The sequence below is a fragment of the Pandoraea bronchicola genome (assembly GCF_902459805.1).
Taxonomy (GTDB): Bacteria; Pseudomonadota; Gammaproteobacteria; order Burkholderiales; family Burkholderiaceae; genus Pandoraea; species Pandoraea bronchicola.
Genome location: NZ_CABPST010000014.1, coordinates 1 through 57671, shown reverse-complemented (window position 1 = coordinate 57671; position 57671 = coordinate 1). Strand labels below are relative to the sequence as shown.

The window sequence follows — 57671 nt, the reverse complement described above, 5'->3', positions numbered from 1 at the left end:
TCGCGTGCGGGATTCAGGAACGATGCCCCATGCGCTGACAGGCGAAATCGAACGGTAGCGAACGGCGGCGAACCGCAGCAAGCGGCCGCCGACGGGAGCGGGCGCCCCCCCATCGCGCCACATTACCTCGCGATGATGTGGAACATTCCGCATAGGGAATATTTTCGCCGGGACCCGATGCTATTTTTTGTGCGTGCCCGAATAGGCGTCATGCGGTGCCCCCACACCTGTGGCGTCGAGCGCACAACACATCTTAGAACATCGGAGACAACACCCCATGGACTCATCGCTCAGCCCCCCGGCGGGTACTGCCGCGCCCGAAGCGGCTCACAACGGCACGCGCGTGGCGGGCGCGCAACCTGTCTCGGCACTCGACCGGTATTTCGGTATCACGGCGCTCGGATCGACGTTCCGTACGGAAGTGATAGCGGGTATCACGACTTTCCTCGCGGCGATGTACATCATCGTCGTCAACCCGGCCATCCTGTCGAAGACCGGCATGGCGTTCCCCGCAGCCCTGACGGCCACGGTGCTCATCAGCTTCTTCGGCAGTTGTGCGATGGGGCTCTACGCCCGCAATCCGGTGCTGGTCGCTCCGGGCATGGGGCTGAACGCGCTGTTCGCCTTCACTATGGTGCATGGCGTCGGCATGCCGTGGCAGACGGCGCTCGGCTGCGTGTTCTGGTCGGGCATTCTCTTCGCATTGCTCGCCGCGCTCAACGTGCGGCGCTTCGTCGTCGATGCCATTCCCGCCAACCTGCGCTATGCGATCTCGTGCGGCATCGGCCTGTTCATCACCGTGATCGGCCTTGTCAACGCCAAGCTCGTGGTGAGCGATCCGGTCACGGTCGTGCGTCTGGCGCACCTGTCGCCGCCGACCGTCACATTCCTCATCGGACTGGCGCTCACGACCGTGCTCGTCGCACGTCGCGTGAACGGTGCGCTGATGATCGGCATTGTCGTCACCACGCTCATGGCCATTCCCATCGGCCGCGTGTGGGGCGACGGCGCGGCCTATTTCCCCAAGGAGATCGCCACCGCCACGCTGGTGAACTTCCACGGCTTCTTCGCCGCCCCCGACTTCTCGGGCATCGGCCAGCTCGACCTGCTGGGCGCGCTGAAGGTGGCCTACCTGCCGTTCATCTTCGTGATGCTCTTCACGGCGTTCTTTGATACGCTCTCGACCTTCATGAGCATTGCCGAAGCCGGTAACATGAAGGACCGCGACGGCAATCCGCGCAACATGCGTCAGGCCATGATCGTCGATTCGTTCTCGGTGCTGATCTCGGGCCCGCTCGGCACGAGCCCGGCGAACGCCTATATCGAATCGGCCGCCGGCATCGCACAAGGCGGGCGCACCGGTCTGACCGCGCTGGTCTGCGCGCTGCTGTTCCTGCCGTTCCTGTTCCTGTCTCCGATGCTCTCGCTGGTGCCCGCCATCGCGACGGCGCCGGCGCTGATTCTGGTCGGTGTGTTTATGATGGAGTCCGTGGCGCGCATCGAATGGCACCGGATGGACGAAGCCATTCCGAGCTTCATCGCGGTGGTGATGATTCCGATTTCGTACTCGATCACCGACGGTATCGCCTACAGCTTCCTCGCGTTCGTCGTGCTCAAACTGTTCACCGGACGCGTGAAAGAGATCAAGCCGGCGATGTGGATCGTCGCCGCACTGGCAGTGCTGCTGCTCACGCAAATGTAACGATAGAAGGCCCCTGCCCATGTCCACCACCCGCCAAGCCCTGCGTGCCGTACGCGCGCAACTGGTCTACTTCACGCACGATCCGGCGCGAGCCTATCTCGATGGCTCGCCCGGCACCGTACACCATACCGACGGCATCGTCGCCTTCGAGAACGGCCGCATCACCGCCGTCGGCGACTACGCCAAGGTGGCCCCTGCGCTGCCCGCTGGCACGCCCATCGAGGATCTGCGCGACAAGGTCGTCACGCCCGGCTTCATCGATACGCACATCCACTATCCCCAGACGGATATGATCGCGTCGCCCGCACCGGGGCTGCTGCCGTGGCTCGAGAAGTACACGTTCCCGACCGAGCGCCGTTTCGAGAATCCGGAGTACGCAGCCGATGTCGCCCAGTTCTTTCTCGACGAACTGCTGCGCGGCGGCACCACGAGCGCGCTCGTGTACTGCACGGTGCATCCGGGCTCGGCCGACGCCTTCTTCAAGGCAAGCGACGCGCGCGACCTGCGCATGATTGCGGGCAAAGTGATGATGGACCGCAACTGCCCGGAATTCCTGCGTGACACGGCCGAGAGCGGCGCGCGCGACAGCGAGGCGCTGATCCAGCGCTGGCACAACAAGGGACGCCAGCTCTACGCGCTCACACCGCGCTTCGCGCCGACATCGACCGAAGCGCAACTGGGCGTGTGCGGCGAACTCGCCGAGCAATATCAGGACGTGTTCATTCAGAGCCATGTGGCCGAGAACACCGACGAGGTCGAATGGGTGCGCTCGCTGTTCCCGGGCCATCGCAGCTATCTCGATGTGTACGACCACTACAAACTGCTGCGCAAGCGTGCCGTGTACGGCCATTGCATCTGGCTCGACGAGCATGACCGTCGCCGCATGTTCGAGACCGGCACCGTCGCCGCGCACTGCCCGACATCGAACCAGTTCCTGGGCAGCGGCCTGTTCGACTTCGCCGCCGCGGAGGCGACCCGCATGCCGGTCACGCTCGCGACCGACGTGGGCGGCGGCTCGACCTTCTCGATGCTGCAGACGATGAACGAAGCGCACAAGGTGGCGCGTCTGTCGGGCTATCACCTCTCGGCCGAACGCATGTTCTATCTGGCCACCGAGGGCGCTGCGCACGCACTGGATCTGCACGGCACCATCGGCACGCTGGCCGTAGGCGCCGAGGCCGATTTCGTGGTGCTCGACCCGAAGGCCACGCCGCTGCTCGCACGTCGCACGGCACTGGCCGAATCGCTCGAAGAACTGCTCTTCGCGTTCGCCATGCTCGGCGACGACCGTGCCGTTGCCACGACCTACGCAGCGGGCAAGCCCGTGCATCGCCGCACGGCGCACTGACCGGGGGCGTTGGCCCGCGGCATCCGGGCGGCAAGGTGACGCATTGCTTTCGCGGAGAAATGGACGCCATCGCATTGGCATGGCGCCCGTTCCCCCGCAGTCGCCGACCGTGCGCAAGGGGCATGCGGTCGGGGATCTCCTTGGGCGGCTTCGGCCGCCCTTTTTTGCCTCTCGAACGCCACGGCGTACGGCCCCCTGTTCATACACCGTCGTGCGCCGCAAAACACCGTGTGCGACGCGAGCCGTCCCTTGCACGTCACGAATCCGATGCTATAATCCGCTCCGATTCATTGGGGAGTAGCCGCCCTGTCGTGCACATCATGCATCGGCAGGGGCGTACGTCAACAGACTTGGCCGGTTCCGGCTATGGCGTGCGCAGCCCTCGGGCCTGGCGAGACCGATGACGATGCTTCCGCCAACCGGGCCGGGATGCATTGTCATTGGCTCGCATCCATATGGCCCGGCGGAGAAATTACAAGGTGTCCCCATTCCTCATCTCGACCGGTGTCGTCGGTCTCGCCGAAATCGGCGACAAAACCCAACTGCTTGCCCTCTTGCTCGCTGCACGCTTCAAGAAGCCCGTGCCGATCGTTCTTGGCATTCTCGTCGCCACGCTCGTCAATCATGGCTTTGCCGGCGCACTCGGTGAGTGGCTGTCCACTGCGATCAGCCCGGCGATCATGAAGTGGGCCATCGTCGCGTCGTTCATCGGCATGGCGATCTGGATTCTGATTCCCGACAAGGTCGACGACGAAGACACGACCACGAAGCGTCAGCTCGGCGTGTTCGCCACCACGGTGCTCGCCTTCTTCATCGCCGAAATGGGCGACAAAACGCAGATCGCCACCGTGATGCTCGCCGCACGCTATCAGGATTTCTTTGGCGTCGTCGCTGGCACGACGCTGGGCATGATGCTCGCCAACGTGCCGGCCGTGCTCGTGGGCCACAAATTCGCCGGCCGTCTGCCGACGAAGGCCGTGCATATCGTCGCTGCGGTCATCTTCGCCGTTCTCGGCATCGTCACACTGATGCAGTAAACGGAACACGCCGGAGCGAAGCACGCGTCCCGGTGACGCGCCGCTTCGCTCCGGCGTGGTACGACGGCCTGCGGCAAATAACCGCCTGCCTTACTGCCCGACCTTCTGCTGCACGTTGACCGTACGCCCGCTTGGGAACGGCAACTGCTTGAGCGCGGCGTCGATCAGGAACGGCATGGCCGAGGCGAGCGACGTGCCGGCGTCACTGGTATTGGCCTGCACGCGGTACACCTCCTTGCCGCTCGCGCGGTCCGTGAAGCGCAACTCCAAACCCGCGAGCGCATACGGATAATCACGCTCAACGTAGGCCGGCGGCGGGCCGTACGGATAGCCGTACCAGCCCCACGGACGTCCCCACGGCCCCCACGGGCCCGGCGCGAACATCGGGTCATACGCCGGTTCCGCCACGCGCATGATCTGCTGGGTGATGCCGTAGCTCATGCCGATCAGGTAGTGCGCGCTCGACGGGCTCTGCTCGCTGAAACCGTCTCCGGCCAGACGCGCGCGCAGCCACTGCTCGTAGGTCGCGTGTTCCTGATTGTTCTGCTGTTCGGCCGTGCGCGTGAGCGCATAAGTCCTCGGGCCCTCAAAGCCCGGCGCATCGCCGAACGCGCTCACCTGACTGGTGACGGTACTGGCGCATCCCGCCAGCAAGACACTCGCGACGGCCAAGGTCGCCATTGCCCATCGTTTCCACATGATTGACTGCTCCAGAGAAAGGCCCGGCACGCCGACGCGCACCCGTCGCGCCGATTTAAGCATAGGACTGCGCATCGCGCAAATCCGACACATTCGACGGAAGCATTGCAGCAAAATTCAGCAAATTTCTCGATTGAACGCGAAGGGCCCGCCACTCCGTTACAATTTGGAGATTCTTGGCCGTCCGCAAAACACCGTCCATGCTCAGAACCGACCTCGCAGGTGTCATCCAACGCTCCGACTATACGCCCCCGGCGTATCTGATCGACACCGTTCAACTCGACTTCGACCTCGCCCCCGACGTCACCACCGTGACCAGCCGGCTGCGCGTGCATCGCAACCCGGCCGGCCCTGGCGGCGACCTCGATCTGGTGGGTCAGGGTCTGCAACTGGTGAGCCTCGAACTCGACGGCAAACCCTGGGCCGGCTACCGCACGGGCGACGAGTCGCTCACGGTCGAAGCCCCGCCCGAAGCGTTCGAGCTCACGCTGGTCACACGCTGCCGCCCGCAGGAGAACACGTCGCTCATGGGGCTGTACGTCTCGGGCGGCAACTTCTTCACGCAATGCGAAGCCGAGGGCTTCCGCAAGATCACCTACTTCCTCGACCGTCCGGATGTCATGGCGACATACACCGTCACGCTGCGCGCCGATCGCGAAGCGTATCCGGTGCTGCTGGCCAACGGCAACCTGATCGACAAGGGCGATCTGCCTGACGGCCGTCACTTCGCCATCTGGGACGATCCGTTCAAGAAGCCCAGCTACCTGTTCGCGCTGGTGGCCGGACGCCTGGTTTGCCGTGAGGAACGCCTCGTTGCCGGCGACGGACGCGAGAAGCTCCTACAGGTCTGGGTGCAGCCGCAGGATCTGGACAAGACCGAGCACGCCATGCATTCGCTCGTCAACTCGATCCGTTGGGACGAATCGCGCTTCGGACGCGTGCTCGATCTCGACCGCTTCATGATCGTGGCCGTGAGCGACTTCAACATGGGCGCGATGGAGAACAAGGGCCTGAACATCTTCAACACGAAGTATGTGCTGGCCGACGCCGCCACCGCGACCGACGACGACTTCGGCAACATTGAAGCCGTGGTGGGCCACGAGTACTTCCACAACTGGACCGGCAATCGCGTGACCTGCCGCGACTGGTTCCAGTTGAGCCTTAAGGAAGGCCTGACCGTGTTCCGCGATCAGGAATTCTCCGCCGACATGATGGGCTCCGAGTCGGGCCGTGCCGTCAAGCGCATCGACGACGTGCGCGTGCTGCGTCAGGCGCAGTTCCCCGAAGACGCCGGTCCGATGGCTCACCCGGTGCGCCCGGAGAGCTACGTCGAAATCAACAACTTCTACACGGTCACCGTCTACGAGAAAGGCGCCGAAGTGGTGCGCATGTATCAGACGCTGCTCGGCCGTGAGGGCTTTCGCCGGGGCATGGATCTGTACTTCGAGCGCCACGACGGTCAGGCGGTCACGTGCGACGACTTCCGTGCCGCAATGGCCGATGCCAACCAGCGCGACCTCACACAGTTCGGCCGCTGGTACAGCCAGGCCGGCACGCCGCGCGTGACGGTCGACGCGGCCTACGACGAAGCCGCACGGACCTATACCCTCACGCTCACGCAGCGCTGTCCGAAGGTCGGCGTTGAGTTGCAGGACAACCAGCTCGTCAAGCAGCCGTTCCATATCCCGTTCGCCGTCGGCCTGCTCGATCGCGACGGCCGCGATCTGGCGCTGCGTCTGGCAGGCGAAGCCGGCGATGCGCCCATGCCCACCACGCGCGTGCTCGACTTCACGCAGGAGCGTCAGAGCTTCACGTTCGTCGATGTGCCGCACAACCCGATGCCGTCGCTGCTGCGCGGGTTCTCGGCGCCGGTGATCGTCGAGCACGAGTACACCATCGACGAACTCGCGTTCCTGATGGCGCACGACAGCGATCCGTTCAACCGCTGGGAAGCGGGCCAGCGTCTGGCTACGCGTCAGTTGCTGGCGCTCGTCGAGTCCATTCAGATGGGGCAATTGCCGAGCGTGGACAGCTACGTGCTCGAAGCCTTCCGGCAAGTGCTGCGCGACGAATCGCTCGATCCGGCGTTCCGCGCGCAAGCTCTCACGCTGCCGGCCGAGTCGTATCTCGGCGAGCAGATGACGGAAATCGACCCGGCGGCCATTCATGCGGCACGGCAGTATCTGCGCCAGCGTCTGGCGGCCTCGCTGCACACCGAGTGGCTTGCGGCGTATCACAACCATCGCGTGCCGGGCCCGTACCGTCCGGACGCCGCGTCCGCCGGCGAGCGCGCGCTGAAGAACCTTGCGCTGTCGTATCTGATGGAGCTGTCGGACGCCGGCGTGGCGCAAACCGCGCGCACGCAATACGACACGGCCGACAACATGACGGATCGTTTCGCCGCGCTCACCGCGCTCGTGCAACGTGGCGGCGCCGCGCGCGAGGGCGACGCTGCGCACGGCCAGAATCATGCCGCCGAAGCGCTGGAGGACTTCTATCAACGCTTCGAGCACGAGCCGCTGGCGATCGACAAGTGGTTCGCGCTGCAAGCCATGCAGCGTGGCGACGGCAGCCATTGCGTGATTGACGCCGTGCGGGCGCTCATGCGCCATCCGGCCTTCACGCTAAAGAACCCGAACCGCGCGCGCTCGCTGATTTTCAGCTTCTGCGGTGGCAACCCGGCCCAGTTCCACGCGGCCGACGGTTCCGGATACCAATTCTGGGCCGAACAGGTGCTCACGCTCGACGCCCTGAACCCGCAGGTGGCCGCGCGTCTGGCACGTGTGCTCGACCGCTGGCGCAAGTACACGCCGTCACTGCGCGAGCACATGCACAACGCGCTGCAGACCGTCGCGCAGCACACGGCACTGTCGAAGGACGTGCGCGAGATCGTCGAAAAAGCGCTCGCCTGAGCGAAGTTTCACTGCCCCGCGAAAACAAGACGCCGCCGATGCGCAAAGGCATCGGCGGCGTTTTTTCGTCGGCGCTGTCTCGCCCCCCGTGCCCACCCACGCGTATGCGGGGGCGTCAGGCGGCTTGCACGTGCATGTGAACGCCCGCGAGACGCTGACGCACGGCATTGGCGGCCGCGACCATGTTGGTCAAGGCGCTATCGACCTGCGCCCAGTCGCGCGTCTTCAACCCGCAGTCGGGGTTGATCCACAGACGCTCGGCCGGAATGCGAGCGAGCGCGGCCTCGATCAGACGCTCCATTTCCGCCTGCGACGGCACACGCGGCGAGTGAATGTCATACACGCCCGGGCCGATCTCGTTCGGATATTCGAAGGCTTCGAAGGCACCCAGCAGCTCCATGTCGGAACGGGTGGTCTCGATGGAGATCACATCGGCGTCGAGCGCGGCGATCGACGGCAGAATGTCGTGAAACTCCGAATAGCACATATGCGTGTGGATCTGCGTGTCGTCGGCCACCCCTGACGAGCATACGCGGAACGCACGCACCGCCCATTCGAGATACGACGGCCAGTCGCCTTCACGCAGCGGCAGCCCCTCGCGCAGCGCGGGTTCGTCGATCTGAATCACGCGCACGCCCGCCTTTTCCAGCGCCGCCACCTCCTCGCGCAGCGCCAGCGCAATTTGCAATGCCGTGAGTTCGCGCGGCTGATCGTCGCGTACGAACGACCATTGCATCATCGTCACCGGACCGGTCAGCATGCCCTTGACCGGCTTGTCGGTCAGTTGCTGCGCATAGGCGCTCCACGTGACGGTCATCGGCTCGGGCAGATACACGTCGCCATAGATCACCGGCGGCTTTACACAACGCGAACCGTAGCTCTGTACCCAGCCGTGCTCGGTAATCATGAAGCCCCAGAGCAGATCGCCGAAGTACTCGACCATGTCGTTGCGTTCGGCCTCGCCATGCACGAGCACGTCGAGCCCATAGGCTTCCTGCTTCTCGATGGCCAGACGAATCTGAGCCCGCATCGTCTCCAGATAGTCCAGATGCGACATGGCCCGCTGCTTGAAGTCTGCGCGCGCCGTACGAATGGCCGCCGTTTGCGGGAACGATCCGATGGTCGTCGTCGGCAGTACGGGGAGCTTGAGCCACGCGCGCTGCGCACTGGCCCGTGCCGGGTAGTCGGACGCACGGCGTGCGTCGGCCTCGGTGAGCGCCGCCAGACGCTTCTGCACCACGCCGTTGTGAATGCGCGGCGACGTACGGCGTGCAGTCTGCGCGGCGGCATCGGCGGCGAAGGCAGCCCGCACCTCGGCCGCAGCAAATTCGGCAGCGTCAAGCGAACGGCGCAGCAGCGCCACTTCGCCCAGCTTTTGCACGGCGAACGCCAGCCAGGTGCGCACTTCCTTGTCCGGGCGTGCCTCGCTCGCCAGATCGACCGGGCAGTGCATCAGCGAGCAGCTCGATGCGACCCACAGCCGGTCCCCCAGCGTCCGGGCCAACGGCATGAGCAACGCGCGGGCGCGCATCAGGTCACAGCGCCAGACGTTGCGCCCGTCGACCACACCGGCGGACAGCACCTTGTCTTGCGGCCACTGTGCGGCAAACGCTTCGAGCTGCCTCGGAGCACGCACACCGTCGAGATGCACACCGGCGACCGGCAACGCTGCGAGCAAGGCCGCGCGGTCACTGACATCGCCGAAGTACGTGGCGAGCAGCACCGACGGCGCGACGGGCGCAAGACGTTGATACACCGGCGCGAAGGCGTCGCACCACAGCGCGGGCAGGTCGAGCGCGAGAATCGGCTCGTCGATCTGCACCCACGTCACACCCTGCGCCTTCAGACGCGCGAGCACGCGCTCGTACTGGGTGAGCAGTTCGGGCAGCAACGAGAGACGGTCTGCGAGGCCGTCCTTTTCCTTGCCGAGATACAGCAGCGAGAGCGGCCCGAGCAGCACCGGCTTGACGTTCGGGCCCTCGGCGAGCGCTTCCGCCACGTCCTCGAACAGCCATTCCGTGCCCTCGCCAAAGCGTGTCTGCGGCGAATACTCCGGCACGAGATAGTGATAGTTCGTGTCGAACCACTTCGTCATTTCCATCGCGCTGTGCTGCGCATTGCCACGTGCGGCAGCGAAGTAATCCGCGAGCGTGAGCGCAGCGCGCGGCGCACCGAAGCGCTCCGGCAGCCCACCGACGAGCGCCAGCGCGGAGAGCACCTGGTCGTACCAATGGAAGTCACCCACGGTGATCCAGTCGAGCCCGGCCTCGCGCTGCGCAAGGCGGTTGGCCGCACGAATGCGCCGGCCGGTGTCCTGCAACGCCTGGATGTTCATCTCGCCGCGCCAAAAGGCCTCGACGGCGAATTTGAGTTCACGTTGCGCGCCAATGCGCGGCAATCCGAGTACGTGGGCCTGAGCCATGAGCGTTGTCCTTCCAGGAGCTTGCGTAACTGCAAAGTCATTGTCTGCGGACGATGTCCGCCCAGGCTGGCAGTATCCCGGTCACACGTGTATTATTCAAACGAAAGTTTTTGCCATTTATTATTAATATTATTCATGCAACGCACTCCGATCGAACTTCGTCATCTGCAGACGCTGCTTGCGCTGCGCGACACCGGCAGTGTTTCGCGCGCGGCGCTGTGGCTGCATTTGACGCAGTCAGCGCTGTCGCATCAGATCAAGGCACTCGAAGCGTTCTATGGCTTGCCGCTGTTCGTGCGCAAGTCGTCGCCGCTGGTCTTCACCCCTGCGGGCAAGCGCCTGCTCGCATTGGCCGAGGAAGTCGTACCGGCGGTCGACGAAGCGGGCCGCGACCTCGCGCGGCTTGCCCAGGGCACGCAGGGCACGCTGCGCATCGCTGTTGAATGTCACACGTGTTTCGATTGGCTGATGCCCGCCATGGACGCCTTTCGCATTCGCTGGCCGGAAGTCGAACTCGACATCGTGTCGGGCTTTCACGCCGATCCGATCGGACTGCTGCATCAGGATCGCGCCGATCTGGCGATCATTTCGGAGCATGAAGAAGGCGAGGCGGTCGACTTCCATCCGCTGTTCCGTTTCCAGATGATGGCGCTCATGGCGAACGACCATCCCCTGGCCGGCAAGTCGCATCTCGACGCCGAGGACTTCCGCAACGAGACGCTCATCACCTACCCCGTGCCCGACGACATGCTGGACATCGTGCGTCAGGTGCTGCGTCCAGCGGGAATCGAACCGACGCGCCGCACCACCGAGTTGACGGTGGCGATTCTGCAACTGGTCGCCAGCCGCCGCGGGCTGGCTGCCCTGCCGCTGTGGGCCGTCACCGGTTATCTGGAGCGACGCTACGTGAGTGCGCGTCCGATCACGCCGCAAGGGCTCACTGCCGAACTCTGGGCGGCAACGTTGCCCGCGATCACGGCGCGTCCGTACATCGGCGAGTTCGTGTCGCTCATGCGCGAAACGAGCCTGCTCTCGCTGCCGGAAATCGAACTGCTCTGACGCGACACCGCGCGTTTGATGACGGCGCCGCGTGTCAGGCCGGGCGCCGCACGATCAGACGGCAGACACGCTTGCCCGAGCTGGTGCTCGTGACGTCTTCCTCATGAAGGACAACGCCGTCGTGAAGCGCGGCGCGCACGACGTCGGGGGAGAAAGCGCTGTAGAGGCGTCCGTCCTTCTGGCGAATGTCTTCGCCCTCGGTCACACGCCACGACACATAAAGCACCCCGCCCGGGCGTACGAGCGTCCAGAGCCGGTCTGCGGCCTGCGGCACTTCGTTCGCGGGCAGATGCATCAGCACTGTCTCGCAAACCACATTGTCGAACTGCGCCGTGACCTCCTCCAGCAGCGGTAGCCGGCCGACGTGAAACGACACCCACGGAAACGACTTGCGCGCGAGCGCGACGAGGGCGGGCGAGTTGTCATAACCGACCACATCGAACCCGTGCTGCGCGAGCCATGCCGCATCGCGTCCGTTGCCGCAGCCCACATCGATCGTGCGGCCGCCGGGGACGAAATGGCGCACCAGCAGCGCGTACATGTCGTCAGGCGGCGGCTGGTTGAGCCAATCTTCGTTGTATCGAACGGCATTGGCCTCGTAGGCCGCTTCGGTTTGCAAGTCCGCCATGATCGGAATCTCCGGGAGAGTGCGGGGGTATGGCCGCGCGCTGCGGCCATGTGTCTTACTGCGAAATCTTCTCCAGTGCGATGTCACGCGTGCGTGGCCCCATCAGGCCGATGGCGAGCATGACAACCAGCATGGCGCACGAGATGAACACGAACACACCGGTCACACCGAAGTTGCGCAGCACGGAGGCGATCAGGAACGCCGTGAAGATCGCCGAGAAACGGCTCCAAGAATAGACGAACCCAACGGCGCGTGCCCGGATGCCCGTGGGGAACAGTTCCGTCTGATACGCGTGATAGCTGTACGACATGATGTTGTTGGCAAGCGTGAGGCCGATCCCCATGGCGACAAGCAGGAACGACGACGTGACCTGCGAGAACACCAGGCCGCACACGATTCCGATACCGGCCGTCCACACGATCGCATGCTTGCGCTCGACCTTGTCGGCCATCCACAGACCGATCAGCGGGCCGACCGGGGCTGCGAGCGCAATCACGCTGGAATATCCGAGACTCGTCGTCACCGTAACGCCCTGTTTGATGAGCAGCGTCGGCACCCAGTTGGCGAAGCCGTAGAAGCCGACCGTCTGGAAGATGTTGAACAGAATCATCATGATCGCGCGCTTGCGATACGGCGGCACCCACATGTCGCGAAACGCGCCCTTCGGCACCACCGGCTCCGGCACGCCCGGCGGCGGCAGCGGTTTGCCGTATTCGCGGGCGACCTTCGCCTCCAGTTCGGACAACACGCGATCCGCCTCGTCGAGACGCCCCTTCTGCGCGAGCCAGCGCGGGCTCTCCGGCAGGGCACGGCGAATCCACCAGACGAACACCGCGCCGTGCGCGCCGATCAACACCACCCAACGCCAGCCCTCCAGTCCGAGGAACGCGCGCGGCACAAGCCAGTAGGCGAGCAGCGCAACGACCGGCACGGCAGTAAAGCCGACGGCCTGTTCGCACGCGAACGCCCGGCCACGAATCTGTTTGGGGACGAGTTCGGCGATATAGGTGCCGATCGTGACCAGTTCCACACCGATGCCCAGGCCCACCACGAAGCGCCAGAAGTTCACGCCTGTGGCCGTCTCCTGAAACGCCATGATGACGTTCGCCACCGTGTACCAGAGCAACGAGCCGGTAAACACGGCACGACGGCCGAACCGGTCCGCAAGAAAGCCGCACGCGATCGTGCCGATGAACAGCCCGGAGAACAGTGCGGCGATGAAACTCGCTACGCCCGTCGTGCCGAACAGACCCGGCGTCGTGGGCGTCAGAATGCCGCTCTTCACGAGCCCGGGCGCGATATAGCCCGTGTAGAGCAGGTCGTAGAGTTCGAAGAAGAAACCAAGACTGAGCAGCACCACCAGCTTCCAGACGGTGCGAGTCGGTGGCAAGCGGTCAAGACGAGCGGAAATATCGCCGGCACTCAGGCGGGTGGCCGCAACAGAGACTTGAGCGGCCTGGTGAGGGGAAGGCATGGAAGGCATTGATACGTCGGGGGATGGCATGGAAATCGTCTCCGGGCCCGTTCGGTCATGGCCGAACTGCTCATTTGCCGACGCATCTCACGCGACCTGCCTGCATTCGCCAGGGGTGGCCGGTACGTCGGATACACCATGAATCGACAGGCACGAGGCCGAAATTGTGCCACGAATGACACCGCACCTGTCACCTTTGCCACGCACTACGAAAATTTGCGATGTTTACCAATGGCAGCACGGCATCGCGACGACAGGCATCCGGCGCAGCACATCGCGCCGAATCTCTCCCGCACAGCGGCATCTGCCTCGCCCGCCCAAACGCCCAAACACCCGGCTGCCTGCGGCGAGCGCATGCGTTACCGCGCCGCCGCCGTCGCTGACACTGACGCCTTCAATTCATCGAAGCTGACGATGCGCCCCGCCAGCGCACTCGCGGCCACCGTGTAGGGACTCGCGAGCCACACACTGCCCGGACCGGAACGTCCAGGGAAATTGCGGTTGATCGCGCTGATCGTGACCTGCGCGGCAGACGTCGACTGTCCCGGCCCGCAATTCGCGCAAGCGCCGCAGCCCGGCATGATGAGCGTCACGCCGGCCGCCTCGAACGTCTCGAGATAGCCCTGCGCTTCACAATAGGCGCGCACGTCCATCGTGCCGAACTGCAAGAACAGCGAACGGCCCTGCGTCACACGAAGGCCATGCGCAACGCCCCAGGCGAGTACCTCGTGGTATGCATCGAAGTCGTCGCGCTTGCCTGCCGTACACGAGCCACCGTACGCCATGTCGATGGCGACGGGTGAGGTCAGCTCCGCGAGCGCCACACCGTTGCCCGGATCGCCGGGGCGCGCCAGCATCGGCGTGAGCGACGCGGCATCGACGCGGATCACATCGCGATAACGGGCGCCGGCATCGCTTGCCATCCACGGCTCGATGGTGAAATCGACACCGCGTCGCGTTTTCAGGAAGGCCACCGTTTTCCCATCCGGCGCCACGATGCCGGTGAAGCCCCCCAGCTCGGCGACCATATTGGTGAGCGTCGCGCGCTCGTCGACCGACATCGCTCGCACCGCGCTGCCCGCGTATTCAAAGACGAGGCCGATAGCGTCGCCGCGGCGAATGGCGTCGAGCCGAAGCAGATGAAGCACCACGTCCTTGGCCGTCACCCCGGGCGCCAGTTCGCCATCGATCTCGATGCGCAGTGTCTCCGGCACCTTGCAGCGAACGTAGCCCGTGACCCAACTGTTCGCGATGTCGGTCGCACCCGCGCCGAACGCCAGGCAGCCGAGCGCGCCTGCGTGCGGCGTGTGCGAGTCGGTGCCGATCACGATCTGGCCCGGCAACGCGTAGCGTTCAGCCATCAGCGCGTGGCAGATACCCTCCGCGCCGTCCGTGCCATCGCTGCCGTTGGGGGCCAGTTCACCGTGGGCGAGTACCGGATAACGCGCGGCGAAATCGCGATGCCCGTTTGTCAGATTGGCCACACCGGGCAGCAGCCCCTGCGTGACGTGCGGGTGGCTCTGCGCGGCCAGCACGAGATGATCCTGAAACGCAATGATGCGCGCCGGGTCATGCAGCGCTGCCGGCTCACCAAACGCGCGATGCATCAGATGCGCACACATGCCCGTAAAGTAATCGTGCGAGAAGCGCCAGTCGACGCGCACGAACACCCCGTCACCGTGCTCGGTGCCGGGCGTGGCCGGGTGTACACGGCGCGCCATGATCTTCTCGACGAGCGTGCGGGGCGGCATGTCGGCGGCGTTCGGCATATCGGCATGCGCCACCGGTGCGGGCCAATCGGCGAACTTGCTGAACGCGAGCAGCCCGCCGCTGCGGATGATCTGCTGCGTGAGGGCGTCGCGCCCCTTGAGGAATTCGGTGATCGGGATAGCTTCCCCAGCGTGAATGCGCTCGAGCACGCCGAAGTCGGTGGTCGTCAGAATGCCGATGTTGTCGCAGTTCTGCTGGTAGATGCGCTCGAAGCTCTCGGCAACGATCAGCCGGATGCCGGCCGACAACTCCGCGAGCGGGCTCGACTCGCGCGACGACCCTTTGCCGTAACGCTTGCCCGCGACCGTGATCTGAAAGCCGCCGCGACGCACGTCGTGCTCGCCGATGGGCGTTTCGTTCCCCGCCTTGAAACCAACGTAGGGGTAGCGCCCGAGCCGCTCGTCGTAAGTGAGCATGACGGTGACGGGCGTGATCTCGTCGGTCGAGACGTTATCCCGCAATGCGCCGGCTTGGGCGCGGGTGACGGATTCGCCTGCCAACTGACGGCGCACGATGGCCGGGTCGTCGGACAGGAACAGCATGCGGCCGTCGAAACGAATGGTGTCTTCCATGCGGCAATTACCTCCGGAAGACAGCATAGCGGCCCGTCTCGCCCCTTGCCGTGCCGTCTCGGCAAGCCCGGCGTGACAGTTTGCGAAGTGACGCAACGCACCGCGCAGAGCGCCGGCGCCAAGCCCTTGAGAACCTGACACGACCGGCTCACGCGCCCGGCGCACCCTGCCCTTGCGCGAGGAAATTCACGACGGCCGATGCCGTGGCGCTCAACTGCTCACGCGACGGGAATACGAGCCAGAGTTGGCGATGGGCCCATTCGTCGGTGAGCGGGCGCACGACCACATCGAGCTTGCCCACATACAACTGGCCGACTTGCTCGGGCGCGATGGCAATGCCCAGGCCCGCGTGCGCCATACGGCACAGGGCGTCGAGACTGGACACGCGGATCTTGATCCGCAGCGACGCTCCCGCCGCGCTCGCCTGCTGACGCAGCAACTGCGTGAGCGCGCTATTGCCTTGAAGGCCCACCAGCGTCTCGCCCACACACGCCGAGAACGGAATCTCGCCCGTGCGCGCCGCCAGCGGATGGCCGACGGGCAGAATCACGGCGAGCCGGTCACGGCGATACGGCACCATCGTGAAGGCCTCGATACCCTCGACGGCGTTGCAGATGCCCACATCCACGGCCCGTTCGCCCACGCGCTGGAGCACTTCGTTGCTGTGCTGTTCGTCGAGTTCGACGTCCACCGCGGAAAACACGCGGCCGAAAGCGGCGAGATCTTCCGGCAGAAACTGGACGATGGCCGACAGGTTCGCCGCAATGCGCACGCTGCCGCGCGCCCCCTCGTGAAACTGCGACAGCTCTGCGCCGAGCGATTCAATGGTGCCGAGAATGCGTTCGGCATAGCGACGCACCGTCTCGCCGACCGGCGTGACGGTAATGCCGCGCTGATGACGCTGAATGAGGGGGAGTCCGACGATCGCTTCGATGTCGGCAATGCGCCGGCTGATCGCGGAGGGCGCGATGAATTCGCGCTCGGCGGCACGCGCCATGCTCCGCTCCTGGCAGACAGCCACGAAAAGGCGCAAAGATGTGAGATCTAGCTTGCGGAGAAGGTTTTCCATACCCGTACGGCAATACACCGGAAATGCCGGAAACGCCCGGCTGGCGCGGCCCCGCGCGGGGCACGTCTTTTGCTGGACAAACAACGAATCGACGCCTATTATACGCATCGCGTACACAGCCCTGCCGACCCGACCATGAGTGCACAGCAGACTTTCCTGCGCGACGCAATGCGTCGCCTGAACATGACCCGCGACAGCTTCGCCGAGCGCATCGGCGTTCGCCGGCGCGCCCTCGACACCTGGCTGCTGCCTGAGGATTCGAGCGAATATCGCACGATGCCGAGCATCGTGGAGAAATTCGTCGGCGAAATCCTCGGTCGCGAAGCGCCGTCCGCGGAATCTACGCAAAGCGCACACAAACCGTTGCGCGAACGCATGGGCCTCGACGGCAAGCCGCATCTGATCTCGGTCGATCAGTTCTCGCGCGATTCGCTCGAAGAACTGTTCCACATCGCCGATATCATGCAGCCGATTGCGCGCCGCCAGAAGATCTCGCGCGTGCTCGAAGGCGCCGTGCTCGGCAACCTATTCTTCGAAGCCAGCACCCGAACCCGTGTGAGCTTCGGGGCCGCCTTCTGCCGCCTTGGCGGCTCGGTGTGCGACACGACCGGCTTCACATTCTCGTCGATGGCCAAGGGCGAATCGATCTACGACACGAGCCGCGTGATGAGCGGTTACGTCGACGCGCTTGTCGTACGCCACCCGGACAAGGGGTCGGTCGCCGAATTCGCGCGTGCCACGAACATTCCCGTCATCAATGGCGGCGACGGCCCGGGCGAGCACCCGAGTCAGGCAATTCTCGATCTGTACACCATCGGCCGCGAATTCTCGCGCTTGGGCAAGCTGGTCGACGGCGCTCACGTCGCGATGGTCGGCGACCTGCGCTACGGCCGCACGGTGCATTCGCTCATCAAGCTGCTCGCGCTGTATCGCGGCCTGAAGTTCACGTTGATCTCGCCGCCGTCGCTGGAAATGCCGACGTACATCCTCGATCAGATCTCGCAGAACGGTCATGTGATCGTGCAGAGCAACTCGCTCGCCGATCTGGCCGGCGCAGATGTGGTCTACGCCACGCGTATTCAGAAAGAGCGATTCGCCGACGAGGCGATCGAAGGCTATACGCCGGACTTCCAGATCAACGAAGCGCTCATCAACCAGTACTGCGACGCTCGCACGATCATCATGCATCCGCTGCCGCGCGACAGCCGGCCGGGCGCGAACGATCTGTCGACGGATCTGAATCACGATCCGCGACTGGCGATCTTCCGTCAGACGGACAACGGCATTCCGGTGCGCATGGCGATCTTCGCGATTTTGCTGGGCGTGGACAAGCAGGTCCAACACAGCATGCGCGATGCCACCTGGCGCGCACCGTCGCACATCGGTCCGGACGACGCGCTGTTCGACGGCCTCGACTGATCTGCCGCGGCTCGGAAAACACCGAGCCCTGCCTCAGCCACACCCGAAATTGCGCTGCCCCCAAGGATTTTTCGCGGGGGCAGCGTGCCTTTACGAGTAAAATTGCGACCAAATCAAATAGGTACGCTTTTTTTGCTTTTCCGGAGGCCCACATGCGGCGCAAGACCCTTACCCAATATCTCATCGAACAGCAGCGGGAGTTCAACAACATTCCTGCCGAGCTGCGACTGCTGATCGAAGTTGTTGCGCGCGCGTGCAAATCGATCAGTCATGCCGTGTCCAAGGGTGCCCTGGGCGGCGTGCTGGGCAGTGCGGGCAGCGAGAACGTGCAAGGCGAAGTCCAGAAGAAGCTCGACGTGATTTCCAACGAGATCATGCTCGAAGCGAACGAGTGGGGCGGCCATCTGGCGGCCATGGCGTCTGAAGAGATGGAAGACGTCTTCCACATTCCGAACCGCTATCCGCAGGGCGAGTATCTGTTGATGTTCGATCCGCTCGACGGCTCGTCGAACATCGACGTGAACGTGTCGATCGGCACGATCTTCTCGGTGCTGCGTTGCCCGGACGGCGTGACGGACCCCACGGAAAAGGACTTCCTGCAACCGGGCACGCAGCAGGTCGCGGCCGGTTATGCGGTGTATGGCCCGCAAACGGTGCTGGTGCTGACGACGGGGCATGGCGTGAACTGCTTCACGCTCGATCGAGAGATGGGTTCGTGGGTGCTCACGCAGGAAGGCATGCGCATTCCGGAAGACACGAAGGAATTCGCGATCAACATGTCGAACGAGCGTCATTGGTATCCGCCGGTGCAGCGTTACGTCAGCGAGCTGCTGCAAGGCAAGGAAGGCGTGCGCGGCAAAGACTTCAACATGCGCTGGATCGCCTCGATGGTGGCAGACGTGCATCGCATCCTGACGCGCGGTGGCGTGTTCATGTATCCGGCCGACAAGCGCGATCCGGACAAGCCGGGCAAGTTGCGCATCATGTATGAAGCCAACCCGATGAGCTTCCTGGTGGAACAGGCGGGCGGTGCGGCAACGAACGGCATGCAGCGCATTCTGGACGTTCAGCCGCAGAAGCTGCATGAGCGCGTGGCGGTGTTCCTCGGCTCGAAGAACGAGGTCGAGCGCGTGACCGGTTATCACCGCGAAGACAGCGCGAAGTGAGCACTCGAGAACGACGTCGCGAGGGCAAATACTTCGCGGCGTCGAAAGCGCAGGATTTCTGCAATTTCAAGGATTTACGCGCAACTCACGCAGCAGCAGCAAAAAATCTTTGAAAAAAGTCGTGACAAACGCGTAAAGTCTGCTATTATCTCACTTCTTCGCAGCGCCGGAGTAGCTCAGTCGGTAGAGCAGCTCATTCGTAATGAGAAGGTCGGGGGTTCGATTCCTCTCTCCGGCACCAGCGACTTCTTAAGTCCCTGGTTATGCAAGCAAGACGTAGTCCTTAGTAGTCAACAAGAAAGCCGCCCGAATATGTCGTGCGGCTTTTTTGTTTTCGTCGTTCGAACAACGCTTGGGTCTGCCAAGGGGCGATAAAGCGAATGACGTCCGGGGGCATTTCCGGGGGCATATTGGCATTGCCTCACGTTGATGCCCCCTTCCCACGCGGCGACATCTGCCGAGACGCGTTACGCTTGCGCGTCGCCTTTCGGCTCGCCAGTGTCATCCATCGCGTTGTCGTTCGCACCGTCTTCATCTTCCGCCGGCTGCGCCATCCAGGCGTGATAACCCGCCGCGCCCATCTTGCGCATCAGCGCCTCGTTACGCGCAAAGATCGTCTCGGCTTCCGGAAACGCCTCCACGGCACGATCGATGCTCGACTCCCGTAGCAAATGCAGAATCGGATACGGCGAGCGGTTCGTGTAATTCTCTGCGTCGTCCGGGTCTGTGCCTTCGAATTGATAGTCCGGGTGAAAGCTCGCAATCTGCAACTCGCCCTCGAGATGCAGTTGTCTGAGCATGCGCTCCGCAAAAAACAGGGTGTCGTTGTACTCGTGAAAATCGAGCAGCGCATGCGGCAAGATCAGCAGCGTCGTGTCGATGGTCTGCGGATCGGCCTCAGCCAGCCATTGCAGCTCGCGCTCCAGATCAAGCAACGCGCCTTCCCTGTCGCGAGCCGCGCTCACGACATAGCGAATCTGGTCCTTGACGTGTACCGCCTTCGCGAACGGACAGAGATTCAGCCCGATCACTGCGCGTGTCAGCCAGTGACGCGTCGCTGCAATCACAGCCTCATGGTCCTGTCTCTCTGACGATGGCGGCGTGGCATCAGGCACTGGCACAGGCAAGGTTTTCTCCGGCATACAAAACGTGGCGACGAATCATGAATACCGCATTGTAATTCCCCATCGGCTCGCGCCGGCATGCGCGGCATCGATAACCTCAAGGTGCGAATGCCAAAACCGGCTCGACGTATTTGCGTAACCATGCGCCTTCCCTAGCGCTACGCGCCCGACACGTCCAACGCCTATGCCCGGTTCGCCCCTCCTCCCCTCTCCTGCCGCCAGCACCGCCGAACGTCTTTCCCCCTGCTCGGCCCTCACAGGCATCGATCTGGATCACCGTGTCTACAGCACCCATACCGCGCCGTTGGCGGCCATGTCACTGCCCCAACTGCTCGCCGCACAGAAGTCGCTCAAGTATCGCCCCCAGGACATCTGGTATGCGCTGGTCAACGCGCAGACCTTCGCGAGCCGTGAGTTGCGAGCGATTTGCGAAAGCGCCTCGCCCAACGGCCCGCTGTTCGGCGAAATGGTAACGCTGCTCACGACAAAGGAAGAGGATCGCTCTCTGGATCGATTGGCCGACGCAGGCGTCTTCCTGGTACCCGCGCGCGCCAATCAAGTGCGCGCTGATGACGCCGCGCTATTGCGAAGCGATGAGGGGCTGAAGCTCTGGTTGAAATACGCAGCCACATCGGACAGTTTTCAGACCGTGTTCGACGGGTCCGATACCTTCGGTGAAACCATCGCCGAAGATCGCGCACGCATCGACAAGATTCTCCGAGTGCTGGTGGCATGTGGCCGCGACCGAACCGACGACTCGCCCTTGAACCCGACCGGCACGGCACCCCGCAATCCACTGTCTCATTTGTGCTGTCAGATCGCCCCGCAATGGTTGCGCCGGCTGCTAGAACTCGGCGCCAGACCCGAGCAGACCAACAGTCGCGGCATGCCGCTGACGGCCGTCGCCATGAGAGCGCAGGCGCTTCGCCTGCATATGGCCAGTCACGACCCTCTGGATCCACATGACTCGCTGCGTCATCTCGCTCGACTGCTCAAGCGGCAAGGCGCGGACCTGATGCAACCGGATCTTGCCGGAATGCCGTCCGTCACATTGCTCACGCTCCACGGTCTTTGCGGCGCGGCCGAAGCCCTGCTGGCGTCAGGCGCCGATCCGAATACCCTCGATCAGGGCGGCAACACACTCATGCACCATCTTGCCTACGTCGTTCGCTTGCGCGACGACCCGGCAAAATCAGACTGCGCCCACCTCGCCCATTACGTCCTCATCATCGCTTCACGCTATGGCGGCGATATCAACCGGGCCAACCATGCAGGGCTATCCCCTCGCTCGTGGCTACCTGAGCCGTTCACCTTGGCCCCGCAGATCGACCAGACATTCCTCGACACGGTCCGCAAAGCGGCGCTTCGGCGCATCCGATCCCTCGTGTAACCGGCATGTTTGCATGGCGTGAGCCGCCAGCCGGCGAAAACGATACCGCTTGCTGTCACTCGACGTTGCTGACGGCGACCATCCCGCATGCCCACGCTATCTCACGCGCTGCGCATACTTGACGCTCCCTTCCCCACTTCCCCATGCCTCAATCCCCTGTCACGGCGCAGCCCTCGCTCTCAAGCGCCTCCTCTGCCGTCCAATCGGCACCCGCTTCGGCGCCGCAGCCCCCTCGCCGCGCGTCCCCCGCCGACCTGCCGCCCCTTTCCGGCATGACGCTCGATCACCTGCTCCGCGCAAAACGAGACGCGCAATGTTCGTCCAAAGACGTCTGGGAAACGCTGATCAATGTGAACACGACAGCAGGCCGCGAGCTATTCGACAGTTGCCAGGTCGCGGCCGAAACCCATCACGAAGCCTTGGCGTTTGCCATGGCCACCCTGTTCTGCTCACCCGCGCAAGAGAGAACCCTCGCCAGACTGGACGAGGCAGGGATCTTCATCGACCAGACACGACGGGCACATTTGCGCCCTGCAGACGCCGACTTCCTCATGAGCGACCAAGGACTGCAGCTTTGGCTTCGCTTTGCGGCATCGCCATCGGCGTATCCCAGCGTCTTTGTCGACTCGATTCTGAACGAGACGTCTTGCGCCGAACCGGCGGTGCCGCTCGCTTCCGCCCTCAAGGTGCTGGTCATCAGCGGCCGCGACAAGACCAACGATGTCGCTGCCTCGGAAGTCCCGGGGAGCTTTCACCTTCCGCTCTCCCACCTGTGCAGTCAGGTCGCCCCGGACTGGCTGGCCTCAGTACTGGAGTTCGGCGCCGACCCCAATCAGCTCACCGCGAACGGTGTTCCGCTTGTGGCAACCGCAATGGCGGCGCAGGCCGAACGGTTGCGTCTGACCGGCCATGATCTGCTGACCCCGCACGTATCTCTGTACCAGCTCGGCGCAATGCTGCGCTCGCACGGCGCTCGCCTCTCGCAGCAGTCCCGGACAGGATCGCCGCCCGTCATGTTGCTCGCGCTCAATGGCTACTGCGCGGCGGCGGAAGCGCTGCTTTCGGCCGGTGCCGACTGTAATGCCTCGGCAGGCAGCGTCAATGGCAACACCCTTATGCATTCCCTCGCGGCAGCAACGCATCTCGGGGCGCACTCCTTCTCAGCCTTCTTCCTGCTAACACTGGCACTGCGTCATGGCGGCGATCTCGACGCGCCAAACGCCGATGGCGCAACGGCACGCTCGTTGATCCGGCCAAGCCTCGCGCGATATCTGCAGATCAGCCAAACGATGATCGCGTCGACACGCGAACGGGCGAGCCGCTGCCTCCTCACCACATCGCATTCCCATGCGCGCAACGCCAACGACCATATGCCTCCCTTCCTCGCGACCCTCGCCGCCGAAGCCCATCGGCTCTGCGCGCGAGGCCACGACCCGCTGCTTCCGCATGAGTCCCTGTTTCAATTGGGGATGTCGCTCCAGCGTAGCGGCGCGGATCTCGGACAACGGCATCAAGACGGCACGCCCCCGGTGCTGTGGCTGGCCCAACGTGGTTATTGCGGCGCGGCGGAAGTCTTGCTGGCGCTTTGTCCGAATGCCAACGTCGCCGGGCGTGAGGGCCACACGCTGATGCACGCACTTGCCGCCGCAAGCCACGCCCGCGACAGCGCCACGCTCGCCGACTACATGCTCATTACGGCGTTGCGCTACGGCGGCGACCCCACCCTGCCCAATCAATCGGGGATGACAGCACTGTCGTTCCTGTCTACCGATCAAAACCGATTTGCGCGCGCGAGCTTCGCCTTTGTCACCGCCACCCGCAAAAGCGCATACCAAACGGTCATCCGTCGCCGTCAGCCCATCGTTCAGCCTGCAGACGAACACATGCGACATACCGCCGCATCCCAATAATATGCATTTCATTTGCATCTTATAATCGCTTCGCCGGTCCCCGAATGTTGTCGTCGTGTTGTGAGCCCTTGGGGCACCGGCAACCGAATGCTGCACCGCGACGCCCCGAACATCGGGATCGCGCGGTGCCTGTGAAACACGCATAAGTGCGCTCAAAAAGATGCATTTTAATTGCATCTTATAAACTCAGGAGTCTTGCCATGCTTTCCGCCGCTTCCCGCCCCTACATCGACGCGAGCGTTCCTGTTCTGCGCGAACACGGTCTTGCGATCACGCGTCACTTCTACGCGAGCATGTTCGAAGCACATCCTGAGTTGCGCAATCTCTTCAATATGGGAAATCAGGCCAGCGGTGCGCAGCAACAGTCGCTCGCCTCGGCCGTGTTCGCCTATGCGGCGAACATCGACAACGCTGCGGCGCTCGGGCCGGTGCTCGAGCGTATCGTCCACAAGCACGTCTCGGTCGGCATCACGCCTTCGCACTACCCCATCGTCGGCCATCATCTGCTGCGCGCCATCAAAGACGTGCTGGGCGACGCTGCCACCCCCGAGCTGATCGCCGCGTGGGACGAAGCCTACTGGCTGCTCGCAGGCGAGCTGATCGCCGCCGAAGCGCGTCTGTCGGAGCGCACGCGGGCCCCCCTGGGTGCACTGCGGGAGCTGGTCGTAGCCGATATCGACCGGGAAACGGAGCACATCGTCTCGTATTACCTGCGCACGCCCGAAGGCGGTTCGCCGGGTGAATTCGCGCCAGGACAATACGTGAGCGTCTCCGTCACGCTGCCCGACGGTCTGCAACAGCGCCGTCAATACAGCTTGTCCGATGCCCCCGATGCGCCGCACTGGCGCATTACCGTCAAGCGTGAAGACGCTGCCCATGCGAAGCCCGCCGGTCAGGTTTCGAACTGGCTGCATGCCAACCTGAGGGCCGGCGATCGCATTCTCGTGAGCCCGCCCTACGGTGAATTCACGACCTCGCTCGACGCGGCGCGCCCGCTTGTGCTGCTCAGTGCGGGCGTCGGCATCACCCCGATGATGTCGATGGTCGCCGCGCTTGCCGCCAAAGGGTCGCGCCGTGAGGTCCTGTTTGCCCATGCCGCCCGAGACGTCTCGCATGTCGCGCTGCGTCGCCATCTGGCACATGCCGCCACGCAGTTGCCGAATCTGCGTGTCGCAACATTCCTCGAGACCCCGCAAAGCACCGCACACGCGGGCACCGGTGACACGTTCGCCGGCCGGATGGACATTTCGCGCCTGGCACTGCCGGCCGACGCCGATTATCTGCTGTGCGGCCCCGCGCCATTCATGCAGACCCAATGGCGTGCCCTGCGCGACGCCGGTGTGCCCGCGCAACGTCTGCATCGTGAAGTCTTCGGCCCGGATGCCCTCGACCATTTGCTTTGATCCGCAGCCTGAACGGCAGACGCGGTAAACGACACGAGGCCCCCGATCGGGGGCCTCGTTGCATCTCGATGCGGTACCGGTGCTGCCGCCTGAACGCCTCAGTCGATCAAGGCGCCTGAGGGGTCGTAGAACGGGTGCGAACCGCCCGCATCGTCGACGAAAGCGAGATGCGAGACAAGGCCGGTCAGGGGCGTGAACCGGTGCAATTGGAACGACGGCGGATCGAGCACCCATGCCGACGGTCCCCCCTCACGCAGATCGAGCGCCACCTGATGCGCCGGTGACGGACATACGCTCGCGACAGTGCCCGCAAAGCGCGTGTGAATCGGCCGATGCACGTGCCCGCAAATCACACGCTCGACGTTGTCGAAACGGCGCACGACGGCAGCGAGCTTCGCGGCGTCGTTGGCATCGAGCGCCTGAATGTCCATGTGCTCGATACCGCAAGCAAACGGCGGGTGGTGCATGGCGATCACGGTCGGCGTGGCGGTATCGCTTGCGAGCGTTGCCTCCAGCCATTCCAGGCGTTCGTCGCACAGCTTGCCGCCGCCATTGGGCGGGTCTTGCGTATCGAGCGCCACGAGTCGCAGCGCCCCGAACATTGCCGTGTATTGCACGAACGCGCCCGGTTTGCCGAGATACGTGTGCTCCGGAAACACCTCTCGCAGCGCGTCGCGCCCGTCGTGATTGCCGATGACGAGGTAGTACGGCATTTGCAGCGGCGCGAGCAAACGGCGCAGGTGCTCGTATTCCTCGCGTGCGCCGAAGTCGACGAGATCGCCCGTCAGCACGACAAAGTCGGGACGCGGCACCAGCGTGTTCAGACGCGCCACGCAGCGCTCGAGATAGGCGGCGGTATCCACGCGCCGATAGGCCAGCTTGCCGGGCCGTTTGATGTGAAGGTCGCTGATTTGCGCGAACAGCATGAGCGGATTATCCGTGAAGCGAAAAGACATGGGCGGCGGGCAGCGACAGGCCCACCTGATCGCCGACGCGGCACTCGCGACGGCTGGAGACTTCGATCAGCACAGGACCCGCGACGGACACGCCGCTGAGCGTCAGGCGCGTGCGATCGCCGAGAAACTGCACTTCATCGATCCGGCCGACGAGCGGCGCGTCACCCGCAGGCACCACGATGGCGTCTTCCGGGCGGAAGTACAGCGCTTCGACGTCGGCCCGCACGTCCGGGCAGGCAATGCGACCGCCTTCCAGATGGAAATGACCGTCGCGCCATACCCCCGCCAGACGGTTGAGCGTGCCAACAAAATTCGCCACATGGCGCGAGGCGGGTTGGTAGTAAATATCGCGCGGCGCGCCGATCTGCTCGATGCGGCCCGCGCTCATCACCACGATGCGGTCGCCCAGCGCCATCGCCTCGTCCTGATCGTGGGTGACGTACACCGTCGTCACACCCAGCCCGCGCAGCAGACGGTCCATGTCCGCACGCACGGTCTCACGCAGCTTGGCGTCCAGCGCGGTGAGCGGCTCGTCGAGCAACAGCACACGCGGCTCCGGCGCGAGCGCACGCGCCAACGCCACGCGCTGCTTCTGACCGCCCGAGAGTTGTGCAATGGCACGATCGGCGAAAGGCGTGAGTTGCACGAGATCGAGCAGTTCGTTCACGCGCTTGTCGATCTGGGCCGACGGCAGTCCACGCAGCTTCAGGCCATACGCGACGTTGCCTCGCACGGTGAAGTTCGGGAAGAGGGCGTAGTTCTGGAACACCATGCCCACGCGACGCTTCTCGATGGGCAGGCGCGTCACGTCTTCGTCGCCGAAACGCACGCGGCCGCCCGCGTCAGGTCGCTCGAGTCCTGCAATCATGCGCAGGGTCGTGGTCTTGCCGCACCCCGACGGGCCGAGCAGCACCAGCGTCTCGCCCGCCCCGATCGTCAGATCGAGCGGCTGCAACACGGTGTTGCCATTAAACGTCTTGGCACAGCGTTCGAGATGAATCGGGATGGAAGTCAGTTTCATCGTCATATCCTTGGCATTCGGTAGGCGTGCAGTGCAGCCGTCTGGATCAGGTTCGGCCGCGGGCATTGCGCACCTTCGCCCGCTGCGCCGTCATCTGCATGACGATGAGCAGCGGCACGATCAACACGAAAAACACCGCCGTGTACGCGCTGCCGATCTCCAGACGCAGCGACGCGTAGGCGTCTGCCAGCCCCACGGGCAGCGTCTTGGTATCGGGCGTGTGCAGCATCCACGTCAGGTTGAATTCGCCCAGCGAGAGCGTCACCACGATGAGCGCAGCCGCCACGATCTCGCTGCGGATGTTGGGTAGCACCACGGTCGTGAAGCGTCGCAGGAAACTCGCCCCGAGGCTCGCCGCCCCCTCTTCCATGAGCTTGATGCGCGAGTCGGCGCACGCTGCCGCAACGGCACGCACCATGAACGGCAGCGTGAAGATCACGTGTCCGACCACGATGAACGCCAGACTCTCGCGAAAGCCGCGCATGCCGCCGTACACGCTGATCAGCGCGAGCGCACTTGCCAGCCCCGGCAGCGCAATGGGCAACGTCAGCAGTTCTTCGATCCAGCGCGCCATGCGGCTCTGCCAGCGCGCGAGCACGTAACCGGCAGGCACACCGAGCAGCGTGACCAGCACCAGCGTGGCGCCGCCCACGTAAAGCGAATTCAGAATGGCGTCGTGATAGTCCTGCCAGACCTGAATCACCCACTTGAACGTGAGGCCGGCCGACGGACCACGGAAATAGTTCACCGACACCCCGGCGAGAATCGACATTCCGACAGGGATCAGCAGGAACGCACACATCAGCAGCGTGAGCAGCAGTTGCAGCGTGAAAAGGGTTTTCTTGAGCATGCGGATCAACCTCCGGCGGCGACAGCCTGCCCCGTGAAATTGCGGGCGAGCATGAGCACCGCCCACGTCACGATGCCGAGAATCACCGAGAGCGCCGCCGCCGTCGCCACATTGGCGTTGAGCGTGAACTCGGTGTAGATGGTCATCGGCAACACGTCGATATCGGTGGCCAGCGTAAAGGCCGTGCCGAACGCGCCAACCGAGGTCGCGAAACACATTGCGCCCGAAGCGATCAGCGCGGGGGCCAGCGCAGGCAACGTGACGTCACGGGCAATCGCGAACGGCCCCGCGCCGAGCGACGCTGCCGCTTCCGTGAGCGAATGATCGAGCGACTCCGCGGCCGCCATCACAGCAAGGATCACGCGCGGAATCGAGAAATACAGATAGCCGAGAAACAGGCCCGCGAGCGAATACGCGAACACAAGCTTGTGTCCCACGAGCTTGGTCGTCAGATCGCCGATGAGGCCCTGGCGGCCCGCGAGCATGATGACCATGAAACCGACCACCACGCCAGGGAACGCCAGCGGCAGGGTAAGCATCGACACGAGAATCGACTTGCCCGGAAAGTCATGACGGGTGAGGAAGAGGCCCGCCACAAGCGACAACGCCAGTGTGGCAAGTGTGACCAGCGCCGAAAGCACGACGGTCTGCCACAGGCTATCGAGATATCGCGCATTGGTGAGAATGGCGCGATAGGTCTCGAACGCGTGACCGTCGCCGCTCACCTGCACAAGAGCGGCCATCGGCAATAGCCAGAACGCCAGAAAAACCGCCAGCGCCGGTAGCAGCAGTGCCACGCGCCAGCCGCGCGGCAGGGTCAGGTCACGCATCGCTTGCTTTGCTCCTCTTCCTCGTTGGACATGTCCGTGCTTAGCGCACGTTCTTCAGATATTGCTGACCAAACGCGTCCTGCTGCGCGGCGAGCTTTTGCAGATCGACCGGCTTCACACGGGCATAGTCGGATGCCGGCAGGAACTTGGCAGCCACATCTGCGGGCATCGTGCTCGCACGCACCGGACGCAGGAACGCCTGCGCCCAGTGGGCCTGGCCCTTGTCGGACAACGTGTAGTCGATCACCTTCTTGCCGTTGTCGGCATGCGGCGCGTTCTTCACGAGCGCGATCACGTACGGCAGCGACACAGAGCCTTCCATCGGAATCACGAACTGCACGTTGGCGCGGTCCTTGTAGATGGCGCGATAGGCGTTGAAGTCGAAGTCGATCAGGATGGGGATCTCACCCGAGAGCACGCGGGCATACGCCGTTTGCTTCGGCACGATCGGCGCGTTGGCCTTGAGCTTCTGGAAGAAGCTGATGGCCGGGCCGAAGTTGTCCATCGAACCGCCGAGCGCCTGGTTGGCGGCAATCGCGGCGGCATAGCCGGCGAAGGCGCTGCTCGGGTCCAGATAGCCCACCATGCCGCGATATTCCGGCTTGAGCAGGTCGGCCCACGAGCGCGGCACCGGCTTGCCTTCGAGCGCGTCGCGGTTCACGAAGAAGCCGACCGTGCCCGAGTGGATCGTGGTCCACATGCCGTTCGGATCCTTCAGACTGGCCGGCACCTGATCCCAGTTAGCCGGCTTGTACGGAGCGAGCAGGCCCTTCTTCGAGGCTTCGATGGCCGAGGTGATGCCGAGGTACACGATATCGGCGACCGGCGCCTTCTGCTCGGCAATCAACTGCGCGACAGCCTGGCCGGAGTTCTTGTTATCGAGTGGCACACGAATGCCGGTGTCTTGCGCAATGGCCTTGACCTGACCGGCCCAGTCCGCCCATTCCGGCGGGCAGTTGTAACAGATGGCCGTCTGTTGGGCATGCGCGGCGCCAGCGCCGAGCAAGGTGAAGAGCGCCAGCGTGCGAGCGGCGCGGGAAATCCAAAGCTTCATTTCTGTGGGCTCCTGAATGTCTGAGCGTTGGCGGCACTACGTGCTGCCGGATAAGTACGGGCCTCGCGGCCGGATGCCTGATTGCCTCGGCCGGCGCTGCGCTCTCTTTCGGAGCCAGTCGTCAGCCACTTTCCTTGCTACTGCCTTTCCTTCAATTCCTCCGCGATGCCGCGTCAGCCCCGCTTGCGCGGCGGCGGCGCCACCGTGCCGCCACGGCGAATCTCGTGTGGCAGGATCAAGGCGTGACCCAGCGATGCGTCGGGCGATGCCGTCGCATTCGCCGCGCCTGTTCGTCCATCGCGTCCGTCGATCTGCGCGAGCAGCCGTTGCGCCGCATGACGCCCGATTTCCACACTGGGCTGCACGACGGTAGCCAGCGTCGGCGAGAGCAGCTCGCCTACGGCCAATCCGTCGAAGCCAAGCACCGACATGTCGTCGGGCACGCGCAGGCCGGCTTCGCGCAATGCACGCATCACGCCAAGCGCCAGTAGATCGTTGGAGCAGAACAGGGCCGTGGGGCGCGCACCGTCGCGCTCGCGCTGCGCCAGCCATTCGCGCACCCGCTCGCCACGTGCCCCGCTGTTGAAGTCGATTTCGAAGGCCGGCAGCGGCGTCAGGCCGGCGGCCTGCATGGCGTCGCCATAGCCGAGATAACGTCGCTTGGCGCGGTCGGACGCATGCAGCGCTCCCGTCACCATGACGATGTCGCGATGCCCCGCCTCGATCAGCATGGTCACGCCCTGTGCGGCGGCGGCCCGGTTGTCCACAGACACGCACGGACGCTGCGGGGCATCGTTATAGACAAGCTGACACGCCACGCCCTCGGCCGCGAGATCGTCAATGAGCGCACTGTGCTCGGCGTCGGCCAGCGTCAGCAGCAGACCGTCCACGCGCTGTTGCAGCAAGGTCTCGATGGCGTTGCGCTCACGCTCCGGGTCGTACTGCGTGGTGACGAGCAGCAGACGGCGCCCCGTGCCGTCGATGGCGGCTTCGATCCCTTCCAGGCAATCGGCAAAGACCGGATTGCCCAGCGTCGGCAGCATGACGCCGATCAGCCCCGTGCGCTCGCCGCGCAACTGACGGCCCAGCGCATTGGGACGGAATTTGAGTTCGGCAGCGGCCGCCTGCACGCGGGCGAGCGTCTCGGGACGTACCAGTTGCGGCGAATTGAGTGCGCGCGACACCGTCGCAATCGAACACCCCGCACGCTGTGCTACGTCCCGTATATCTGCCACACCCCTCTCCTTTTCTCGTACCGTCGAAACTTGAAGTTGACGGATTTTACGCAAATGTAAACGTTTACGAAAACGTTTTCACTCCGGGATTCTATGGAGGCATTGTGATGAATTCATGACAGCGAAGAAAGTCCGGCAATTCGCCGCCCGATGCATCGGAATCGTTAGCGAAAGTCCTCGGTGTGACCTGGGGAGCATGCGAGGCGCCGAAGCCCCATAGGCCGCCTATACTGAAATTCCCCCCACGCGCCGGGGCATGACGGCACCCTTTTCAAGACCGGGATCGGCCATGAACGAATATCACTTCCTCACCTTGTGGCGGCTGACTGCACCGCTGGACGAAGTCTGGGACACCATTCGCGACGTCGACCATTGGGCCCGATGGTGGCCGTGTGTGCGCAATGTGCGCACCTTGGAACCCGGCAACGCCGACGGCGTAGGCGCCGTACGGGAACTGACCTGGCATGGCGCACTGCCTTACTCGCTCACGTTCGAGACGCGCATCACCCATATCGAGCCGATGCGCGAAGTGCGCGGTGTGGCGACCGGCGAGGCAGAAGGCACTGGCGTCTGGCGCTTCGACACGGAAGGCTCGATCACCGTGGTGCGCTACGCGTGGGATGTCCACATGAAGCGCGCCTGGATGAACAAGCTCTCGCCCATCGCCCAGCCGCTCTTCCGCTGGAACCACAACTACGTCATGCGACGTGGTGGCGAAGGCCTCGCGGCGGTACTCAACGCCCATCTGGTCGAGTGCCTCGATACCGACCTGCCACCCGCCGCCATCGGCGAGGAGCGCAACCCGCGCGACCTGCGCGAGGCCCGCGCACGGATAAGCCAGGACGCCCACCACTGACCGCCTCAACTATTCCATTCAGGAATAGACGATCCGATAGATTTCATTATTTTTTATAGATCCGGATGCTTAGACTCGAGGGCATCCGGCGGTGGACCTATGGCGCTCCGATGAGGGCCGCCACCCCGCAAAACCTTCTGCTCCAGGAGACCTCGTGAGCCTTGCGACTCCGCCGCTGCTGCGGCACTACGTGGACGGTGCGTTCGTGAGCACCGATCGCCAGTTCGATAACGTCAGCCCCGTCGACGGACGGCTTGTCGCGAAGGTCTGCGAAGCCGACGCCGCAACGGTCGATCGCGCCGTGAGCGCCGCCCGCCGCGCTCTGCACGAGGGTCCGTGGGGCAAGACCACGCCCGCCGAGCGCGCCGCTGTGCTGCACCGTATCGCCGACGGCATTCAGGCGCGCTTCGACGAGTTCGTCGCAGCCGAAGTGGCCGACACCGGCCGTCCCACCGAACAGGCCCGCACGCTCGACATCGCACGCGGGATCGCCAACTTCCGCATGTTCGCCGACCTCATCAAGACGGCCGGCAGCGAAGTGTACGAAATGCGCGCAGCCGATGGCGGCGACGTGATGAACTACGTCACGCGCAAGCCGTTGGGGGTGATCGGCATCATCTCGCCGTGGAACCTGCCGCTGCTGCTGTTCACATGGAAGGTGGCGCCCGCGCTCGCCATGGGCAACTGCGTGGTCGCCAAGCCGTCGGAAGAAACGCCCTCCTCCGCCACGCTGCTCGCCGAGGTAATGGACGCGGCCGGCGTGCCGCCAGGCGTCTTCAACCTTGTGCACGGCTTCGGCCCGGACTCGGCGGGAGAATTCCTGACAAAGCATCCGGATGTCGCGGCCATCACCTTCACGGGCGAGTCGCGCACCGGCAGCGCCATCATGAAGGCCGTGGCCGACGGCGTGAAGGAAATCTCGTTCGAACTCGGCGGCAAGAACGCCGCCGTGGTGTTCGCCGATGCCGATTTCGACAAGGCAGTCGACGGCGTGGTCCGCTCGTCGTTTACCAACGCCGGTCAGGTCTGCCTGTGCTCGGAGCGAGTCTACGTCGAGCGGCCGATCTTCGAGCGTTTCGTCGCCGCACTGGCCGAACGCGCCGCCGCGCTGCGCATCGACGCCCCCGACGCGCCCGGCGTGCAGATGGGCCCGCTCGTGTCCCGCAAGCATCGCGAGAAGGTGCTCTCTTACTACCGGCTGGCGGTTGAAGAAGGCGCAACGGTCGTCACCGGCGGGGGCATACCGGCCTTCGGTGACGCGCGCGACGACGGCGCCTTCGTCCAACCGACGGTCTGGACCGGCCTGCCCGACACGGCACGCTGTGTGCGCGAAGAAATCTTTGGCCCCGTGTGCCACGTTGCGCCGTTCGACAGCGAAGACGAAGTGATCCGCCGGGTGAACGACAGCGACTATGGCCTCGCCGGCTGTGTCTGGACGACGAACCTGTCGCGCGCGCATCGCGTGGCGCGTCAGTTCCAGACCGGGCTCGTGTGGGTGAACACCTGGTTCCTGCGCGACCTGCGCACACCGTTCGGCGGGGTAAAGCTCTCCGGACTAGGCCGCGAAGGCGGACGCCACTCGCTCGACTTCTATTCCGAAATCACCAACATCTGCATCAAACTGTGAGGCGACGGTGCGGCGGCATCGATGGGGGTCGAGGCTGCCGCACCCGTGCGCCATCCACCAAAAGCACAACGGAGACTGACGACACATGAGCGCATCGCAAGACACGCAGGCCCGCGTCGTGGCCGGCAAGGCCAAACCGCGCGGCAAGTTCCCGCACATCAAACGCGCAGGCGACTTCCTGTTCGTCTCGGGCACCAGTTCGCGCCGTCCGGACAACACTTACGCCGGCGCGCAGGTCGATGCGCTGGGCGTGACGCAACTCGACATTCGCGAACAGACGCGCGCCGTCATTGAGAACATTCGCGATATTCTCGCGAGCGAAGGCGCCACGCTGGCCGACGTGGTCGAAGTCGGCTCGTTCCTGGTCAACATGAACGACTTCGGCGGCTACAACGAGGTGTACGGCGAGTACTTCGACGAGAACGGTCCGACACGCACCACGGTGGCCGTGCATCAGTTGCCGCATCCGTTGCTGCTTATCGAAATCAAGTGCGTGGCCTACGCACCGCGTTCGCGCTGAAGCGCCGATACCCCACCTGACGCGGCATGACCCGGGAGACAGCATGTTGACGTATGGCAAGCCTTTCAATTTCCAGCGCTGGATCGACGAGCACGCGCATCTGCTCAAGCCGCCCGTCGGCAACCAGCAGGTCTGGCAGGACAGCGATTTCATCGTGACGGTCGTGGGCGGACCGAACCATCGCACCGACTATCACGACGATCCGCTCGAGGAATTTTTCTATCAGTTCAAGGGCAACGCGTGGGTCAATCTGTGGATCGACGGCCGCGCCGAGCGCATCGATCTCAAGGAAGGCGACATCTTCCTGCTGCCGCCGCACGTGCGTCATTCGCCGCAGCGGCCCGAAGCCGGCAGCCTGTGCCTTGTCATCGAACGCCAGCGCCCGCCCGGCCTGCTCGACGGCTTCGAGTGGTACTGCCTCAAATGCGGCACGCAGGTGCATCGCGTGGAAGTGCAACTCAAGAGCATCGTGACGGACCTGCCGCCGCTGTTCGAAGCGTTCTACGGCTCCGAGTCGCTGCGCCGATGCCCGAGCTGCGGCGAGATCCACCCGGGCCGCGCCGCGCAACCCAAGACCACCGCGCCGGCGTCCGCCTGACCCGCAACACCCGCTCACAGAACATCACACGTCACGTCATGAAGAAAATCGACATGCACGCCCACTTCTTCCCGCGCATCACGCAGGAGGAAGCGGCCCGTCTCGACCCTGCCACCGCGCCGTGGCTGCGCATCGACGAAGGCGGCGAGACCGGCAACATCATGCTCGACGACCGCGCCTTCCGTCCCGTCTACCGCGCATTGTGGGACCCCGCGCTGCGCGTCGAAGAACTCGACCGTCATGGCATCGACCTGCAAGTGGTCTGCGCCACGCCGATCATGTTCGGCTACCGCTACGACGGGCACGCCGTCATGGACTGGGTCCGCCGCATGAACGATCTGGCGGTGGAACATTGCGCTTATGCCCCGACGCGGCTCAAGCCGATGGCGCAGGTGCCGCTGCAGGATCTCGATCTGGCATGCGCGGAGGCGTCGCGCGCCAAGGCCTGTGGCCATATCGGCGTGCAGATCGGCAACCATCTTGGCAACAAAGATCTGGACGACGAACAGCTCGTGGCATTTTTGCGGCACTGCGGCAACGAACACATCCCCGTGCTCGTCCATCCGTGGGACATGATGACCGACGGCCGCATGAAGAAGTGGATGATGCCGTGGCTCGTGGCCATGCCCGCCGAGACGCAGCTCTCGATCCTCTCGCTGATTCTCTCGGGGGCGTTCGAGCGCCTGCCCCGCTCGCTCAAGCTGTGCTTCGCCCACGGCGGCGGCGCCTTCCCCTATCTGCTGGGCCGCGCCGAAAACGCATGGCATTGCCGCGACATCGTGCGCGCCGACAGCCCGCACCCGCCGTCCCATTATCTGGACCGCTTTTACGTAGACAGCGCCGTGTTCGACCCGCGGGCCTTGCGCCTGCTGATCGACACCATGGGCGTGGAGCGCATCATGCTCGGCTCGGACCACCCGTTCCCGCTCGGCGAACAGGACATCGGCCGTCTGGTAGCCGAACAGCCGGGTCTGGACGCCACCGCCCGGCACCGCATTCTGGCCGCGAACGCCCTCGAGTTCTTCGGCCTGTAACTGGTGCTTTCCCGAGGTGTTTTTGAAATTGCTTGCCTACGCAAAAGGCGTCGTTTAGGCTGGGCACTGAAATATTTGACGCTTAAACAATTTAACTAGCCTGACGCGCCTGGCCTGCCATGACCGACGTGAAGAAGCGGTCAAGTATCCCGGCGCGAGTCCATCCGCTGACAGTGTTTGCCAGTTCCGGCAACTTAGTTTGGAGACCATGATGACGGGAACGAAGACCACGCAACGCAAAGCCATCGCCGTACTGGGCGCCGTCGCCGCAGCAGCGGCACTGTTCGCCTCGAACGGTGCGCACGCTCAGGTGAAGATCGGCTTCATCGGCACGCTCTCCGGCCCGGGCGGCGCGCTCGGCCAGGATCAGTACGACGCCTTCATGCTCGCCATCGAGCAAAAAGGCGGCAAGTTGGGTGGCGTGCCCGTGCAGGTGATCAAGGAAGACGATCAGCTCAAGCCCGACGTGGGTGTGCAGGCTGCGCAGAAGCTGGTGGAGCGTGACAAGGTGCAGCTCATCACCGGTGTGACGTTCTCCAACGTGATGATGGCCATCCACAAGAACGTGACGAATGCGGGCGTGGTCATGGTCGGCTCGAACGCCGGTCCGACGCCGATCGCGGGCGAGCAGTGTTCGCCGAACTTCTTCTCGACCTCGTGGGACAACGACGAACTGCACGAGGCCGGCGGTCAGCTCTCGACCGACCTCGGCTACAAGAAGATGTACGTGATGGCCCCGAACTATCAGGCCGGACGCGACGCCGTGAACGGCTTCAAGCGCGACTACAAGGGCCAGATCGTCGACGAGGTGTACACGCAGGTCAACCAGCCCGATTACTCGGCGGAAATCGCCCAGTTGCAGGCCGCCAAGCCCGATGCCGTCTACGTGTTCTACCCGGGCGGCATGGGCGTGAACTTCGTCAAGCAATACCGCCAGGCCGGGCTGCTCGGCAAGATCCCGCTGATCTCCGTGTCGACCATCGACGGCTCGACCCTGCCCGCCCTGAAAGAGCAGGCCGTGGGCAGCATCACCAGCGCCCCGTACTCGCCTGACCTCGACAATGCGCAGAACAAGCAATTCGTCGCGGCCTTCCAGAAGAAATACAACCGTGTGCCGTCGATGTACGCCGCGCAGTCGTACGACGCCGCGAACCTGATCGACTCCGCCCTCACGAAGACCAAGGGCAGCGTGGCCGACCGGGAGGCCCTGCGCGCCGCGCTCAAGGCCGCCGACTTCGCGTCGGTGCGCGGATCGTTCAAGTTCGCCAGCAATCAGTTCCCGATCGCACCGTTCTACCGCGTGGATGTCGTGAAGGACGGCGGCGGTGCCGCGTTCGCGAACAAGGGAAAGATCGAGATCAAGACGCGCGCCAATCTGGCGTCGATGTGCAAGATCCGCTCATAAACCGTTCGCCGCCACTGTTCAACGTTGCAAGGCGGGGCATCGCGACCCCGCCATCTGTGATCCGTCGTTTGTGATGTGAGCCGCTGCGGCGGCAAGCCGGCACGATGACGTGCGGCTCGCCGCCCCGGCTCCCGGTGTTCCGCGCCGGTGAGCGCTGCCGTTGCACGACCCGGGCACGACCCGAGCACGACCCGAGCAATACCCAAGCACTACCTGAGCACTATCGAGGGTTTATGAAGCGCTACCGCAATTTCGACGAGGCCGAGCTGGACGTTCAGTACAACGCTCGCGCCACGACACCCAATATTCTGGACATTCTGGCGCAGTACGCTGCCGAGAGCGCGCAGGCCCGCGCGACCACGCCCTGCGTCCTCGATGTCGCCTACGGCGACCACCCCGACGAAACACTGGACATCTTCCCGGCGCCCGCGCCCGGCGCCCCCGTCTTCTTCTTCATTCACGGCGGCTACTGGCGCGCGCTCAACAAAAGCGACTCGAGCAACATGGCGCCAGCGTTCACGCGCGCCGGGGCCACCGTCGTCACCATCAACTATTCGCTTGCGCCCGGCGCCTCGCTCGACACCATCGTCGACCAGACGCGCCGCGCGCTGGCCTGGGTGCATCGCCACATCGGCGAACACCACGGCGATGCGCGCCGCATTCACGTGTGCGGAAGCTCCGCTGGCGGCCATCTCGCGGGCATGCTGCTCGCGCAGGGCTGGCACGCCCGGTACGGCGTGCCGGAAGACGTCATCGCCGGGGCCGCGCCGCTCTCGGGCCTGTTCGATCTCACGCCGATCCCGTTCACGCACATCAACGAATGGATGAAGCTGTCCGAAGACGACGCGCGCCGCAACAGTCCTCACTTCCATCTGCCGGTGCGCGGCTGCCCGATCGTGGTGTCGTACGGCGAGACCGAGACGGCCGAGTTCAAGCGGCAGAGCGACGACTATCTCGCCGCGTGGCGCGCTCAGGGCTTTGAAGGCGAGTACGTGCCGATGCCCGGCACCAATCACTTCGATATCGTGCTCACGCTGAACGACGCCGCCAGTCCGCTCACGCGAGCCATCTTCCGTCAGATGGGGCTGCCCGGGGAGGCGACATGAGCCTGACGCTCTTCATCATGCAGTGCCTGAACGGACTGCAACTCGGCGTACTGCTGTTCCTGATGGCTGCCGGCCTTACGCTGGTGTTCGGCATCATGAACTTCGTCAACCTCGCCCACGGATCGCTCTACATGATGGGGGCGTTCATCGCCGCCACCGTGTACAACCACACGGGCTCGTTCGCGCTCGCCGCGATCGCCATCATTCCCGCGATGCTGCTGCTCGGCCTGATCGTCGAATTCGTCGCGCTCAAGACGCTCTACGACCGCGATCACCTCGATCAGGTGCTGGCTACCTTCGGCCTGATCCTGTTCTTCAACGAACTGGCGCGCATGATCTGGGGGCCGTCGCCGTATTACATGGAAGTGCCCGAGTGGCTTTCCGGCACGGTGAATCTGTTCGGTCTGGCGTACCCGGCGTATCGCTTCCTCATCATCGTGGTGGGACTCGTGGTGGCGCTCGGCTGCTACCTGCTCATTCACCGCACGCGCATCGGCATGTTGATTCGTGCCGGGTCGACGCACCGTCAGATGGTCGGTGCCCTAGGCGTGAACATCGTGCTGCTCAACTCGCTGTTGTTCGGTCTCGGCGCGATTCTCGCGGGCATTGCCGGACTCATGGCCGGCCCCATCCTCTCGGTGCAGCCGGGGATGGGTGAGCCGATCCTGATTCTGACGATGGTCGTGATCGTGATCGGAGGCATCGGTTCGGTGCGTGGCGCGTTTCTCGCCGCGCTGATCGTCGGTGTGGTCGATACCGTGGGACGCACGGCGCTGCCCACGCTGCTGCGCAGTCTCATGGAACGCAGCACCGCCGACACCGCCGGGCCTGCGCTCGCCTCGATGCTCATCTACCTTGTGATGGCGGCAGTGCTTGCCGTGCGTCCACAAGGCCTCTTCCCGGTCAAACACGGTTGACGATGGAAATGAAACTGAATCTTCGCACCGCCGTGCCGTTGCTGTTGCTAGCCGTGCTGGCCCTGGTGCCCCTTTACGCGACGTTTGCCCAGCAACCGTTCTATCTCACCCTGTTCGGACGCATCGTGGTGTTCGCCATCGCGGCGGTCTCGCTCGATCTGATTCTCGGCTACGGCGGCATGGTCAGCTTTGGCCACGCGCTGTATCTCGGACTCGGCGCGTATGTCGTCGGCATCCTCAGCTATCACGGCGTGGACAACGGCTTCGTGCATCTCGGGGCCACGCTGCTGCTGTGCGCCATCGTCGGCGCCATCACCGGCCTGCTCTCGCTGCGCACGACCGGCATCGCATTCATCATGATCACGCTGGCGTTCGCGCAGATGTTCTACTTCCTCGCCGTCAGCCTGAAGCAATATGGCGGCGACGATGGCCTGCCAGTCTCCGCCGGCAGCCGCTTCGGCAGCGTAACGCTCGACGACCCGGCCGTTCTGTACTACACGGCGTTTGCCGTGCTGTGTCTGTGTGTGTGGGCGGGCCGCCGGCTGGTCGACGCGCGCTTCGGCATGGTGATTCGCGGATCGCGTCAGAACGACCGCCGCATGCGCGCGCTCGGTTACCCGACGCTGCGTTACAAACTCGTGGCTTACATCATCAGCGCCATGACCTGCGGTGTGGCGGGCATGCTCTACGCCAACCTCACGCACTTCGTCTCGCCGGCGTATATGGCGTGGACGGCGTCGGGCGAACTGATCGTGATGGTCGTGCTCGGCGGGCTGGGATCGTTCTTCGGTCCGGTGCTCGGCAGCGCCGCCATGCTGCTGATCGAGGAATGGCTCAAGGGCATGACGGAACACTGGATGATCATCTTCGGGCCGCTTATCGTCGTGGCAGTACTCGTCTCGCGACGCGGTCTGTACGGCCTGCTCGGCGACCTGCAAGTGCGGCTCTCCCGCCGTGCCGGCACCGTGGAGGGCAAAGCATGAGCCTGCTTCGAGTCGACCAACTGGTCAAACGCTATGGCGGGCTGACCGCTACCGATCACTTCTGCCTCGACGTCGCCCCCGGTGAGTTGCATGCCATCATCGGCCCGAACGGTGCGGGCAAAAGCACGCTCATCGGCCAACTGGCAGGTGAGTTGCGCTCCGATGAAGGCAGCATTCATTTCGACGGACGCGACATCACGGCCGTGCCGATCGAGCAGCGCGCCCGCTCGGGACTCGCGCGCTCTTACCAGATCACGTCCGTGTTCCGCGAATTCACTGCGCTGGAGAACGTGCTCGTGGCCGTGCAGGCGATGCAGGGGCATAGCTTCGGCTTCTGGCGCCCGGCCATTCGCGAAGCCGCGCTGGTCGAACCGGCGCGCGAAATTCTGGCGCGCACCGGCCTGGCCGCGCGCATGCATGTGCCCGCCAGCGCCCTCGCTCACGGCGAGCATCGTCAGCTCGAATTGGCCATGGCGCTCGCGGGCCGTCCGAAGCTGCTGCTGCTCGACGAACCGATGGCCGGCATGTCGCAGGCCGAGTCCGAACAGATGACGCACCTGCTCGCCGACCTCAAGGGCGATTACGCCATCGTGCTCGTGGAACACGATATGGACGCGGTCTTCGCACTCGCCGACCGCATCACCGTGCTCGTCTATGGCCGCGCCATCGCCTGCGGCAACGCCGACACCATCCGCAACGATGCGGGGGTGCGCGAAGCCTATCTCGGGGATGAAACCCGCAACGAAATGCTGGGAGCGACCGCATGAGCCCCTTGTTGTCTTTGTCCGGCGTCGAGTCGTTTTACGGCGCAAGTCAGGCGCTGTTCGGCATGCATCTGGAAATCGAGCGCGGCGCGTTCGTTACGCTGCTCGGCCGCAACGGCATGGGCAAGTCGACCACCGTCAAATCGATGACCGGCCTCATGCGCCCGGCTCGCGGCGAGATCGTGTTCGACGGACAGCCCGTGCATGCGAGTCCATCGCACCGTATCGCACGCGCCGGCATGGGGCTCGTTCCCGAGGGACGCCAGATATTCCCCACGCTGACCGTGCGCGAGAACCTCGTGGCCACGGCGGGCAATCGTCATGGCGCCAGTTCGCCGTGGACGCTCGAGCGCATCTACGGACTGTTTCCGCGTCTGCGCGAACGCGAGAAAAACCTCGGTAGCAATCTGTCCGGCGGCGAACAACAGATGCTCGCCATTGGCCGTGCACTGATGACGAATCCGAAATTACTCATTCTTGACGAAGCTACGGAGGGGCTGGCACCGCTCATTCGCGGTGAAATCTGGCAGTGCCTGAAGCAACTCAAAGGCAGCGGCCTGTCGATCCTTTGCATCGACAAGAATCTTGCCCCGATGCTCGAACTCGGCGACCGTCACTACATCGTCGACAAGGGCCGTGTGGCTTGGCAAGGCGACTCGCCGAGCCTGCGTCAGGCGCTGCCGGAATTGCAGGCTTATCTGGGCGTTTGAGGCGTACGCCACGCTGCGTACCTCACGTTTCTGCGTACACTCTACGGCACCTCGGACTACGAGGTGCGTAGTGCTCGATAGGTGTCAGACGCGAAAATCCGGTGTGTTTTGTGAAAGCACCCAGTGGAACTATGTGGTGCAATCGATTCCGCTTGATCGACTTCGCAAGCGCCTTCTTCTCACCACTTATCGACACCCGGGTAGGACTATGGCTTACTCCAATACGCCTTCGAATCCCTTCCGCTGGCTGCTATCGCAGGACACCGGTGCGCCGCAGCCCACCGAGCCGGCACACGTCAAGAACGGCCTTCCCGCTGATCTTCCGCTCAACATCAAGGAGCTACCTCGCACGCCGCTCCCCAAACTGGAGATATTTCCTGACGAGTTGCTGGCGCTGCGCAAGCATTTGGGCATGTCGCGCAATGTTTTCGCGCACTACTTGCGTACTAATCCGCGCACGCTGGAGAACTGGGAACAGGGACGCGCGCGTCCCAACGCTCAGGCCGCTTGCCTGATTCGACTCGTGCAACAAAATCCGGGGCTCGTCTCGTCGCTCGCTCGCCTCTGAAACGCACGACAAAAGGCGGCATGCCAAGACATCGGCATGCCGCCTTTTTTTGTTTCAGCACACCCAACAGCGCAGATAGCCGCTTACGGCTTGAGGCCGCAGACCTCGCGAAGACAGGCGACAAAACGCTCACAGGCCGGACTTGGCTGCTTGTCGGTGCGCAGTGAATAGCCCACATCGCCGAAGCTGCCCGGCATGGTATCGGCCAGCACCCGCAACAGCCCCGACTCGACAAACGGCGTAGCGGCAGCGCGCGGCATCAACGCTACACGCGGCGTCTCCAGCATCAGCCCGATATTGGTGAGTACGGAGAGCGATTCGACGACGTCCTCAGGCAGCGCGAGCCCCGCATCGTGAAACAACCGCTCGGCAGCCAATCGCGACGGCGACTCGGGCACCGGCAGAATCCACGCCCCCTCACGTAACACCGAGAGCGGCACGCGCTCGGGAGACTGCGTCCAGTGACGCTTGCCACCGACCACGCAGAGCGATTCGTTGAAAAGCACCTCGTGAGTCAGGGCAAAGGCGTTGGCGACCGGTAGCGCGCGCTCGGGCAGACGGCCCACGACGATATCCAGATCCCCGCTTGCCAGCGCCGGGAAGAGTTGCGCGGTGGTTGCTTCACGCACCGTGACAAGCACGCCCGGTGTGCGCGACTTGAGCATGGCGATCGTGCGCGGCAACAGATCGGCCGCGGCCGAGATGAGCGTGCCGACGATCACATGTCCGCTGGTGCCCGCGCTGAATGCATTGACCTCGTCCGTCAGATAGCGCAATTCCGCCATCAGCGACTTCACGCGATGACCGAGCAATTCGCCCAACTCCGTGGGTTGCATGCCGCGATTGCTGCGCACGAAGAGCGGCCCTTCGAAGCAGGCTTCCAACTCATGCACGATCTTGCTGACGGCCGGTTGCGTGAGACCGGTCTCGTTGGCGGCGCGCACGAGCGAGCCCGTCTCGAGCACGCGATCGAACACCTGAAGTTGATGGAATTTGAGCTTTCGCCCGAGATTAAGGGATGTCCAGGGAAGTGAGCGCATCGGTGTCCTGTTCAGACCACCGCCGCCGAGCCGGACGGCATGGCCGGGCCCGCTCCCTGCGGCACTGCGGCCGAGTCCGCTGGCTCGGCCGACAGGAAGGCGGCGACGAACTCTTCGAGCATGGCGACGTCGGGCAGCGACGCCGGATTGACATGATGATTGACGAGGCACCCGTCGAACGTGAGCACGAGCATGTCTACCAGGCGCGCACGCCGCACGCTGTCACGCGCAAGGCTGGGCGCACATGCCGCCAGCATGCTCGACAGGCGTTCGCGAAACCACTGCAACAGCGACGGATCGTAAGGATCGCCCGCGCTGACAGTCGCCAGCGCCTGCACCAGATTGTGCGAAAAACCGTTGTCGAGCCGTGGTATGCGGACCAAAAGACCGGCGAGCAGCGCACGCATTCGCGCGTGGGCGCCGTTTGCTGCCATGACTTCGGCTTCCAGCGCCGTGATGCACGCCTTGAACCATTTTTCGTAGACGCAGAAGAAGACTTGCAACTTCGCGGTGAAGTAGCTGTAGATATTCGCGTGCGAAATACCTGCACGCTTGGCAATCTGCACCATCGTGGTGTCGACGTAGCCCTTCTCCAGAAACAGGGCGTGCGACGCTTCGAGGATGGCCAGACGAATGTCTTCTTTCTTGACTTGTGGCATGGGTAAGCCTGCGCGGATAGGCCGAGCACCTCAATCGAAATTTCTCAACGTCCGCTGAAGCCGATACCGGGCGTCAGCGGGCACAGTATGCCAGCGCAAACGCAGCTTGCGGCGAAAACTACGCGCAAACACTCCCCCGGACTTTCCCGATATTTCAACGCATTCAACGCGGATTGCGATGACAGGCATCGCGTAATACGCCGAGTTCTCGCGTATTGAACGCACGCGAGCCCAAGTTGGCGTGTTCCAACGCCTCGCGCCCCCAATACTTCAAAATTGAACAATTTCGATGTCATGTTTTCACAGCATGTCCGCGACGAGGCGTCGTCGCTGCAGCCGTCGCTGCGTTCGTATATGAGAGCGAATACGCGAACGAATACGAACAATGCCTAGAGAGGACGCATTTTACGTACGCATTGTCAGCGCATTCCTACATTTGTTCGGAGTACGTCATAGATATTGCCCCCAGCGTGCACTGCAATAACCACGCGAGATCCCCGCCAGCAGGCGCCGCCAGCACCCATTACAAAGTCTTACAAGATCGGCCGACCCATCTGCCGCAACTTGCGTCCAACTTAAATCGATCCATGTGAATCGATGCATGGCGACGGGCGGGGCGAACACCGCTCTCACAAGGAGGTCATGATGAGAACGAATTTGACGAACCGTACATCGACGGCTGCCGCGAAGAGACGCATCGTCACGACAGCCGCCGCGACCGGTATGGCTGCGGCGCTGCTGTCGCTGGCCGGATGCGCGTATGAGGCGCCGCCCCAACCGCGCTTACCGTACCGAGGCAACGAAACGACGAATCCGGCGTATCGACCGGACTGCGGCCCGCCGCCCTATGCGGCCGGTACGCCATGCAGTCCGTACGCAGCGCCGCCGTCTCCGGCGCCGGCTACCGACGCCTATGGGCGCCCATACCCGCCAACTGACGGGTATGGCCGGCCATACCCGTCCGATGCCCAGGGCCGCCCGTACCCGCCTCCGCCGCCGCCCCCGGCATATCAGGAGACGTATCCGGCCAACGGGGCCGGCGCGCCGACGCCGGGTTCCGAAACCGCACACTGATTGCGCACTGATCGCGCTACGCGTGGCGCTTCGCCCTCGTACCGGACGCCACTGCCGTTATCGAATCTATCGAACCGCAGGCTGCGCCTTGTTGCCCGGCCAGCGCAGCACGGGGGCCCAACGCCCCCTGAAGGAGCTTTGCATCATGAAAATCGCACAACGCTGGACCTCGCACATTTCACATCTCTCGCGCGCTGCCGGCCCGATTCTCGCGGGGGTGGCCTTGGTGGGCACACTGGCCGGCTGCGGCAGCATGACGCCGCGCGAATCGCGTAATACGGCGGTCGGCGCCGGCGTCGGCGCACTTGGCGGCGCGCTCATCTCGGGCGGCGACCTCGGCACGACCGTGGGCGGTGCCGTCGTCGGCGGCGTGATCGGTAACGTCATTACGGACGACCGCCATCGCCGCTGATCGCTGTGAGCATCGTTCTCGGGCGGCATGCGCCTCACGTGGCATTGCGAACACGGGACACACGCCGCCGTCTTCGCTCAAGGAATAAGGAGAAGCGCGACATGACACACCAAGACACACTCCACCAACGTACGCTCCGGACACTCAAAACACGACGCCTCGGACGCCGGGCACTCGCCGCCTTCACCCTTTGCGCCGGGGCGGCCGCGCTATCGCTCGTCGCTATACCCGGCCATGCGCAGGGCAATCCGGTGAACGGCATCGTGCCGGCCACGCCGACATCCCCTGCCCCGGCAGCGGGCCCGGACTATGGCGACGCGGCTGACCAGAACGCCGCCCTCGGCCTGTACCTGCAACGCTCGTTCGATGCCATCGACACCAATCACGATGGCAAGATCGATCGCAATGAATGGATGGCCTATCAACGCAGCCAGTTGGAGGCACGGCGCGCGACGTTCGAGCGCTATTTCAAGGCGGCCGACAAGGATGGCGACGGCTATCTGAGCCGCGACGAGGTGGCCGCCGCCGAACCGTTCCTCCATCAGCATTTCGACGAGATCGACGTCAATCGCGACGGCAAGCTCTCGCCAGCCGAGATTCGCGCCTACTTCCGTCGCTACTATCAGGCGCGCGCACAGGCCGACGCCGCGACCACCAAGCCCTGAGCTATCGATCCCGATCCGGCCGCACAAACGAAAACGCCACGGCATGCCGTGGCGTTTTCGCTTTCCCTGCGGGTGCGCGGCCTGTCACCGCCACGCACACCGGGCACGCATTACACGTGGAAGAACTCGGCGATGATCGCAGCACCGAGGAACGTACCGGCGTTCGCGAGGAACGACACGACCACGATGCGCCAGCCGAGGCGGCGGAAGGCAGGCACGTCCTTGGCAACCGACAGACCTGCGTAGGTCAGCATCGGCGTGACCAGCGCGAGGAAGTTGATCTTGCCCGTGAACTGCTCGACGACCGGTGCAAACGGGAAGGCCGGCGACGTCAGGAACATGGCGATCAGCGACACCCAGCACACGGCCGGCACCTTGCGACGCGTGACGAAGTACAGCGCTTCGCCAACGATCACGGCACCGATGATGATGAGCATGCCCGGCACGCCGTCGAGGAACGGCGTCTTGAAGGCCATGCTGTTACCGATGAGCGCGAGCGTGCCCGAGAACACCCAGGCGAACAGGCGCGCACCGAAGTTCATCTCGACGGTATGCGCTTTGCTGGCTTGCTTGAGTTCCTTGGCGGCTTCGGCGTCTGCAATGGCGGCGGCTTCGGCATTGGCGCGGCCACGGCGGCTCATGCGGCCCAGCACCGGCTCCATCACGCGGTAGCCCCACACGGCGAGCGGCAGCGAGATGAACAGCGTGAAGTACGTGCCGATGGTCGTCGTGATCAGGTTCGATGCCGCGGCGAACGTGGCAACTTCCTTGGCGACTTCCGGCGTTTGCTGCGCAGCGATGGCACCGGCTGCAGCGGCCATCATCGAGCCCGAGCCCACGCCGGCGCCCATGGCGAGCGAATGCGGGTGGAACAGGTTCAGGCTGGCGACAAAACCGGCGAACAGCGAAATGAACACGGCACCGAAGATCGTGCCCGTCAGATACTCGGCCAGCACACCGCGGCCTTCGGGCGAGTCGAAGCCGTACTTTTCGCCGATGATGGCAAGGCTCGGCTCACGGCCGACCGAGAAGGTCGCGCCGATGGCTTCGCGCTTGATGCCGAGCATCAGGGCAACAGGCAGGCCCAGAATGATCGTGCCCACGAAGTGACCGAACTCCTGGAACACGAGCGCCCAGCCGGCGGCCACGAGCTTGGGCAGCGAGCCGCCCACGAGCAGACCCAGCTTTGCCACGAAGAGCAGCAGCGCCGGTTGCAGAATCGCGGCAGCCTTATGCTGCATCGGCAGGTCGATCTGTGCAAAACGCGGCAGACGCGACTGCGACAGGCCCAACGCCGCGCCGAGCAGCAACGCCCAGACCATCGGCAACAACACGATCTTGCCGTGTCCGGCCTTGATGCTGATCGCCCCGATCAGCTCCGCGACCACAAGAATTACGATTGCCCAAACATACAGGCGCACGCCATCGCTGAAGGCGCCCCCTTGCGGCTTTGCCGCGTTTTGTTCCATGACTGCCATCTGGGTCTCCACTGCACTTGCTATTGAACCGGTCCGGTGCCATCCGGTTGCCCGGAAAAGGCGCGAACATTTCGGTGGTTAAGGAAATTCGGCGCGTTGTCCACCCGGTCGCAAAACCTGCGGACTTCTCCCCTCATGACGCCCAAACGAGCGCCATATTGACACGCCTCGGTGACAGCAACAGCGTTCCGCGCCGAACCACCCGAGGGCGGCATTATACGCGGTCAAAATTGCCGTTTCGGCCCGTGATCTCGCAGGCTGAAACGGCCGCGTCCCGGACGGGGTCTCACGACCTTCGTCCGGCACACACATCACACTTTTACGACACGTTCCCGACGACAGAACGCATGATGGCAGCGCATTGGCGCAGATTGCCTTCGTCCGACGGGCGAACGGGATCAGACGTAGCCGAACGGGGTGGCCGGATTGGCTGCGGTCTCAACCCACACGCTCTTCGTCTGCGTGTACTCGTACAGCGCTTCCACACCGCTGGAGCGGCCGTAACCGCTGTGGTTGTAGCCCCCGAACGGCGACGCCACGTTGATAGTCTTGTAACCGTTGATCCAGAACGTGCCGGCGTTGACCTGCGCGGCCACGCGGTGCGCGCGCGCCACGTCCTGCGTCCACACGGCGCCCGCCAGACCGAATTCGCTGTCGTTGGCAATCGCCAGCGCTTCCTCTTCCGTGTCGAACGGGATCGCCACAACCACCGGGCCGAAGATTTCCGTGCGTGCCACGCCCATCGTATTGTTTGCGTCGGCCAGCACGGCCGGACGCACAAAGAAGCCGCCGTCGCTGCGCTGCTGCGAGCCGGCCGCCAGACGCGCGCCACCCTCGACGCCGGCGTCGATCATGTTCATCACATGTTGATACTGCGTGCGATTGCAGATCGGGCCAACTTCGGTGGTGTCGTCCAGTGGCTCGCCCACGCGAATCTTCTCCGCGCCGCGTGCCAGCATCTCGATCATCTGGTCGTACACGCCGCGCTGAACCAGCAGACGCGAGCCCGCTACGCAGCTTTGACCGGCGCTCGAGAAGATGGCTGCCTGGGCACCAAGACAGGCACGCTTCAGGTCGGCATCGTCGAACACAATGTTGGCGGACTTGCCGCCCAGCTCGAGCACGCTCGGCAGCAGGCGCTGCGCGGCGGCCGTGGCGATCTTGCTGCCCGTGGCCGGCGAGCCGACGAACACGACCTTCTTGATGACCGGATGCGAGATCGCGGCCTGACCGGTGGTGTGACCGAAGCCGGCGAGCACGTTGATGAGGCCGCGCGGCACGCCTGCCTGTTCGGCGAGCGCCGCCACCACGAGCGAGCTGGCGGGCGTGAGTTCCGACGGCTTGAGCAGCACGCCGTTGCCCATGGCGATGGCCGGGGCGAGTTGCCAGCCGCAGGTGAAGACCGGTGCATTCCACGGCGTGATCTGCAGCACCACGCCCATCGCTTCACGACGTGTGTAGTTCAGGTGCGTGCTCGGCACCGGGATGACGTCGCCGAAGAACTTGTCGGTCCAGCCGGCGTAGTACTCGAACATCTCGGCCACCTTGCCGACTTCGCCACGGCAATCGCGGATCGGCTTGCCTGCGCCGATCGATTCGAGTTGCGCGAGTGCCTCGGCGTTTTCGCGGATCTTGCTGCCGACGGCCTGCATCACGCGGCCGCGCGCCGCATGGGTCAGCGCCCACCAGGTCTTCTGTGCGGCTTGCGCGGCATCTGCGGCCTGTGCCACAACAGCGGCACCTGCGTCGCGGTAGGTCAGCACTGTCTGGCCGGTGGCCGGATTCACGATATCGATGGTTGCCTCACCCGCGCCTTCGACCAGTTCACCATTCACGAACGAGCCAATGGTGGTGGCGTTGGGGAAGAACTTTGCGAATGCGCCGAGCAAGGCGGCGGCTTGTTGGTCTGCCATGAGAAAACTCCGTGCGATGCGCCGTCGCGGGCGCATCGTGTCGTCAAACGAAAAGAGAAAGATCGAACGCGGATGCGTCGGGGCCGATTACTCGCGGCCCGGCTCGATGAACTGCACGATGCGGTTGAAGTCCTCGTCATCGCCCACCGTTGCAGCGCTCGCCGCCCACAGACGGCCGACTTCCGCCGAGAGCGGCCCCGTGGCGAGCGTGCCCGTCTGCTCCGCGAGCGCCATGGCCAGACGCACATCCTTACGCATGAGCTTCATCGTGAAGCCGGAGTCGAATGCGTCGTTGAGGATCCACGTCGGATAGTTGGTCTGCGTCACGCCACTGCGGCCCGAACCGGCATTCAGCCCCTCGAGCACCTGCTCGGGCGCGACACCTGCGGCCTTCGCCAGACGCATCGCTTCGCCCGCCACGACCAGATGGGCAGCACACATCAGGTTGTTGATGAGCTTGGTCACATGCCCCGCGCCCACGTCACCGATATGAACGCGCTTGGCCGACATGGCGGCGAGTACCGGTTCGACACGTGCGATGTCGTCCGCCGAGCCGCCCAGCACCATCGTGAGCGCGCCGTTGAGTGCGCCCTTCGGGCCGCCGGAGACCGGTGCGTCGACCAGGGCAATGCCCTTCTCGCGCAGCGTGGCAGCCAATGCGCGCGTGCTTTCGGGGTCGGCCGTCGACGTGTCGACAACGATCAGACCTTCGCGACCGTTCGCGGCAATGCCGTCGGCACCGTTCACCACGGCCTCGACAACTTGCGACGTCGGCAGCGACAGCACCAGTGCGTCGGCTTCGCGGGCGAGGTCGGCGACCGAAGCCCGCAGGCCGATGCCGGCGTCGGCCAGGGCGCTGCCAGCGGCCGGCGACGGATCGAAACCAAGCACCGTGAAACCGCCGCGCTGCAACGACAGCGCCATGCCGCGTCCCATATTGCCCAGTCCGACCACTCCGATGATTTTCATGTTGACTCCAGATTAACTGCGAGGATGACGCCGCCCCCACGGGCGACGCCGCGTTGCTCCGCCGGCCGGGGATCCGGCCGCCGCTTGGAAACTTCAGGGAATTTCAGTGCGGGTGGTTGACGAACTCCAGCACCACATTGCCCGCAAATTCGGGCTCCACCACCAGCCCATGCTCGTTGTAGCCGTAGGGCACGCCGTGTTCGCGCCACAGCGCCTCGACGTGCGCCAGATCCGGCGCCAGCAGCGTGATCGCCACGGCGTGCGTGCGTGTGGCCTGCGCCATCGGCAATCCCACCGCCGCATAACGGGCTTCGGCGCGTTGTGGCGACAGCGCAAGCAAGTGCCCGCAGCCGGTGTCGGCCACCGCTCCGCCGTCATATAGATCGACGTGACGTGCACCGTACATCTGCTGCCAGCGTGTCGCGAGCCCGCGCAGGGAAGCGGTATCCGGCGTCACGTAAGTCACGCCGATGATGTTGGTCGCGCCGTTCGCGTGCGTCTGCCACTCGGGCACCCAGATCAACTCGGGCCGATGCTGATGACAGATGAAGTTCGACGCATCACCCAGCGAGTCGTCGATGAACAAGCCTAGCGAGACGACGGCCTCGTCGGGGGCGCCGTCCGGTTTGCGCATGGTGCGGCGAAAATCGAGGATGCCTTGCGTCTGAAGCCCGGTCTGCACGAGACGCGAGTGGTCCGCGCGGGCATCCTTGCTGTGAAGCGCGACGAGCGACACGCCCTCTTCGCGCGCCAGAAAGCTGCCGAGATAGCGTCCGAAACAAAAGTCGCCGATCGCGTTCGTGCCGAACTTGCGGGCGTCGTTCACGCCGATCAATTCGATGAAGTTATCGCCCAACATCATGAGCGATGTCACCGTGCCCCACGGGTGATATGACACCGGCGACGCAGAGAAGCCCATGCGCTCGTAATGCGCCAGCCGCCGCGGATGGTCATGCACGGTGACCAGCGGATGATCGATGCCGAATCGCGTGTTGCGCGGAGGAATCATCTGGTGTCTCCGATAGGGATCGGTGGCGGTCCGGACGGCCCGAGGGGCCCTTCGCCCTGCTATGCCGATGTCACGGCCGGTGGCCATGAAAATGGCGCGGAATCGGACCACCTCCACCGGGCCTCGCCTGGGTTCGTTGCACGGCAGAGGGGCCGATCCGCATGTTTTGCAGTGTGAATTGAAAAAAAACCACGCTCAATGACAACGCTTGAAGATTTTTGTTCTAATAATTAGTCTTTAGGCTATGACACCTGCCATCACTGAAAGCCGCCTGCCGTATCTGTACGAGGCCGTCCAATGCGGCACCGTGCGCGCCGCCGCCGACCGGCTCGACATCGCCCCGTCCGCCGTCAGCCGTCAGATCGCCTTGCTGGAGGCCGAACTGGCGTTGCCGCTCATCGAACGCCACAAGCGCGGCGTCCACCTGACGCAGGCCGGCCGGCTACTCATGGAGTATTACCGGGAGCAGCGCGCGCACCAGGAGGACTTGCTTGCCAAGCTGCAGGAAGTGCGTGGGCTGCGACGCGGCCATATCCGGCTGGCCGTCGGCGAGGGGTTTGTCAGCGATCTGATGGGGGCCCCGCTACAGTACTTCTGCAAGCGCTACCCCGATATCACCCTGACGCTCGATCTGGCAGGGACCAACGAGGTCATGCGGCTCGTGGCCGAAGACGACGCGGACATCGGACTTGTCTACAACCCGCCGGCCGAGCCCAAGATCGTCTCTCGCGCGCAGATGCGCCAGCCGGTGCACGCGATCGTGGCGCCCGGCTCGTCGCTCGTCGACCGGTTGGATAGCGCGGGGGCGCTTCGGCTCGATGCGCTCTACGACGTACCGCTCGCCCTCATGCATGGGGCTTATGGCACGCGTCAACTGATGGAACTGGCCGAGCAATCGGAAAAGCATCGGCTCGTGCCAACGGTCACGACCAACTCGATTTCCGTGCTCAAGCATTTCGTGCGCGCCGGACTGGGCGCGACATTTCTGCCCGCGTTTGCGGTGTCGCAGGAAATCGAGGCCGGCGTACTGCGTGCGTTGCCGGTCGATCATCCGATTCTCAACAACGCCGAGGCACACCTCGTCACCCGCGCGGGCCGGCGGCTGTCCGGCGCTGCAAACCGGTTGCTGACCCATCTGGCCAGCAAGATGGAGGCCTTCGGCGCGCGGGACTGACACGGCCGGCTGAAGCGCGGCGCGAATTCGCCTCGCCGACCGGGCCGTTTCGGTTGTTGGCGCGCAACAATCGGGGTACTAAGCCATTCCCCGATGTTGCATGCCGGGGAATTCGGCTATAAAGGAGCCATTCGGGCGATGGGCGTGCGTTGCGTCGCACTACAAGACATGCGATGCAGTGCTTGTCCCTCGCCAGCCGATCCCGGTCGCACGGCACCGCGCGAGTATTTCTGCACGCACGCCACGCTGTCGCAGACCCTACGCCAGTGGACTGCCATGACAACGATCTCTGACGACCAGAGCGTGACGGCATCACTTGCAACCGCCCGCATTTCCTCATGCGGCGCCCGTTGCGCAGGCGGTCCCGCTCGCCAATTTCTCGTCACTCGTAACGAAATTTCAGGCTTTCCCGCCGACATCCCGTATCGCCCCCGCTCGGGCACTGCGCGACGATGGCGGACATAACCACGCAAGGATGGCACGGGGCAAAACGCAACCTGGGGAGCAGACCATGAAAAAGAAGCTCATTGCAGCAAGCCTGCTTTGCAGCATCGGCACGTTTGCACATGCGCAATCGAGTGTGCAACTTTATGGCCGCGTGGATGGCGGCTTTCAGTTCATGAACAATCTGCAGGACGGTAACGGCGGCACCGCATCGCGCTGGAGTGCGCAAGGCGGCGACTATGGCACCAGCCTTTTCGGCCTGCGCGGCTACGAAGATCTCGGGCAGGGTTTGCATGCGGTATTCAATCTGGAAGGCGGGTTCCAGTTGATGAACGGCTACAACAACAATGGCTCAGGATCGATTTTCGACCGGCGCGCGCTGGTCGGCTTCAACTCCCGTTCGTGGGGCCAATTGACGATCGGTCGCAACCTGTTCATCAGTAATGGGGTCTGGGACTTCGATCCGTTCCAGCAGCAGGCCTTCTCCTCGGCGTCGCTCGTGCGAGGGCGTAATTGGCCGCAGGCGAGCAACACCGTCAACTATCAGAGCCCGAACTGGTACGGCTTCGATGTCGCGGGCCAGTATGCGTTCTCGAACATCGCAGGCCAGTTCAACAGCAGCCGCGGCATGGGAGCGCAATTGACGTACACGCATGACCGGTTCCAGTTGCGTGCGTTGTACGACGAAATTCGCGACGCCAACGGGCGCTTCACCGATGTCTTCGCCACGTCGCGCGAGTATTTCGCCGGTGCGAACGTATTCCTCAACCGCTTCACGATTTCATTGGGCTATACGCATATGTCGGCCCCGGATGCACCGGCGCCCGACTTCGCGACGCGTGCCGATCACTACTGGGCAGGCGTGAAGTATCAGGCGACGCAGGCCTGGGCGGCGAATGCAGCGGTCTATCACGTGAACGTACCGGGCGGCTTCGGCCACGCCACGATGTTCGAACTGGGCACGACGTACAACCTGTCGAAGCGCACGTTCCTGTATGGCACAGTCGCCTACGTGAAGAACAGCGCAAATCAGAGCTTTTCGGTGGCGGCCATTCCGAGCGACTCGCTCGATAATCCCCCCGCAGGGAAGAGCCAGACCGGTGCCTATATCGGCGTGTCGCACTCGTTCTGATCGCGCGGCGTACGCGCGAACCGGCAAGACGAAAAAAAGCCGTCCGGCGTAATGCCGGACGGCTTTTCCTTTACTGCGACTGCGGGTACTACTGCCGTTACTACTTCTGCGACTACTGCGACTACTACGACTACTACTGCCGTTACTGCTACTGCAACTGCCTCGCGAATTTGGTGTCGTCGCATACCGGCACCTCTCACACCTGGATTACCAGACGTACTTGAGCGAACCGGCCACGCCGGCTTGCGTTTGACCTTGGCGAAGGCTGCCGTTCACGCCACCGCGCAACGAGAGCTTCTTGCCGAGTTTCACATCGATGCCGGCTTCCGCGCTCAGAATGTCGCGGCCGAGCTTGTTACCCGTGACCGTCATCGTGCCGGCGTTTGCCGCGTTGGCGAGGGCAACGTCCATCGACGGTGCGGCATGCGCCAGTTCACGCTCGTAAGCGATACGCAGCGACGGCGTGACGCTGTGCGACTCGTCGCCAAACTCCTTCCACAGACGTGCGCCAATACCCACTCGCGCCGAGTTGAAGTGGCTGCCGTCAACCTTGAGACCGGCGTCACCGCTTTCGGTGAAGCCCTTCACCGAGGTGTTCGACACCTTGAGCGTGATGCTCGGATCGATATTCACGGCACGCGTAACGATGTGCTTGCCGAACTGCGCGAAGCCGCCGATGGTCGTGGCGCTCGTCTTGCCGCTCAGACCGTAAACCTCACCGCCGAGTTTGGCCGCGCGTTGGCTCTTGATGCTGTGTGCGCTGTACGACACACCGCCGTTCGCGAACCAGCCGTCGACTTCATGTGCGCCGTAAAGACCGACGCTGTACGTGCTCACCTTTGACGAGGCGTTCTGGCTGTTCTCGCCATTGGCATCGACGCTCGCATCGCCGTAGCCAACGGCCACACCGACTCGCGTGTTGTTCTTCTTGGCATCGACCCCCGCCACCATACCGGCACCGCGCACCGAGAAGCCCGCGATGTCGCCGCGTCCCTGACCGGTCGTCTGACCGCCCATGGCTTGCGCCCAAGTGGAGATGCCGCTGGCTGCCGAGCCGATGTCCGTCGGCTGCATGAACGCGTCGTCGCCCGACACGCGGTCTTGCATGCCCTTGCGGAAAAGTTCGGCGTTCTGTTGAGCCGCGTTGGCCATTTGCGTCAGGACGACACCCGAAGCCATGGCTTGCTCTGCCGAAAAAGCAGGTTGCGTCAACGTTTCCGTCTGTTCCACCGGCAGTTCAACAGCAACAGGTTCTTCAGTGTCGACGTTGGCGTCCGAGGGATCGGAATCCGTCGTGGTGACTTCATCGGGATCGGCGCCATCGCCCTCGTTGCCCTTCGATTCGTCGAGTTCCGTTTCCAACTTTTCGATGACGTTGGTCAGCGTTTCGCGGGTCGTCGCTTTTTCCTCGTCAGTTGCGTGCTCACTCGTCTCGACGATCTTGGCGATCTCTTCTGCGCCCTTCTTGATATCGCTGGTCTTGTCGTCAAGCCATTTCCGCCAATCGTTGCTCGAGTCGGCGGTCAGAACCACGGCAGACGTTTCCTCGGCCACCGATGCCGTCGCCGTCGCCGGGACCTCGTTGACGCTTGCGACCGCAGGCGCGGGCATATCGAGCGTCGACACGATCTCGGCCATCGGCTCCTTGGCGATGATCGGCTCGATCATCTGCTTGGCCTTCAACAATTCGAGATTACGCTTGGCTTTTGCGATGTCGTGATCCAACTGCTTCAGAAACTCCGGCTTGTTGAGTTCCGTTTCCATCTTGGCATTGTTCTCTTTACCGAGCGCGATGGCGCTGTCGATACGCGAGAAGAAGTCGTCAACCGAGATGCCAGACGCGTCGATGAACGTGGTCTCTGCCTTAGTCTTCGCGGGCAGTTGCCGCGTGGCACCCGTGGTCAACTCGCTTGCGGTGTTATGCCATACCGTGCGCACCGCGTCGGCCTTCTCTTGAACCAGATACTCGTGAGCGGCCTGGGTTGCCTCGCGGGCTGTCGTGGCTTTCACGAGGTTCGTGCGCGCCTTGTCGAGGTTCTTCTCGGCCCGATCGAGTCCACGCTGGAACAAGTTGGTCTCTGCTTTCAGCACAGCATCGCTGGCATCCATCAGCGCCTTCTTCTGCTTGCTCTCAACCATGAGCGCCATCGACAGTTCGGCCTGCTTGTCGGCAGCATTCGCCAGCACGTGGCGTGCGCGCTCGACCGACGGCACCGCCTGCTTGGCTGCCGCGCCAGCAAATCGCTTCCAGTTCTTCTCTGCAGCGCTCGTCTCAGAGACCATCTCCGTTGCCGCATTGGCGCTCACCATACCGCCGCCTGTCAGTGCAACAGCTGCGGCACCGGCGATAGCCGTGCGGCGCACGCGAGCAGCCAGCGTGTCGTTGGTGGAATTGATACCCGTGTCGGCGTTGATATGGTTTGCATTCATGTGCTACGTCCCTCTTCAATTCGTGATTGGCAAATATCGAATTTCAATCCGCAAGTTGCGTTGCATTCGATGAGTGACACGAATCGTAGGACGTGATTAACGTATTAACGGTCTTTAGGGCGGGGCATTGGGAAATTACTCACCAAAAACACCGCTCTTGGGACATATCCCATGAAAATTACAGCGAAAACCCCTACGAACAAAACGATACAAGGTGATATTCGACATAAAATACGAGAACAACAGGATTTAGCACTCAAAACTGCAGGCAGCCGGAGGACCCAACGCAACGCAAAGTGCGCGCCTTCCCCCGTGGGGGAACCCGTCACTCGACATTGATTTTTTGGCAATTCGATTCAATCGGCGTCTCAAATGCAAAAGCCCCCGTTACCGATAAGTAACGGGGGCTTCGACCCAATGCTATTCATTCGATGACGCATCGATCAGGACTGTCCGATGCGCCACTCAGATCCCCTTGGGAAGCGATCCGCGCTTTCCCCTCGCGAGGAAAACGTCCTGCCGACTGCCTTAGAAGCGATACTTCGCCGAGATACCACCGCCCAGCGCGCTCTCACCCTTGCGCACGCTCACGTTGCCGCCCACGCGCACTTCCAGTTGCTTCTTGACCTGCATGTCGACGCCCAGATCCGCCGTGAAGATGTCGCGGCCCAGCTTCGGACCCTTCACCGTGAAATTGCTCGGCGCGCCGTAGATCGCGTTCGTCAGGCTGCTCTGCGTGTTGCCGAACTCGTGCTCGTACGACAGGCGCAGCGACGGGGCCAACTTGCCGCCCGCAATGCTCGCCACTTCACTCCACAGACGCACACCAACCACACCGCGCGTCGACGTCTGCGACTGCGATCCCACCTTCAGGCCGTCGTTGCCTTGCCCGTCGCGGTTCGCCTCATCAAACGCATTCAGACGCGTCGATGCCACACGCACGCCCACCGACGGATCAACGTTCACGCCCGACACGTCAAAGCGCTTGCCCACCTCACCGAACATGCCGAACGTCTGACCGCTCGTCTTGCCCGTCAGGCGTGCCGACGCGTTACGCGCAGCCACCGTGCGATCCGTCTTCACGCTGTGATTCGTGTACGACACACCGCCGTTGACGAACCAGCTCGTGTCCGT

Annotated in this window: 48 protein-coding genes, 1 tRNA gene and 1 riboswitch (1 of these 50 running past the window's edge); of the genes, 28 read left to right on the top strand and 21 right to left on the bottom strand. The window is 63.8% G+C overall.

Annotated elements, in window-relative coordinates; all coding sequences use genetic code 11:
- From PBR20603_RS24230 to PBR20603_RS20825, 4 genes are all read left to right on the top strand, one after another.
- Window positions 1-38, top strand: the final stretch of a protein-coding gene (locus PBR20603_RS24230) for a hypothetical protein (protein ID WP_174978002.1). It extends 226 nt beyond the left edge of the window; the window shows 38 of its 264 coding nt (coding positions 227-264); the start codon falls outside the window, past its left edge; the stop codon is at window positions 36-38.
- A 239-nt stretch (window positions 39-277) separates the two neighbouring features.
- Window positions 278-1702, top strand: coding sequence for an NCS2 family permease (locus PBR20603_RS20835; protein ID WP_150561366.1), 1425 nt, complete (start codon window positions 278-280; stop codon window positions 1700-1702).
- A 19-nt stretch (window positions 1703-1721) separates the two neighbouring features.
- Entirely contained in the window at window positions 1722-3050 is a 1329-nt protein-coding gene (gene guaD / locus PBR20603_RS20830) for a guanine deaminase (RefSeq protein ID WP_150561365.1), read from the top strand.
- A 280-nt stretch (window positions 3051-3330) separates the two neighbouring features.
- Window positions 3331-3515: riboswitch (yybP-ykoY riboswitch) on the top strand.
- A gap of 14 nt (window positions 3516-3529) precedes the next feature.
- Entirely contained in the window at window positions 3530-4087 is a 558-nt protein-coding gene (locus PBR20603_RS20825; protein ID WP_246174897.1) for a TMEM165/GDT1 family protein, read from the top strand.
- A gap of 90 nt (window positions 4088-4177) precedes the next feature.
- On the opposite strand, the gene PBR20603_RS20820 is transcribed toward PBR20603_RS20825, so the two are convergent.
- Window positions 4178-4768 carry a DUF4136 domain-containing protein gene (locus PBR20603_RS20820; protein WP_174978001.1) on the bottom strand — a complete coding sequence of 197 codons (591 nt, stop codon included), beginning with the start codon at window positions 4766-4768 and terminating at the stop codon, window positions 4178-4180.
- Between the two features lie 218 nt (window positions 4769-4986).
- Between PBR20603_RS20820 and pepN the strand changes: the two genes are divergently transcribed.
- Complete coding sequence (gene pepN, locus PBR20603_RS20815) at window positions 4987-7698, top strand: aminopeptidase N (RefSeq protein ID WP_150561362.1); 2712 nt, start codon at window positions 4987-4989, stop codon at window positions 7696-7698.
- A 115-nt stretch (window positions 7699-7813) separates the two neighbouring features.
- On the opposite strand, the gene metE is transcribed toward pepN, so the two are convergent.
- On the bottom strand, window positions 7814-10120 hold the full coding sequence (gene metE / locus PBR20603_RS20810) for a 5-methyltetrahydropteroyltriglutamate--homocysteine S-methyltransferase (protein ID WP_150561361.1): 2307 nt from the start codon (window positions 10118-10120) through the stop codon (window positions 7814-7816).
- Window positions 10121-10255: 135 nt separating this feature from the next.
- Here metE and PBR20603_RS20805 point away from each other — a divergent pair, with 135 nt between their 5' ends.
- Window positions 10256-11179, top strand: coding sequence for a LysR family transcriptional regulator (locus tag PBR20603_RS20805; RefSeq protein WP_150561360.1), 924 nt, complete (start codon window positions 10256-10258; stop codon window positions 11177-11179).
- A gap of 34 nt (window positions 11180-11213) precedes the next feature.
- On the opposite strand, the gene PBR20603_RS20800 is transcribed toward PBR20603_RS20805, so the two are convergent.
- The 4 genes from PBR20603_RS20800 to PBR20603_RS20785 all read right to left on the bottom strand — a co-directional run bounded on the left by PBR20603_RS20800 (window position 11214) and on the right by PBR20603_RS20785 (window position 16692).
- Window positions 11214-11807, bottom strand: coding sequence for a class I SAM-dependent methyltransferase (locus PBR20603_RS20800; RefSeq protein ID WP_150561359.1), 594 nt, complete (start codon window positions 11805-11807; stop codon window positions 11214-11216).
- Between the two features lie 55 nt (window positions 11808-11862).
- Complete coding sequence (locus tag PBR20603_RS20795) at window positions 11863-13281, bottom strand: MFS transporter (RefSeq protein WP_246174894.1); 1419 nt, start codon at window positions 13279-13281, stop codon at window positions 11863-11865.
- A gap of 359 nt (window positions 13282-13640) precedes the next feature.
- Entirely contained in the window at window positions 13641-15623 is a 1983-nt protein-coding gene (locus tag PBR20603_RS20790) for an aconitase family protein (RefSeq protein ID WP_150561357.1), read from the bottom strand.
- A gap of 148 nt (window positions 15624-15771) precedes the next feature.
- Window positions 15772-16692, bottom strand: coding sequence for a LysR substrate-binding domain-containing protein (locus PBR20603_RS20785; RefSeq protein WP_150561356.1), 921 nt, complete (start codon window positions 16690-16692; stop codon window positions 15772-15774).
- Between the two features lie 135 nt (window positions 16693-16827).
- On the opposite strand from PBR20603_RS20785, the gene PBR20603_RS20780 reads away from it, so the two are divergent.
- From PBR20603_RS20780 to PBR20603_RS20770, 3 genes are all read left to right on the top strand, one after another.
- Window positions 16828-18111 carry an aspartate carbamoyltransferase gene (locus tag PBR20603_RS20780; protein ID WP_150561355.1) on the top strand — a complete coding sequence of 428 codons (1284 nt, stop codon included), beginning with the start codon at window positions 16828-16830 and terminating at the stop codon, window positions 18109-18111.
- 152 nt (window positions 18112-18263) lie between these two features.
- On the top strand, window positions 18264-19277 hold the full coding sequence (locus PBR20603_RS20775) for a class 1 fructose-bisphosphatase (protein ID WP_150561354.1): 1014 nt from the start codon (window positions 18264-18266) through the stop codon (window positions 19275-19277).
- 165 nt (window positions 19278-19442) lie between these two features.
- Window positions 19443-19518 (top strand) — tRNA-Thr (locus PBR20603_RS20770).
- A 226-nt stretch (window positions 19519-19744) separates the two neighbouring features.
- Here the strand turns inward: PBR20603_RS20770 and PBR20603_RS20765 are convergent.
- On the bottom strand, window positions 19745-20392 hold the full coding sequence (locus PBR20603_RS20765; protein ID WP_425495836.1) for a DUF1415 domain-containing protein: 648 nt from the start codon (window positions 20390-20392) through the stop codon (window positions 19745-19747).
- 193 nt (window positions 20393-20585) lie between these two features.
- Between PBR20603_RS20765 and PBR20603_RS20760 the strand changes: the two genes are divergently transcribed.
- From PBR20603_RS20760 to PBR20603_RS20750, 3 genes are all read left to right on the top strand, one after another.
- On the top strand, window positions 20586-21791 hold the full coding sequence (locus tag PBR20603_RS20760; RefSeq protein WP_150561352.1) for an ankyrin repeat domain-containing protein: 1206 nt from the start codon (window positions 20586-20588) through the stop codon (window positions 21789-21791).
- Between the two features lie 143 nt (window positions 21792-21934).
- Window positions 21935-23701, top strand: coding sequence for an ankyrin repeat domain-containing protein (locus PBR20603_RS20755; RefSeq protein WP_150561351.1), 1767 nt, complete (start codon window positions 21935-21937; stop codon window positions 23699-23701).
- A 200-nt stretch (window positions 23702-23901) separates the two neighbouring features.
- Window positions 23902-25104, top strand: a complete 1203-nt coding sequence (locus PBR20603_RS20750) for a globin domain-containing protein (RefSeq protein WP_150561350.1) — start codon at window positions 23902-23904, stop codon at window positions 25102-25104.
- 98 nt (window positions 25105-25202) lie between these two features.
- On the opposite strand, the gene PBR20603_RS20745 is transcribed toward PBR20603_RS20750, so the two are convergent.
- The 6 genes from PBR20603_RS20745 to PBR20603_RS20720 all read right to left on the bottom strand — a co-directional run bounded on the left by PBR20603_RS20745 (window position 25203) and on the right by PBR20603_RS20720 (window position 31050).
- A complete protein-coding gene (locus PBR20603_RS20745; protein WP_150561349.1) occupies window positions 25203-26030 on the bottom strand; it encodes a phosphodiesterase in 828 nt (275 codons plus the stop codon).
- A 7-nt stretch (window positions 26031-26037) separates the two neighbouring features.
- Window positions 26038-27081, bottom strand: coding sequence for an ABC transporter ATP-binding protein (locus tag PBR20603_RS20740; protein WP_150561348.1), 1044 nt, complete (start codon window positions 27079-27081; stop codon window positions 26038-26040).
- Between the two features lie 46 nt (window positions 27082-27127).
- On the bottom strand, window positions 27128-27931 hold the full coding sequence (locus PBR20603_RS20735; RefSeq protein WP_150561347.1) for an ABC transporter permease: 804 nt from the start codon (window positions 27929-27931) through the stop codon (window positions 27128-27130).
- A gap of 5 nt (window positions 27932-27936) precedes the next feature.
- On the bottom strand, window positions 27937-28761 hold the full coding sequence (locus PBR20603_RS20730) for an ABC transporter permease (protein ID WP_150561346.1): 825 nt from the start codon (window positions 28759-28761) through the stop codon (window positions 27937-27939).
- 40 nt (window positions 28762-28801) lie between these two features.
- Entirely contained in the window at window positions 28802-29815 is a 1014-nt protein-coding gene (locus tag PBR20603_RS20725) for an extracellular solute-binding protein (RefSeq protein ID WP_150561345.1), read from the bottom strand.
- Window positions 29816-29988: 173 nt separating this feature from the next.
- Window positions 29989-31050 (bottom strand): LacI family DNA-binding transcriptional regulator, encoded by a 1062-nt coding sequence (locus PBR20603_RS20720; protein WP_150561344.1) that lies wholly within the window; start codon window positions 31048-31050, stop codon window positions 29989-29991.
- Window positions 31051-31339: 289 nt separating this feature from the next.
- On the opposite strand from PBR20603_RS20720, the gene PBR20603_RS20715 reads away from it, so the two are divergent.
- From PBR20603_RS20715 to PBR20603_RS20660, 12 genes are all read left to right on the top strand, one after another.
- Window positions 31340-31906 carry an SRPBCC family protein gene (locus PBR20603_RS20715; RefSeq protein ID WP_150561343.1) on the top strand — a complete coding sequence of 189 codons (567 nt, stop codon included), beginning with the start codon at window positions 31340-31342 and terminating at the stop codon, window positions 31904-31906.
- A 154-nt stretch (window positions 31907-32060) separates the two neighbouring features.
- A complete protein-coding gene (locus PBR20603_RS20710) occupies window positions 32061-33533 on the top strand; it encodes a 2-hydroxymuconic semialdehyde dehydrogenase (RefSeq protein ID WP_150561342.1) in 1473 nt (490 codons plus the stop codon).
- An 85-nt stretch (window positions 33534-33618) separates the two neighbouring features.
- Complete coding sequence (locus tag PBR20603_RS20705) at window positions 33619-34053, top strand: RidA family protein (RefSeq protein ID WP_039368109.1); 435 nt, start codon at window positions 33619-33621, stop codon at window positions 34051-34053.
- Between the two features lie 43 nt (window positions 34054-34096).
- Window positions 34097-34651 carry a 3-hydroxyanthranilate 3,4-dioxygenase gene (locus PBR20603_RS20700; protein WP_150561341.1) on the top strand — a complete coding sequence of 185 codons (555 nt, stop codon included), beginning with the start codon at window positions 34097-34099 and terminating at the stop codon, window positions 34649-34651.
- A 38-nt stretch (window positions 34652-34689) separates the two neighbouring features.
- Window positions 34690-35685 (top strand): amidohydrolase family protein, encoded by a 996-nt coding sequence (locus PBR20603_RS20695; RefSeq protein WP_150561340.1) that lies wholly within the window; start codon window positions 34690-34692, stop codon window positions 35683-35685.
- A 211-nt stretch (window positions 35686-35896) separates the two neighbouring features.
- A complete protein-coding gene (locus PBR20603_RS20690) occupies window positions 35897-37090 on the top strand; it encodes an ABC transporter substrate-binding protein (RefSeq protein ID WP_150561437.1) in 1194 nt (397 codons plus the stop codon).
- Between the two features lie 233 nt (window positions 37091-37323).
- Window positions 37324-38196, top strand: a complete 873-nt coding sequence (locus PBR20603_RS20685; RefSeq protein ID WP_150561339.1) for an alpha/beta hydrolase — start codon at window positions 37324-37326, stop codon at window positions 38194-38196.
- A complete protein-coding gene (locus PBR20603_RS20680) occupies window positions 38193-39113 on the top strand; it encodes a branched-chain amino acid ABC transporter permease (RefSeq protein ID WP_150561338.1) in 921 nt (306 codons plus the stop codon). The genes PBR20603_RS20685 and PBR20603_RS20680 overlap by 4 nt, the downstream gene beginning before the upstream one ends.
- 8 nt (window positions 39114-39121) lie before the next feature.
- Complete coding sequence (locus tag PBR20603_RS20675; protein WP_150561337.1) at window positions 39122-40096, top strand: branched-chain amino acid ABC transporter permease; 975 nt, start codon at window positions 39122-39124, stop codon at window positions 40094-40096.
- Window positions 40093-40863, top strand: a complete 771-nt coding sequence (locus PBR20603_RS20670) for an ABC transporter ATP-binding protein (RefSeq protein ID WP_150561336.1) — start codon at window positions 40093-40095, stop codon at window positions 40861-40863. The genes PBR20603_RS20675 and PBR20603_RS20670 overlap by 4 nt, the downstream gene beginning before the upstream one ends.
- Window positions 40860-41570: an ABC transporter ATP-binding protein gene (locus tag PBR20603_RS20665; protein ID WP_150561335.1), complete on the top strand. Its 711-nt coding sequence runs from the start codon at window positions 40860-40862 to the stop codon at window positions 41568-41570. Before PBR20603_RS20670 ends, PBR20603_RS20665 begins: the two co-directional genes overlap by 4 nt.
- A gap of 208 nt (window positions 41571-41778) precedes the next feature.
- On the top strand, window positions 41779-42138 hold the full coding sequence (locus tag PBR20603_RS20660; RefSeq protein WP_010805833.1) for a helix-turn-helix domain-containing protein: 360 nt from the start codon (window positions 41779-41781) through the stop codon (window positions 42136-42138).
- An 83-nt stretch (window positions 42139-42221) separates the two neighbouring features.
- Here the strand turns inward: PBR20603_RS20660 and PBR20603_RS20655 are convergent, their stop codons facing one another.
- Window positions 42222-43178 carry a LysR substrate-binding domain-containing protein gene (locus PBR20603_RS20655; protein ID WP_150561334.1) on the bottom strand — a complete coding sequence of 319 codons (957 nt, stop codon included), beginning with the start codon at window positions 43176-43178 and terminating at the stop codon, window positions 42222-42224.
- Between the two features lie 11 nt (window positions 43179-43189).
- Window positions 43190-43837 (bottom strand): TetR/AcrR family transcriptional regulator, encoded by a 648-nt coding sequence (locus PBR20603_RS20650; protein ID WP_150561333.1) that lies wholly within the window; start codon window positions 43835-43837, stop codon window positions 43190-43192.
- A gap of 1219 nt (window positions 43838-45056) precedes the next feature.
- On the opposite strand from PBR20603_RS20650, the gene PBR20603_RS20645 reads away from it, so the two are divergent.
- Complete coding sequence (locus PBR20603_RS20645) at window positions 45057-45323, top strand: glycine zipper 2TM domain-containing protein (RefSeq protein ID WP_150561332.1); 267 nt, start codon at window positions 45057-45059, stop codon at window positions 45321-45323.
- A gap of 101 nt (window positions 45324-45424) precedes the next feature.
- Window positions 45425-45988 carry an EF-hand domain-containing protein gene (locus PBR20603_RS20640; protein WP_150561436.1) on the top strand — a complete coding sequence of 188 codons (564 nt, stop codon included), beginning with the start codon at window positions 45425-45427 and terminating at the stop codon, window positions 45986-45988.
- A 110-nt stretch (window positions 45989-46098) separates the two neighbouring features.
- Here the strand turns inward: PBR20603_RS20640 and PBR20603_RS20635 are convergent, their stop codons facing one another.
- From PBR20603_RS20635 to PBR20603_RS20620, 4 genes are all read right to left on the bottom strand, one after another.
- Window positions 46099-47466, bottom strand: a complete 1368-nt coding sequence (locus tag PBR20603_RS20635; protein WP_150561331.1) for a DUF3100 domain-containing protein — start codon at window positions 47464-47466, stop codon at window positions 46099-46101.
- Window positions 47467-47864: 398 nt separating this feature from the next.
- Entirely contained in the window at window positions 47865-49379 is a 1515-nt protein-coding gene (locus tag PBR20603_RS20630) for an aldehyde dehydrogenase family protein (protein WP_150561330.1), read from the bottom strand.
- A gap of 87 nt (window positions 49380-49466) precedes the next feature.
- Window positions 49467-50348, bottom strand: a complete 882-nt coding sequence (locus tag PBR20603_RS20625; RefSeq protein ID WP_150561329.1) for an NAD(P)-dependent oxidoreductase — start codon at window positions 50346-50348, stop codon at window positions 49467-49469.
- 103 nt (window positions 50349-50451) lie between these two features.
- The gene (locus tag PBR20603_RS20620) at window positions 50452-51357 is read right to left on the bottom strand and encodes a VOC family protein (RefSeq protein ID WP_150561328.1); all 906 of its coding nucleotides are present in this window, start codon (window positions 51355-51357) and stop codon (window positions 50452-50454) included.
- Window positions 51358-51601: 244 nt separating this feature from the next.
- On the opposite strand from PBR20603_RS20620, the gene PBR20603_RS20615 reads away from it, so the two are divergent.
- Window positions 51602-52531, top strand: a complete 930-nt coding sequence (locus PBR20603_RS20615) for a LysR family transcriptional regulator (RefSeq protein ID WP_150561327.1) — start codon at window positions 51602-51604, stop codon at window positions 52529-52531.
- A gap of 511 nt (window positions 52532-53042) precedes the next feature.
- A complete protein-coding gene (locus tag PBR20603_RS20610; protein ID WP_150561326.1) occupies window positions 53043-54107 on the top strand; it encodes a porin in 1065 nt (354 codons plus the stop codon).
- A gap of 207 nt (window positions 54108-54314) precedes the next feature.
- Here PBR20603_RS20610 and PBR20603_RS20605 read toward each other — a convergent pair whose 3' ends face one another.
- Window positions 54315-56537, bottom strand: a complete 2223-nt coding sequence (locus PBR20603_RS20605) for an autotransporter domain-containing protein (RefSeq protein ID WP_150561325.1) — start codon at window positions 56535-56537, stop codon at window positions 54315-54317.
- A gap of 528 nt (window positions 56538-57065) precedes the next feature.
- The coding region (locus tag PBR20603_RS20600) for an autotransporter outer membrane beta-barrel domain-containing protein (protein ID WP_150561324.1) at window positions 57066-57671 on the bottom strand (606 nt) is incomplete at its 5' end.

Excerpts from the sequence above, each read along its gene's own strand:
- guaD (WP_150561365.1), top strand. The coding sequence starts at position 1,722 with ATGTCCACCACCCGCCAAGCCCTGCGTGCCGTACGCGCGCAACTGGTC.
- PBR20603_RS20760 (WP_150561352.1), top strand. The coding sequence starts at position 20,586 with ATGCCCGGTTCGCCCCTCCTCCCCTCTCCTGCCGCCAGCACCGCCGAA.
- PBR20603_RS20835 (WP_150561366.1), top strand. The coding sequence starts at position 278 with ATGGACTCATCGCTCAGCCCCCCGGCGGGTACTGCCGCGCCCGAAGCG.
- pepN (WP_150561362.1), top strand. The coding sequence starts at position 4,987 with ATGCTCAGAACCGACCTCGCAGGTGTCATCCAACGCTCCGACTATACG.
- PBR20603_RS20630 (WP_150561330.1), bottom strand. The coding sequence starts at position 49,379 with ATGGCAGACCAACAAGCCGCCGCCTTGCTCGGCGCATTCGCAAAGTTC.
- metE (WP_150561361.1), bottom strand. The coding sequence starts at position 10,120 with ATGGCTCAGGCCCACGTACTCGGATTGCCGCGCATTGGCGCGCAACGT.
- PBR20603_RS20615 (WP_150561327.1), top strand. The coding sequence starts at position 51,602 with ATGACACCTGCCATCACTGAAAGCCGCCTGCCGTATCTGTACGAGGCC.
- PBR20603_RS20795 (WP_246174894.1), bottom strand. The coding sequence starts at position 13,281 with ATGCCTTCCCCTCACCAGGCCGCTCAAGTCTCTGTTGCGGCCACCCGC.
- PBR20603_RS20715 (WP_150561343.1), top strand. The coding sequence starts at position 31,340 with ATGAACGAATATCACTTCCTCACCTTGTGGCGGCTGACTGCACCGCTG.
- PBR20603_RS20705 (WP_039368109.1), top strand. The coding sequence starts at position 33,619 with ATGAGCGCATCGCAAGACACGCAGGCCCGCGTCGTGGCCGGCAAGGCC.
- PBR20603_RS20725 (WP_150561345.1), bottom strand. The coding sequence starts at position 29,815 with ATGAAGCTTTGGATTTCCCGCGCCGCTCGCACGCTGGCGCTCTTCACC.
- PBR20603_RS20785 (WP_150561356.1), bottom strand. The coding sequence starts at position 16,692 with ATGGAAAACCTTCTCCGCAAGCTAGATCTCACATCTTTGCGCCTTTTC.
- PBR20603_RS20665 (WP_150561335.1), top strand. The coding sequence starts at position 40,860 with ATGAGCCCCTTGTTGTCTTTGTCCGGCGTCGAGTCGTTTTACGGCGCA.
- PBR20603_RS20745 (WP_150561349.1), bottom strand. The coding sequence starts at position 26,030 with ATGCTGTTCGCGCAAATCAGCGACCTTCACATCAAACGGCCCGGCAAG.
- PBR20603_RS20700 (WP_150561341.1), top strand. The coding sequence starts at position 34,097 with ATGTTGACGTATGGCAAGCCTTTCAATTTCCAGCGCTGGATCGACGAG.
- PBR20603_RS20610 (WP_150561326.1), top strand. The coding sequence starts at position 53,043 with ATGAAAAAGAAGCTCATTGCAGCAAGCCTGCTTTGCAGCATCGGCACG.
- PBR20603_RS20655 (WP_150561334.1), bottom strand. The coding sequence starts at position 43,178 with ATGCGCTCACTTCCCTGGACATCCCTTAATCTCGGGCGAAAGCTCAAA.
- PBR20603_RS20690 (WP_150561437.1), top strand. The coding sequence starts at position 35,897 with ATGACGGGAACGAAGACCACGCAACGCAAAGCCATCGCCGTACTGGGC.
- PBR20603_RS20650 (WP_150561333.1), bottom strand. The coding sequence starts at position 43,837 with ATGCCACAAGTCAAGAAAGAAGACATTCGTCTGGCCATCCTCGAAGCG.
- PBR20603_RS20605 (WP_150561325.1), bottom strand. The coding sequence starts at position 56,537 with ATGAATGCAAACCATATCAACGCCGACACGGGTATCAATTCCACCAAC.
- PBR20603_RS20820 (WP_174978001.1), bottom strand. The coding sequence starts at position 4,768 with ATGGCGACCTTGGCCGTCGCGAGTGTCTTGCTGGCGGGATGCGCCAGT.
- PBR20603_RS20730 (WP_150561346.1), bottom strand. The coding sequence starts at position 28,761 with ATGCGTGACCTGACCCTGCCGCGCGGCTGGCGCGTGGCACTGCTGCTA.
- PBR20603_RS20800 (WP_150561359.1), bottom strand. The coding sequence starts at position 11,807 with ATGGCGGACTTGCAAACCGAAGCGGCCTACGAGGCCAATGCCGTTCGA.
- PBR20603_RS20685 (WP_150561339.1), top strand. The coding sequence starts at position 37,324 with ATGAAGCGCTACCGCAATTTCGACGAGGCCGAGCTGGACGTTCAGTAC.
- PBR20603_RS20775 (WP_150561354.1), top strand. The coding sequence starts at position 18,264 with ATGCGGCGCAAGACCCTTACCCAATATCTCATCGAACAGCAGCGGGAG.
- PBR20603_RS20750 (WP_150561350.1), top strand. The coding sequence starts at position 23,902 with ATGCTTTCCGCCGCTTCCCGCCCCTACATCGACGCGAGCGTTCCTGTT.
- PBR20603_RS20740 (WP_150561348.1), bottom strand. The coding sequence starts at position 27,081 with ATGAAACTGACTTCCATCCCGATTCATCTCGAACGCTGTGCCAAGACG.
- PBR20603_RS20680 (WP_150561338.1), top strand. The coding sequence starts at position 38,193 with ATGAGCCTGACGCTCTTCATCATGCAGTGCCTGAACGGACTGCAACTC.
- PBR20603_RS20790 (WP_150561357.1), bottom strand. The coding sequence starts at position 15,623 with ATGGAAGACACCATTCGTTTCGACGGCCGCATGCTGTTCCTGTCCGAC.
- PBR20603_RS20735 (WP_150561347.1), bottom strand. The coding sequence starts at position 27,931 with ATGCTCAAGAAAACCCTTTTCACGCTGCAACTGCTGCTCACGCTGCTG.
- PBR20603_RS20635 (WP_150561331.1), bottom strand. The coding sequence starts at position 47,466 with ATGGCAGTCATGGAACAAAACGCGGCAAAGCCGCAAGGGGGCGCCTTC.
- PBR20603_RS20660 (WP_010805833.1), top strand. The coding sequence starts at position 41,779 with ATGGCTTACTCCAATACGCCTTCGAATCCCTTCCGCTGGCTGCTATCG.
- PBR20603_RS20675 (WP_150561337.1), top strand. The coding sequence starts at position 39,122 with ATGAAACTGAATCTTCGCACCGCCGTGCCGTTGCTGTTGCTAGCCGTG.
- PBR20603_RS20625 (WP_150561329.1), bottom strand. The coding sequence starts at position 50,348 with ATGAAAATCATCGGAGTGGTCGGACTGGGCAATATGGGACGCGGCATG.
- PBR20603_RS20695 (WP_150561340.1), top strand. The coding sequence starts at position 34,690 with ATGAAGAAAATCGACATGCACGCCCACTTCTTCCCGCGCATCACGCAG.
- PBR20603_RS20670 (WP_150561336.1), top strand. The coding sequence starts at position 40,093 with ATGAGCCTGCTTCGAGTCGACCAACTGGTCAAACGCTATGGCGGGCTG.
- PBR20603_RS20640 (WP_150561436.1), top strand. The coding sequence starts at position 45,425 with ATGACACACCAAGACACACTCCACCAACGTACGCTCCGGACACTCAAA.
- PBR20603_RS20805 (WP_150561360.1), top strand. The coding sequence starts at position 10,256 with ATGCAACGCACTCCGATCGAACTTCGTCATCTGCAGACGCTGCTTGCG.
- PBR20603_RS20755 (WP_150561351.1), top strand. The coding sequence starts at position 21,935 with ATGCCTCAATCCCCTGTCACGGCGCAGCCCTCGCTCTCAAGCGCCTCC.
- PBR20603_RS20620 (WP_150561328.1), bottom strand. The coding sequence starts at position 51,357 with ATGATTCCTCCGCGCAACACGCGATTCGGCATCGATCATCCGCTGGTC.
- PBR20603_RS20780 (WP_150561355.1), top strand. The coding sequence starts at position 16,828 with ATGAGTGCACAGCAGACTTTCCTGCGCGACGCAATGCGTCGCCTGAAC.
- PBR20603_RS20645 (WP_150561332.1), top strand. The coding sequence starts at position 45,057 with ATGAAAATCGCACAACGCTGGACCTCGCACATTTCACATCTCTCGCGC.